38 protein-coding genes and 3 pseudogenes are annotated in these 49,156 nt (G+C 73.0%); 18 read left to right on the forward strand and 23 right to left on the reverse strand.

Features of this window, described 5'->3' with window-relative positions; genetic code table 11:
• Positions 1-117: 117 nt before the first annotated feature.
• Positions 118-2,358 carry an RICIN domain-containing protein gene (locus ACFXDE_RS30555; RefSeq protein WP_380497904.1) on the reverse strand — a complete coding sequence of 747 codons (2,241 nt, stop codon included), beginning with the start codon at positions 2,356-2,358 and terminating at the stop codon, positions 118-120.
• Between the two features lie 203 nt (positions 2,359-2,561).
• Positions 2,562-3,002: a hypothetical protein gene (locus ACFXDE_RS30560; RefSeq protein ID WP_380497905.1), complete on the reverse strand. Its 441-nt coding sequence runs from the start codon at positions 3,000-3,002 to the stop codon at positions 2,562-2,564.
• Between the two features lie 553 nt (positions 3,003-3,555).
• Between ACFXDE_RS30560 and ACFXDE_RS30565 the strand changes: the two genes are divergently transcribed.
• Complete coding sequence (locus tag ACFXDE_RS30565) at positions 3,556-6,075, forward strand: cytochrome P450 (RefSeq protein WP_380497906.1); 2,520 nt, start codon at positions 3,556-3,558, stop codon at positions 6,073-6,075.
• 17 nt (positions 6,076-6,092) lie between these two features.
• On the opposite strand, the gene ACFXDE_RS30570 is transcribed toward ACFXDE_RS30565, so the two are convergent.
• From ACFXDE_RS30570 to ACFXDE_RS30580, 3 genes are all read right to left on the reverse strand, one after another.
• Positions 6,093-6,236, reverse strand: coding sequence for a DUF6126 family protein (locus tag ACFXDE_RS30570; RefSeq protein ID WP_380440317.1), 144 nt, complete (start codon positions 6,234-6,236; stop codon positions 6,093-6,095).
• Positions 6,237-6,456: 220 nt separating this feature from the next.
• Positions 6,457-6,804 (reverse strand): metalloregulator ArsR/SmtB family transcription factor, encoded by a 348-nt coding sequence (locus ACFXDE_RS30575; RefSeq protein WP_359958530.1) that lies wholly within the window; start codon positions 6,802-6,804, stop codon positions 6,457-6,459.
• A 308-nt stretch (positions 6,805-7,112) separates the two neighbouring features.
• Positions 7,113-8,252: a Gfo/Idh/MocA family protein gene (locus ACFXDE_RS30580; protein ID WP_380497907.1), complete on the reverse strand. Its 1,140-nt coding sequence runs from the start codon at positions 8,250-8,252 to the stop codon at positions 7,113-7,115.
• A gap of 103 nt (positions 8,253-8,355) precedes the next feature.
• Here ACFXDE_RS30580 and ACFXDE_RS30585 point away from each other — a divergent pair, with 103 nt between their 5' ends.
• The gene (locus tag ACFXDE_RS30585) at positions 8,356-9,033 is read left to right on the forward strand and encodes a TetR/AcrR family transcriptional regulator (protein WP_380497908.1); all 678 of its coding nucleotides are present in this window, start codon (positions 8,356-8,358) and stop codon (positions 9,031-9,033) included.
• A 9-nt stretch (positions 9,034-9,042) separates the two neighbouring features.
• On the opposite strand, the gene ACFXDE_RS30590 is transcribed toward ACFXDE_RS30585, so the two are convergent.
• Positions 9,043-10,194, reverse strand: coding sequence for a glycoside hydrolase family 3 N-terminal domain-containing protein (locus ACFXDE_RS30590; protein ID WP_380497909.1), 1,152 nt, complete (start codon positions 10,192-10,194; stop codon positions 9,043-9,045).
• Between the two features lie 395 nt (positions 10,195-10,589).
• Between ACFXDE_RS30590 and ACFXDE_RS30595 the strand changes: the two genes are divergently transcribed.
• The 3 genes from ACFXDE_RS30595 to ACFXDE_RS30605 all read left to right on the forward strand — a co-directional run bounded on the left by ACFXDE_RS30595 (position 10,590) and on the right by ACFXDE_RS30605 (position 13,394).
• Entirely contained in the window at positions 10,590-11,390 is an 801-nt protein-coding gene (locus tag ACFXDE_RS30595) for an HNH endonuclease (RefSeq protein ID WP_380497910.1), read from the forward strand.
• A complete protein-coding gene (locus ACFXDE_RS30600; RefSeq protein ID WP_380497911.1) occupies positions 11,387-12,688 on the forward strand; it encodes a GNAT family N-acetyltransferase in 1,302 nt (433 codons plus the stop codon). The genes ACFXDE_RS30595 and ACFXDE_RS30600 overlap by 4 nt, the downstream gene beginning before the upstream one ends.
• 211 nt (positions 12,689-12,899) lie before the next feature.
• Positions 12,900-13,394, forward strand: a complete 495-nt coding sequence (locus tag ACFXDE_RS30605; protein ID WP_380497912.1) for a hypothetical protein — start codon at positions 12,900-12,902, stop codon at positions 13,392-13,394.
• On the opposite strand, the pseudogene ACFXDE_RS30610 reads toward ACFXDE_RS30605, so the two are convergent.
• Positions 13,360-14,136 (reverse strand): annotated as a pseudogene (locus ACFXDE_RS30610) (IS5 family transposase); the annotation flags it as partial. The gene ACFXDE_RS30605 and the pseudogene ACFXDE_RS30610 sit on opposite strands and share 35 nt — an antisense overlap.
• A gap of 483 nt (positions 14,137-14,619) precedes the next feature.
• On the opposite strand from ACFXDE_RS30610, the gene ACFXDE_RS30615 reads away from it, so the two are divergent.
• The gene (locus ACFXDE_RS30615; RefSeq protein WP_380497913.1) at positions 14,620-17,367 is read left to right on the forward strand and encodes an ATP-dependent RecD-like DNA helicase; all 2,748 of its coding nucleotides are present in this window, start codon (positions 14,620-14,622) and stop codon (positions 17,365-17,367) included.
• Between the two features lie 409 nt (positions 17,368-17,776).
• Here the strand turns inward: ACFXDE_RS30615 and ACFXDE_RS30620 are convergent, their stop codons facing one another.
• Positions 17,777-18,946, reverse strand: a complete 1,170-nt coding sequence (locus tag ACFXDE_RS30620; RefSeq protein WP_380497914.1) for a serine hydrolase domain-containing protein — start codon at positions 18,944-18,946, stop codon at positions 17,777-17,779.
• A gap of 526 nt (positions 18,947-19,472) precedes the next feature.
• Between ACFXDE_RS30620 and ACFXDE_RS30625 the strand changes: the two are divergent.
• A pseudogene (locus tag ACFXDE_RS30625) lies at positions 19,473-19,850 on the forward strand (histidine kinase dimerization/phosphoacceptor domain-containing protein); the annotation flags it as partial.
• A gap of 502 nt (positions 19,851-20,352) precedes the next feature.
• Positions 20,353-21,075, forward strand: coding sequence for a response regulator (locus ACFXDE_RS30630; RefSeq protein ID WP_380497915.1), 723 nt, complete (start codon positions 20,353-20,355; stop codon positions 21,073-21,075).
• A 128-nt stretch (positions 21,076-21,203) separates the two neighbouring features.
• Here ACFXDE_RS30630 and ACFXDE_RS30635 read toward each other — a convergent pair whose 3' ends face one another.
• The gene (locus ACFXDE_RS30635) at positions 21,204-21,731 is read right to left on the reverse strand and encodes a DUF6463 family protein (protein ID WP_380497916.1); all 528 of its coding nucleotides are present in this window, start codon (positions 21,729-21,731) and stop codon (positions 21,204-21,206) included.
• 507 nt (positions 21,732-22,238) lie between these two features.
• On the opposite strand from ACFXDE_RS30635, the pseudogene ACFXDE_RS30640 reads away from it, so the two are divergent.
• Positions 22,239-22,550 (forward strand): annotated as a pseudogene (locus tag ACFXDE_RS30640) (helix-turn-helix domain-containing protein); the annotation flags it as partial.
• A 76-nt stretch (positions 22,551-22,626) separates the two neighbouring features.
• On the opposite strand, the gene ACFXDE_RS30645 reads toward ACFXDE_RS30640, so the two are convergent.
• Positions 22,627-24,123: a PLP-dependent aminotransferase family protein gene (locus ACFXDE_RS30645; RefSeq protein WP_380497917.1), complete on the reverse strand. Its 1,497-nt coding sequence runs from the start codon at positions 24,121-24,123 to the stop codon at positions 22,627-22,629.
• Positions 24,124-24,152: 29 nt separating this feature from the next.
• Here ACFXDE_RS30645 and ACFXDE_RS30650 point away from each other — a divergent pair, with 29 nt between their 5' ends.
• Positions 24,153-24,983, forward strand: coding sequence for a methyltransferase domain-containing protein (locus ACFXDE_RS30650; RefSeq protein ID WP_380497918.1), 831 nt, complete (start codon positions 24,153-24,155; stop codon positions 24,981-24,983).
• 1 nt (position 24,984) lies between these two features.
• On the opposite strand, the gene ACFXDE_RS30655 is transcribed toward ACFXDE_RS30650, so the two are convergent.
• Together ACFXDE_RS30655 and ACFXDE_RS30660 are read right to left on the reverse strand one after the other, a co-directional pair.
• Positions 24,985-25,914: an NAD-dependent epimerase/dehydratase family protein gene (locus ACFXDE_RS30655; protein WP_380497919.1), complete on the reverse strand. Its 930-nt coding sequence runs from the start codon at positions 25,912-25,914 to the stop codon at positions 24,985-24,987.
• 19 nt (positions 25,915-25,933) lie between these two features.
• Positions 25,934-26,431, reverse strand: a complete 498-nt coding sequence (locus ACFXDE_RS30660) for a MarR family winged helix-turn-helix transcriptional regulator (protein ID WP_380497920.1) — start codon at positions 26,429-26,431, stop codon at positions 25,934-25,936.
• Between the two features lie 112 nt (positions 26,432-26,543).
• Here ACFXDE_RS30660 and ACFXDE_RS30665 point away from each other — a divergent pair, with 112 nt between their 5' ends.
• The 3 genes from ACFXDE_RS30665 (at position 26,544) to ACFXDE_RS30675 (ending at position 29,838) form a co-directional block, all read left to right on the forward strand.
• Positions 26,544-27,458 (forward strand): EamA family transporter, encoded by a 915-nt coding sequence (locus tag ACFXDE_RS30665; RefSeq protein WP_380497921.1) that lies wholly within the window; start codon positions 26,544-26,546, stop codon positions 27,456-27,458.
• Positions 27,459-27,488: 30 nt separating this feature from the next.
• Positions 27,489-28,127, forward strand: a complete 639-nt coding sequence (locus tag ACFXDE_RS30670) for an NAD(P)-dependent oxidoreductase (RefSeq protein ID WP_380497922.1) — start codon at positions 27,489-27,491, stop codon at positions 28,125-28,127.
• 136 nt (positions 28,128-28,263) lie between these two features.
• On the forward strand, positions 28,264-29,838 hold the full coding sequence (locus ACFXDE_RS30675) for an alpha/beta hydrolase (RefSeq protein ID WP_380497923.1): 1,575 nt from the start codon (positions 28,264-28,266) through the stop codon (positions 29,836-29,838).
• A gap of 34 nt (positions 29,839-29,872) precedes the next feature.
• Here the strand turns inward: ACFXDE_RS30675 and ACFXDE_RS30680 are convergent, their stop codons facing one another.
• Both ACFXDE_RS30680 and ACFXDE_RS30685 read right to left on the reverse strand, forming a co-directional pair.
• Positions 29,873-30,208 carry a hypothetical protein gene (locus ACFXDE_RS30680; protein WP_380497924.1) on the reverse strand — a complete coding sequence of 112 codons (336 nt, stop codon included), beginning with the start codon at positions 30,206-30,208 and terminating at the stop codon, positions 29,873-29,875.
• An 18-nt stretch (positions 30,209-30,226) separates the two neighbouring features.
• Positions 30,227-30,652, reverse strand: coding sequence for a hypothetical protein (locus tag ACFXDE_RS30685; protein ID WP_380440273.1), 426 nt, complete (start codon positions 30,650-30,652; stop codon positions 30,227-30,229).
• Positions 30,653-31,129: 477 nt separating this feature from the next.
• Between ACFXDE_RS30685 and ACFXDE_RS30690 the strand changes: the two genes are divergently transcribed.
• Positions 31,130-32,611, forward strand: coding sequence for a lytic transglycosylase domain-containing protein (locus ACFXDE_RS30690; protein ID WP_380497925.1), 1,482 nt, complete (start codon positions 31,130-31,132; stop codon positions 32,609-32,611).
• Positions 32,612-32,692: 81 nt separating this feature from the next.
• On the opposite strand, the gene ACFXDE_RS30695 is transcribed toward ACFXDE_RS30690, so the two are convergent.
• The 6 genes from ACFXDE_RS30695 to ACFXDE_RS30720 form a co-directional block, all read right to left on the reverse strand.
• Positions 32,693-33,922 (reverse strand): cytochrome P450, encoded by a 1,230-nt coding sequence (locus ACFXDE_RS30695; protein WP_380497926.1) that lies wholly within the window; start codon positions 33,920-33,922, stop codon positions 32,693-32,695.
• Positions 33,923-33,933: 11 nt separating this feature from the next.
• Complete coding sequence (locus tag ACFXDE_RS30700) at positions 33,934-35,280, reverse strand: MAB_1171c family putative transporter (protein WP_380497927.1); 1,347 nt, start codon at positions 35,278-35,280, stop codon at positions 33,934-33,936.
• A gap of 11 nt (positions 35,281-35,291) precedes the next feature.
• Positions 35,292-35,870: a hypothetical protein gene (locus ACFXDE_RS30705; protein ID WP_359958570.1), complete on the reverse strand. Its 579-nt coding sequence runs from the start codon at positions 35,868-35,870 to the stop codon at positions 35,292-35,294.
• A gap of 106 nt (positions 35,871-35,976) precedes the next feature.
• The gene (locus ACFXDE_RS30710) at positions 35,977-36,684 is read right to left on the reverse strand and encodes a hypothetical protein (RefSeq protein WP_380440265.1); all 708 of its coding nucleotides are present in this window, start codon (positions 36,682-36,684) and stop codon (positions 35,977-35,979) included.
• A gap of 384 nt (positions 36,685-37,068) precedes the next feature.
• Positions 37,069-38,106: a DUF5954 family protein gene (locus ACFXDE_RS30715; RefSeq protein WP_380497928.1), complete on the reverse strand. Its 1,038-nt coding sequence runs from the start codon at positions 38,104-38,106 to the stop codon at positions 37,069-37,071.
• A gap of 89 nt (positions 38,107-38,195) precedes the next feature.
• Complete coding sequence (locus tag ACFXDE_RS30720; protein WP_380497929.1) at positions 38,196-38,690, reverse strand: GbsR/MarR family transcriptional regulator; 495 nt, start codon at positions 38,688-38,690, stop codon at positions 38,196-38,198.
• 106 nt (positions 38,691-38,796) lie between these two features.
• Here ACFXDE_RS30720 and ACFXDE_RS30725 point away from each other — a divergent pair, with 106 nt between their 5' ends.
• The 3 genes from ACFXDE_RS30725 to ACFXDE_RS30735 all read left to right on the forward strand — a co-directional run bounded on the left by ACFXDE_RS30725 (position 38,797) and on the right by ACFXDE_RS30735 (position 43,868).
• Complete coding sequence (locus tag ACFXDE_RS30725; protein WP_380497930.1) at positions 38,797-39,732, forward strand: ABC transporter ATP-binding protein; 936 nt, start codon at positions 38,797-38,799, stop codon at positions 39,730-39,732.
• Positions 39,729-41,396 carry an ABC transporter permease gene (locus ACFXDE_RS30730; RefSeq protein ID WP_380497931.1) on the forward strand — a complete coding sequence of 556 codons (1,668 nt, stop codon included), beginning with the start codon at positions 39,729-39,731 and terminating at the stop codon, positions 41,394-41,396. The genes ACFXDE_RS30725 and ACFXDE_RS30730 overlap by 4 nt, the downstream gene beginning before the upstream one ends.
• 306 nt (positions 41,397-41,702) lie before the next feature.
• Positions 41,703-43,868, forward strand: a complete 2,166-nt coding sequence (locus ACFXDE_RS30735) for a hypothetical protein (RefSeq protein ID WP_380497932.1) — start codon at positions 41,703-41,705, stop codon at positions 43,866-43,868.
• Positions 43,869-43,880: 12 nt separating this feature from the next.
• Here ACFXDE_RS30735 and ACFXDE_RS30740 read toward each other — a convergent pair whose 3' ends face one another.
• The 3 genes from ACFXDE_RS30740 to ACFXDE_RS30750 form a co-directional block, all read right to left on the reverse strand.
• Positions 43,881-44,960 (reverse strand): TolB family protein, encoded by a 1,080-nt coding sequence (locus ACFXDE_RS30740; RefSeq protein ID WP_380497933.1) that lies wholly within the window; start codon positions 44,958-44,960, stop codon positions 43,881-43,883.
• A gap of 77 nt (positions 44,961-45,037) precedes the next feature.
• Entirely contained in the window at positions 45,038-45,709 is a 672-nt protein-coding gene (locus ACFXDE_RS30745) for a histidine phosphatase family protein (protein ID WP_380497934.1), read from the reverse strand.
• Entirely contained in the window at positions 45,706-46,356 is a 651-nt protein-coding gene (locus ACFXDE_RS30750; protein ID WP_380497935.1) for a class I SAM-dependent methyltransferase, read from the reverse strand. The genes ACFXDE_RS30745 and ACFXDE_RS30750 overlap by 4 nt, the downstream gene beginning before the upstream one ends.
• 295 nt (positions 46,357-46,651) lie before the next feature.
• Here ACFXDE_RS30750 and ACFXDE_RS30755 point away from each other — a divergent pair, with 295 nt between their 5' ends.
• Positions 46,652-49,000, forward strand: a complete 2,349-nt coding sequence (locus ACFXDE_RS30755; RefSeq protein ID WP_380497936.1) for a glycosyl hydrolase family 18 protein — start codon at positions 46,652-46,654, stop codon at positions 48,998-49,000.
• Positions 49,001-49,156: the final 156 nt, after the last annotated feature.

The raw sequence follows: 49,156 nt of genomic DNA on the forward strand, positions 1-49,156 counted from the left end.
GGGCGCCGTGGGGGGGGGTTCCGGGGGGGGGGGGTGGGGTGGGGGGGCAACGGGGTGGGGGGGCGCCCCCCACCCCGGGTGGGGGGGTCCCGCCCCCACCCGGGGTCCTCAGGGGACTCAGGCGGTCTTCTGCAGCGACCAGTTCTGGTACGGCTGGCCGTTCGGCTGCTGGAGCTCCAGCAGCCAACCACCGTAGTACCAGCGGTCGCTGACCCCGAGCACCAGCGAACTGCCGGCCGCGGTCAGGCTGAACCCGCCGCCGGCGGAGGTGATCTGCCACTTCTGGGTGGCGGCGTCGGAGCACGGCTGCTGCGCGACGTACTGGCCGGCGACCGGATCGCCGCCCAGCTGCAGGCACTTGTCGGAGCGGACCGACTTGATCCGCACCGCGCCGTCGCCGGCGTCCTCGAACGCCCACTTCTGGTTGGCGTAGCCGGTGCGCTGGTAGGCGATGGCGACGGTGCCGTCGTTCATCGAGCTGCCCCACAGGTCGGCGGCCTGGCCGGTGAGGCCGTTGACCATCGTGTAGTGGGCGCCGGGCTGCGGGCGCCCGGCGTCGGCGGCGGTGCGGAAGGTGACGGTGCGGCCCGGCTTGCCGACGGACCCGGCGGCGTCGCGGACGGCGACCGCGACGCTGTACGAGGTGCCGGGGGCGAGGCGGACGAGGCCGACGACGGTGGCGCGGACGGTGCCGATGGTCTGGCCGCCGAGCAGGACGTCGTAGCCGGCCGCGTTCGGGACGCCCGGCCAGCTCAGCATGACCGAGTTCTGGGTGACCTGACTGACCGTCACATCAGGCGAGCCGGTGCCGGCGGTGGGGGTGCCGGTCGGGGTCGGGGTCGGGGTCGCGGTCGGGGTCGCGGTCGGGCTGCCGGTGGCGGTCGGGGACGGCGAGCCGGTCGTGCCGCCGCCGGGCGTCGGGGACGGCGACGCGGTGCGGGTGGGCGACGCGGTCGGGGACGGCGTGGGGGTGGCGGTCGGCGACGGGTTGGGGTTGGGGCCGGTGCCACCGCCGTTGCCGGTGATCAGGAAGCGGTTGTTGGCGACGTTCCAGTGCGAGGAGAGGTAGCTGCCCGGCTTCGGGTCGGTGCTGTAGTAGTCGTCGTGCGTGCAGTCGAGCCGGTCGTAGTGCGCGCGGTCCGGGCAGACCACCTTCATCTGCGGGTAGTACGGGTAGTCCGAGTAGCACATCAGGTCGTAGTCGTAGACGCAGTGGCCGCCCTTGCTGGTGCTCGGCGCGCTGTTGTTCACCGCGCCCAGGTTGTGGCCCAGTTCGTGCGCCGCGGTGTGCCCGCCCCAGCAGCCCGAGTCCGTCCGGCCGTACGAGGGGCCGAAGTTGCTGAGGTTGTCCTGGCCGGGGCGCTCGTCGCCGGCGAAGGTGCCGATGCCGCAGTACACCTTGGCATCGGTGAACATCATGTACTTGCGGTCCTTGCGGTTGAACCCCTGCGCGGCGACGGCGTCGTTGCTCGCGTTGAAGTCCTGGAGCGCCGCGTCGGAGATCTGCACGTTCAGCACGGACGCGGAGCAGTCGGAGTCGGTGACGAAGCGGACGTGCCGCGCGCCGCCGGTCTCCTGGGCGCTCGCGTTGTAGATGACGTCGACGTCGGCGGCCCACTTCTTGAAGGAGGCCAGGTACTGGGCGTAGCGGTCGTTGCCGGGGGCGTGGAGGTACACCACCTGGATGCGGTTGCCGCTGCTGCCGTCACCCTCGCAGACCACGGACGAACCGCCGGACGCGGCGGGGGTGCTCTGCTGCGGGGCACCGGCAGGGTCGCCCAGCAGCGCCTTCCGGCCGGCGTCGAGAACCGGCGCGGCGCCCTTCAACAGGTCGGCGGCGGACGGGGGCTGGGCGTTGGCGGCCGGCGTGAGCACCGGCGCCTGGGCGGCCGCGGCGGCCACCGGCGCGACGTCCTTGTGGATGTCGACGTCCTTCGGCGGGGCGTCCGGCCCGTGGCTGCACAACTGACCGTTGGAGACCTGCAGCGAGCCGGCGCAGCGGTCGCCGTTGGGCAGACTCAGACCGGCGTAGACCAGGCCGCGGTCGGGCTGGTCCTTGGGTATCTCCTTGAGCGGGGCGGCCTTCTGGTCGCGCTTGGGCGCGGGGGCCTGGGTCGCGCCCTCGGCGGTCCCGGTCTCGCCGCTGCCGTCGTCGGACACCACACCCGCCTGGTTGCCCAGGACCGGACCGTCCGCCGAGACACTGGCGTTGGTGCGGCTGCCCGCCGGTTCGAGCGCCGTCGAGATGCCGAGCGCACCCGCGACCAGGCCGGCGGCGACCGCCGCGGCGATCAGCGTCGTCCTGCGGGTGAACCGCCTGCGCCTGCGTCGACGGAGCTCCGTGCTGCGGTGTCCCATCGCGTTCCTTTCCTCGTGCGACGGCCCGCGCCCCTGTGGTGACGGGCGCCGGGCCTTCCGACACGTGGGAGACCGGATGGGACGGGTGGGAATAACAGAAACTTCTTTCGAAAATCTTCGGGGCACGTGAACGGGCCCTGGGCGCAGGGGGCATCAGCCCACGTCAGGCGACTCCGGACGGCTCCGGACGGCTCCAGGCGGCTTCAGGCGGCGTGTGCGGGCCGCCGCACGGCCGGGCCCGGGTCCTGCCGGGCCGCGCTCCGGCCGCGGCGCAGCCGGGCGAGGGCGACGGCCAGCGCCGCCGGGTCCCCGCCGAGCCAGAGCCGCAGGGCCGCGGACAGCGCGGCGCTGGCCGGGCCCGCCGCCGGACCGCCCGTCCGGGAGATCCGCTCGCCCAGCAGCGGCAGCAGGTCGCCGACCGGCGCGGGCAGCCACAGCGTCACGGCGCAGGGCGCGGGCCGGGCGAGCACGCGCCGCAGCCGGCGGGCGGCGGCGTCGCCGTCCAGGGCGGGGATGACGTCCAGCAGGCCGTCCACCGCCACGTCGGAGACGTCCCCGCCGCGGTCGCGCGCCAGGGAGCGCAACAGGGCCCGCTCCGCGGCGCTGATCCGGACGGTCACCATGACCTCGTCGTCGCAGTCCATGTGATCCCAGTTCCCGTCTCGTGGCGTCGGACCGGTTCGGTGGCGGAGCGGCGTACGGGGGATTCCTGCCCCCCGGCCGCCCCGCCCTCACCTCCCGGCCCTCGGCTTCGTGTCCGCACGGTGCGGATCACACCGAGCCGTCCCGGCGACCGGCGTCGGGTAGGGCGTGAGCGCGGGCCGGTGGCGCAGACGGGTCATCAGGGAACCTCCTTGTCCGCCACCATGCTGGACCCGCCCGCGGCCGACCGGCGAGGGCCGAAAGACCCTGCCGGCGGGGCACGCACGGGCGCACCGGTGCACCGCCATCACCGCAGGTCGCGGCGGGCGTGCGGGCCGGCCCGGGGGCGCGCGGGCGGGTGTCGCCGATGGACCGTTGGGGTGATCCACCCGTACGCCGCGCAACGCCCGTCCGAACGGCGCGTTTCCTATGGCGTGCGCCCTCTGGGAAGGACGTACGCGGGGCTCCGCGGTGACCGGTTCCCCGCCTTCCGGCCGGCGCGGCGGCGCATCCCGCGGTACCGCCGCACCGGCCCATCTGGTGAGAGGTAGTGTCATGACCCTGACGACGGAGACACTCACGACGAGCGGCACACCGGCGGCGCGAAGGACGGCGGCGGCCCCCGGGACGCCGAGACCGGCCACTCCACCCAAGGCCACCCCGCCGACAGCCGTCCGGCCGACACCGACCCCGCCGACAGCCACTCCACCGAAGGCCACCCCACCGGAAACACCGAAAGCCGCGAGAGCCCTCTCCCCCGCGGCCGTCCCGCCGCTCGCCCCCGGCGCACTCCCCGGCCTCGGCCACGCCGCCGCCCTGCTGCGCGACCCGCTCGGCTTCCTCGGTTCGCTGGCCCGCCACGGCGGCGTGGTCCGCATCCGGCTCGGCCCGCGCACCGTCTGCGTGGTCACCGACGCGCCGCTCGTCCACGCGCTGCTCACCACCCACGCCCACGGCTGCCCGCGCGGCGCCGTCCAGGACACCCTCAGGACGGCCTTCGGCGACGGCCTGCTGATGTCGGAGGGCCAGGCCCACCGCGACCGCCGCCGGGTGATCCAGCCCGCGTTCGGCCCCGACCGGATGGCCGGGTACATCGCCGTCATGCACCGGGTCACCGAGGAGCGGGCCGCCCGCTGGCGGCCCGGTCAGGTCCTCGACGTGGCCAAGGAGATGAACCACCTCGCGCTGGAGATCGTCACCCGCTCCCTGTTCGACGCCCGGCTCAGCGAGGACGCCACGCTCGCCTTCCACCGCGCGCTGCCGGACCTGGTCAAGGGCCAGATCGTCCAGTCGCTCTACCCCCACCCGGCCATGGCCCGGCTGCCGCTGCCCGTCAACCGGCGCTTCGACGCGGCCGTCCGGGTGCTCAACCGGGTCGTCGACCAGGCCGTCAACGGCCGTGCGGCGAAGGGCGGTCCAACCGACGGCGGTCCGGCCGGCACGCTGCCCGCCGTGCTGCGCGCCGCGACCGACCCGGCCACCGGCCGTCCGCTCACCGAGGCCGACGTGCGCTCCGAGGCGATCACCATGTTCGGCGCCGGGACGGAGACCGTCTCCACCACCCTCACCTGGCTGATCGACGAGCTCCTGCGCCACCCCGAGGTGGAGGCCCGCGTCCTCGCCGAGCTGGACGAGCACCTGCCCGCGGGCACCGTCCCCACGCCCGAAGCCCTCGCCCGCCTCACGTACACGCGCGCCGTCACCCAGGAGGTGGTGCGGCTGCACGCGCCCAACGCGTTCCTGATGCGCACCGCGCAGCTGCCCGTCGAGCTCGGCCCGTACCGGATCCCGGCCGGCACCGAGCTGCTGTACAGCCTCACCGCGCTGCACCGCGACCCGGTCCGCCACCCGGACCCGCTCGCCTTCCGCCCCGAGCGGTGGCAGGACGGCGGCGCCGGGCGGCAGTCCTACCTGCCGTTCGGCGCGGGCAAGCACAAGTGCATCGGCGAGGCCTTCGCGTGGGCCGAACTGACCGTCGCGGCGGCCGCGATCCTGCGCCGCTGGCGGCCGGTGGCCGTCCCCGGGGCGCGGGCCCGCGAGGTGGTCTGGACGACCGTCCAGGCGCACGGGCTGCGGGTCCGGCTGGCCCCGCGCGAGAGCGGCGGGGGGCGGCAGGAGACGGCAGCGGGCCGGTGTCCGGCCGACCCGCCCACCCTCCGGCCCGCCACGCACCCGGTCCGCCGACCCGCCCGCCCGGCCGCCGAACTGGCCTCCGCCACCGCCCGGCACGCCGACTGGGCGGTCGACCGCGGCCTTCTCACCCGCGCCGAGCTCGCCCGCTACCAGGCCTACACCCTGCCGGAGTTGATCGGCCACGCGTACCCGCGCACCCTTGGCGCCGACCTCGACCTCCTGATCGACGTCCTCGGCTGGTTCACCATCCTCGACGACCGCTTCGACGGCTCCCCCGGCCGCCGGCCCGGTGAGGCACGGGCGATCGTCGACCCGCTGATCGCCGTGCTGGACGGCGCGGCACCGGCCGTCGGGGACGACCGGCTCACCGCCGCCTGGCGCGAACTGTGGCATCGGCAGACCGGGCCGGCCTCCCCGGCCTGGCGCGCCCGCGCCGCCCGCGAGTGGCAGGCCTGCCTCGCGACCTTCCCCGCCGAGGCCGAGCACCGCGCCCACGGCACCGTCCCCCGTCTCGGCCTGGCCGAGACGATGCGGCTGCGTCGGCACAGCAGCTGCCTCTACCCGTTCATGAACATACTGGAACGCGTCCACGGCGCCGACGCCCCCGCCGCGCTGCACGCCGAACCCGCCCTGCACCGGCTGCGCGCCCACACCGCCGACGCCGCCACCCTGATCAACGACCTCTACTCGCTGCAGCGGGAGGAGCGCCAGGGCGCCGCCGCCTTCAACACCGTGCTCGCGCTGCAGCGCCTGCGCGGCTGCACCCGGGCGCGGGCCGTCGGCGCGGTCCGCGCCCGGGTCGCGCAGCTGCGCAACGAGAGCGCGCTGCTGCGCCGCGAGCTGCTGCGGCGGCACCCGGAGAGCGACTGGTACCTCGACGGCACCCGGGAGCTCGTCGACGGCGTCCAGGCCTGGACGAGCACCAGCCGCCGCTACCACTAGCGGACGGCCCCGGTCCGCTACTTCCGGCCGCCGAGCGCGAAGAGCAGCAGCACGAAGCCGGCGAACAGGTGCGTGGCGAAGATGTAGATGCCCGCGCGGATGAGCATCGCCTTGCGGCGGCGCTTCTCGTCGCTCGTGCTGTCGGGCGTGCTCTCGCTCATGGCGGCGGGTTCTCCTCGGGTGGAACGATCTGCGGTCCGGACGCGCGGCGGACGGATGGTCCGGCGGCCGGACGAAATGGCGGCCGAACAGAACGGCGGCCGGACGAAATGGCGGCCGGACGGAACGGCGGCCGGACGGAACCGCGGCCGGACGGAACCGCGGCCGGACGGAACGGCGGCCGGACGGAACCGCGGCCGGACGGAATGGTGGCCGGACGCCTCAGCGGCCCGGCAGCGCCGCCCCGGGCGCGCGCAGTTCGGTGAGCAGCGCGCCCTGGTCGGTGATCAGCTCGGTCAGGATCCGCCGCGCGGCCCGCAGCAGGTCGGCGACGTCCGGGGTGCTGAGCGCGTACACCACGGTGTTGCCCTCGCGGGTGGCCGTGACCAGCTGGGTGCGGCGCAGCACCGCGAGCTGCTGGGAGAGGTTGGAGGGTTCGACCTCGATCTCGGCCAGCAGCTCGCGGACCGGCCGGGGGCCGTCCTGGAGGAGCTCCAGGACCCGGATCCGGACCGGGTGGCCGAGGGTGCGGAAGAACTCCGCCTTGGCCTGGTACAGCGGGACGGGCATCGTCCGCTCCCTCCCTCGTGTGCGGCTGGGTCGACGGCCGGGTGCGGGGCGCACGGCCGGCAAGCATCATCCTTGGAGATGAAGAATTCTTCAAGTCGTCACAGCATCGGCGCGGGGTCACGGCGGCATCGGAACGGCCCGAAGGGGCGCGGCCACCCCGAACACGGTTGCGGAGGCCGAGCCCGGACGCTGCCAACTCCCGGGCTCGGCTGTCGAGGTGACGCGCCGTCAGAACACTACAGGCAGATCCTCCGCCACCGGAGGGCAGAACCGGGAAAAGGGACGGACGGCGGCGTCGGCCACCGGCCCTACCGCCGGGCCGGGACCTGCCGCACCCCGCCCGCGTCCGCCGAACGCCCGATCGCGTCGAGCAGGCGGTGCACCCGCACGCCCTCGTCGAAGCCGGGCACGCCGCGTTCCCCCGTCCGGAGGTCACGGGCCAGCCGGGCGTACAGCCGGGCCACGTTGAAGCCCTCGGCGTCCCGGCCGATCCCGGGCATCCGGTACCGGTCCGGGAGCGACACCTCCCGGAACTCGCCGCCGGGGGCGTCCGCCCGCAGCAGGCGCAGCTCGCCGATCTGGATGCCGGCCGGACCGCCCGGCCCGGTCGAGACGACCGCCAGGGCGCCCTCGGTGCCCGTGATCTCCAGGCGCGTCCCGGCTTCCACGCCCTGGGCGTCCTGGACGGTGGCCGACAGGCGGGCGCCGCCGAGGAGGGTCCCGTCGAGGCGGAGCCGGTCGGGACTGGTCGCGACGACCGTGGCGCCGGTCTCGGCGACGGTGTACGCGGACCGCGAGACGGACGTGACCGCCGTCAGCTCCTCGATCCCGCCGAGCACGTGCTGCACGGCGTCGAGCGTGTGCCCGCCCACGACCTCCAGCGTCCCGGCGCCGTTGGCACGGTCGAGCGTGTAGGCCGCCCAGCCTGGGATCAGCCCGCCCGCGCCCTTGCCGCGGGCGGCGTGGACGGTCACCGAGGTGATGCGCCCGAGGCTGCCACCGGCCACCAGCTCGCGGGCGTGGGCGAGCGCCGGGGCGTACCGCGCCTGGAGCCCGATCACGTGGTGCACGCCGGCACCGCGGGCCGCCGCCGCGAGCGCCTCCGCCTCGGCGGTGGTCCGGGACAGCGGCCACTCGCAGTACACGTGCTTGCCGGCCGCCAGCGCGGCCCCGACCAGCTCGGTGTGCGCGGGCACCTTCACGGTGACGACGACCAGGTCCACGTCGGGGTGCCCGGCCAGCCGCGCGGCGTCCGTGAAGGCGTGCGCCGCACCGAAGGCGCGGGCCGCCGCCCGGGCGCTCTCCGGGCGGCTGGTGCCGACGGCGGTGATCTCGTACTGCGGCAGCGCCCGCAGCGCGGGCAGGTGCGCCCGGACGGCCCACCCCCGGTCGGGGTTCGCCCCGATGATGCCGACCCGGATCTTCCGCGGTTCCACGACGGATGTCACGACAAGCCCCCCAACCATAAACGGACAGACCTTGTCCGTTTGATCTGCCGGGGACTCTAGCCAAGCGGACAGGATTGGTCCAGTTAGCGGCTAGGATCGGCCCGTGAACATACCGCCGGACACCGCACCGAGCACAGCGCCGACCATCGCGCCGAACGCGCCGTCGCCGGCATCGCGCGGCAGCACCGTGGACCGCCTGCTCGCCGACGCGTCGGGCCGGCTCCCGCGCGCCGACGCCCGGCGCAACGTCGAGCGCCTCGTGGCGGCCGCCAGGACCGCCGTGGCCGAGGTCGGCGTCGGCGTCTCCGCCCACGAGATCGCCCGCCGGGCGGGCGTCGGCGTCGGCACCTTCTACCGGCGCATCCCCTCGCTGGAGGTGCTGCTCGAAGCGCTGCTCGACGAACTCCTCGGCGAGATCGCGGACCGCGCCGACGACGCCCTCGCCGACCCCGACCCCTGGCACGGGTTCTGCGGCTTCGCCGCGGCCTACGTGGGACTGCGCGCCGAGAGCTGCGGCATCGGCGAGGCACTCGGCGGGGCCTGCGGGGACTCGCTCGCCCGGCAGCTGGCGGACCTGCGGGCCCGGATCCGGCAGCTCGTCGAACGCGCCCAGGAGGCGGGCGCGATGCGCGCGGACGTCGCATGGGAGGACGTCCCGTTCCTGCTCGCCGCCGCCGCGACCGGCGAACGCACTCTGGGCCTACGGGCCGACGAGCAGCAGTGGGAGCGCAACCTCCGCATCATCCTCGACGGACTGCGCACCGCACCGCCCGCGCTCTGAGGCCCGCCGTCAGTCGAGTGCGGCGTGCAGGCCCGTGATGCGGGCGAGGGAGGCGTCGAAGGCCGCCCGGTCCAGGCGGCCCGAGTCCAGGGCGGCGGCGACGGCGGCGGCCGCGTCCTCACCCTGCTGCGGGTCGCGGGCCGAGCACAGCAGGAGGTCCATGCCGGCGTCGGCGGCCGCGACGGCACGGGCACCGGTGTCGCCGTACGGGGTGAGGGCACCGGCTTCGAGGGCGTCCGTCACCGTGACGCCGCCGAAACCCAGGCGCTCCCGGAGCTCGCCCCGCACGATCGCGGGCGACAGGCCCGCCGGGCGCTCGGCGTCGAGCGCCGGGTAGACCGCCCAGGAGGCCATGACCAGCCGGACGCCCGCCGCGATCGCCGCCCGGTACGGCTCCTCGCCGCGGGCCCGCAGCTCGGCGAGCGGCACGGGCAGGGTGACCGGGCGCTCGTCGGTGTTCGCGTCCCGCGCGGCCGAGCCGAGACCGGGGAAGTGCTTCGCGGTGGCGGCGACCCCGAGGCCCTGCTGCGCGGCGGCGAACGCGCTGCCCAGCCGGCCCACCGCGGCCGGGTCCCGGCCGTACGAACGCTCGTGGCGGTCGATGAAGTTGCCCGGGGTGTCGTAGACGTCGAGCACGGGGGCGAGGTTGACGTTCAGGCCGGACTCCGCGAGGTTCTCCCCCGCGCCGGCGCCCGAGCGGGCCGCCTCGGCGAGCGGGTCGGGCGACAACCCGGTGGCGCGGGCCGAGAGTTCGGGCGCACCGGGCAGGCGGCGGACCTTGCCGCCCTCCTGGTCGGTCATCAGCAGCAGTGGCTCCGGCACCGGCGACTCCGCCGCGGCCTGCCGCAACTGGCCGACCGCTTCGGCCAGTTGCTCGGGACTGGTGACGTTCTCGCCGAACAGGATGACCCCGGCCGCCCGGCCCTCGCGGATCGCCTGGAGCACCACGGGCGACGGGGTCGGCCCCGGGTACGAGTAGACGATCCGGCGGCCGGCGAGCAGCCGGGAGTCGAGCGTGGACGGCATGGCGGCGCTCCTCTCCACCGGGCCCGACGCGCGGGCCGGCACCGGCACCGAGCCGGCCGGGACGACCGGCCCGAGCGCGGCGGCCAGGGCCGAGAGCACCGCCACGAGCTGGGCGGAACGCCGGAGCGGGGACATCGGGGCCTCCCGGAACGGGACGGACGGAACGGGAACGGGACGGACTCCACACGCGGGAAGCGCGTACGGTCCGTCAGCGTACCGAACGAACCGGCCACATGACGGTGCGTGCCGCCGCCGTCGCCGTCATGCTTCGGCCACGACGGCCACACGCTTGGAAAGCGTGTTGGGGGCAACCCCTCACGCGTTCGAATCGCGTATTCTCCGCCTTCGCCCGCCAGGGCAGACGAAGGCCCCGACCGGGTTCCCGGTCGGGGCCTTCGTCGTGCCGTGGTTGCAGTTGCCGAGATCCAGTGGGAACAGCTGGCTGCACGACCGCATCCGGCCTGCAGGCCCCCGGCCGAACCGTCACATTCGCACCCGCTGGGCGCCACTCCTCTGGCAAGGTGCTGTCCATGGCCGTGTCCGAGAAGACCCGGAAGATCATCTGGGGCGAAGCAGGCGGCAGGTGCGCGATCTGCCGGGTGCAGGTGGTGACAGCCGGGACTGACTACGACGACCCCTCGGTCTTCGGTGAGGAGGCCCACATAGTCGCCCGCTCGAAGGGCGGGCCAAGAGCCGGCTTGCTGGACGACGCATCCATCGACAGCCATACGAACCTGGTCCTGCTTTGCAGCAGGCATCACAAGCAAATCGATGACCAACCAGGCCACTTCACGGTGGATCGACTGCGCGAGATCAAGGCCCAGCACGCCGCATGGACGCGCTCGCTCAGCGAGGCAACGCCAGGCCGGCCGAAGTTGGTGCCCAACCCGGGGTTCCCACAGCCTCGGGTCCTGACGCTGATCACCCGCGGCAACCCGCTGTGGAACATGATCAAGTCCAGCGTCACCTTCGAGTACGCGCTGCCAGACGGTCTTCCCGCGGAGAATGAAGACCTCATTATGGAGTTCCTGAACGTGGTCCAGGACTACTGCGACATCGCAGCCGAGCTGCATAGTGTGCGCGAGAACCGCGACGCCGAGAAGGGGTTGCAGAGCTACCTGAGCAGGCTCGCCGAGCGCAACTTCCTGGTGGGCGCCTTCGTACGCCAGATGCTCTTGACCGATGGCTCCGGCCAGGAGGGCACTCCCTGGCCCATGCTCCGAGTCAAGGTCCAGCCAGCTTCGCACGCCACGATCACGGACGAGGGCGGTAGGCCCTTTCCCAACGAGCAGCCGAGCACGGGAGCGTCTGACAAGGAGCAGAGCGCATGACTGAGCGAACGATCTACCTCGACCCCGATCGACGCGACCCCAGTTCTCGAAAGATCAGTGTCCGGGCCCACCGTTGGTACGCCACGGTCGAGCTCGACCGAGATGGGTACGCCGATGCCTTGACCTGGCGGGGAGACTCCCCAGATCTGCCTGCCGCCTACACGGAGGCCATCGCCAGGACGCAGAACACGTCTGTCGATCGGCTCCGGTACGACGGGTACCTGGGCATGCTCTCGTGGGGCGATGGACCACGCTGGGTCAGTCTGACTGTTCCCTTCGCCCAGGTCGAAGCGGCAGTCGAAGCGCTGTGCAGTGCTGAGCTCAACCACGACTACAGCGGACTTCACGCCCTCGCCGACCGGCTAGCGCTCCCCATCGAAGACTGGCTCGCCCCCGGCGAGCGGGAGCTGGTGCGCGGCGTCGACTTTTCCGCACCACCTGGCGTGTTTCTGCGGTTCCTGCGCGGCAAAGCCAAGCGGCACGGAGTGCGCCTCAACGGCCGCGCCACCCTGGGCAGTGTGTGGGTTCGCCCGACGCTGCCGTTCGCCGAGAAGCAAAAGCGGGAGCTGCTTCCCGAGCAGCACCTCGGCTGGGTGGACCGATGGACCGGATACATTGAGCCTGAGGACGCGCCTGAGAGGCCATGGGTTGGTGGCAGAGGACAGAACCTCAGCCACCCGGCGACCCCTGTCCAGTTCCGGCATGTACAGGCACCGAGTGGCAGCAAATGCCCCTGCGGAATGACCCCACGAGCTCCCGAGGACGGCGGGGATGAACACGCCACCCACCATGCGATGTGGGCGATCGGCGTTCGGGCACCCAAGAACTTGGACTGGTGGGGCGACCTGGCCGTGGTGACGACCGAGTCGCCGATCGCTTGGCGGAAGCTGACCTACCAGGTGGGGCGGATGCCTCAGCGAGAGAACGGCTATGACGTCAACTCGTGGTCGCACCTTCGTGAGCCTGAGCAGACCCCAGAGAACGTGCGCGCATACCTGCTGCAGGCCAACGGATACGTCATCGGCTACCTGGCAACCCACGACGTCAGCGAGCACCGCCGCTGGGACCTGCTCGACGAGTCGGAGTACGGCGATCAGGACGACAGCCTACGTCCGTGCATCGACCTGATCTGGGTCGCAGACTCCTACCGGCGAAAGGGCGTTGGCGCAACGCTCGTACAGGCCCTCGCGGACGACTCCGGGTGCGAGGGCGCCGATGTGTCCTGGTCGACCCCAGTCAGCGACGCTGGCCGGCGCCTCGCACGTCGGATCTCGCCCGAGGGCATCTGGGTCAGCTGACCTGGCAAGCGACATCCCGGTGACAGGTCTCGGCGGGAGCGGCAACTCCGCGCCAGCGACCGCGCCGCACGATCTGCGATAGCGCCAGACGGACCTTAGAAGCCGTTGTCTTTCCGAGAATGACGAACGCGTTTTGGCTGGTCAGGCATAGGGCGAGTGTTCCGGCGGCAGAGACGAGGTGTTGTGTCGTCTCTTGGGTGGAGGTGTCGGGATGCCGTCGGTGATGGGGCTGCTGGAGGAGCGTGAACGCGCTGCTCGGCAGCGGGTGGAGGCTCTTCAAGTCGAGCTGCGGGAAGCGGAAGCCGTGTGGGAGCGATTCGTGATCGCCCGTGAGACGGTGGCTGAGGTGCTGGCCCCTGCTCGCGGCGGCGAAGAAGGGCCGCAGGTCGTGGCGGCCGATGAGCGGCCGGAGCGGGCCGCCGCCGCGGGGCCCGGTTCCGTGGTGCCGCAGTGGTGCGATGGACTCGCCCCGGCGGTGCTGGCGCCGGACTACCAGCGGCTCATCGACGCCTTGGCCGGTCGGGGCGCTTCGCGCGGGAAGGCGATGGACTGTCGGCAACTCGCGACGGCACTCGGGCTGGAGCCGGTCCCGGCGAAGGTGGAAGGAGTGCGGTCGAAGGCCAAGCGGCTGGCCGCGCGGGGCTGGCTCGTCGAGGAACGGCCGGGGATGTTCAGCGTGGTCGCCGGGCGAGCCGGCGGCTCATGACCATGCTCATCGACCACCGGATCATCTCCTCGGAGGTGTCGGTGCGGCCCTCGTAGTCGCGGGCGAGGCGGCGTGAGCGCATCAGCCACGCGAACGTCCGCTCCACCAGCCACCTTTTGGGCAGTACGACGAATCCCGTGGTGTCGTCGGCGCGTCTGACGACCGTCAGCGCGATCCGCAGCACCTCACGGACGATGTCGACCAGGCGTCAGGCATAGCCGCCGTCGGCCCACACCAGCGTGATGCGCCAGTACCGCTCCCGCAGCAGGGCCAGCAGCGTGCGACCAGCCTCGCGGTCGGTGACGCAGGCGGCAGTGACCATCACGGCCGGCAGCAGCCCGAGGGTGTCCACCACGATATGCCTCTTGCGGCCGTTCACCTTCTTTCCTCCGTCGAATCCCCGGCTCGCGCTCGGAACCGAGGAGGCGGCCTTCACCGACTGCGCGTCGATGATTCCCGCGGTCGGCTCCGGATCCCGGCCCGCCGCCTCGCGAACCCGGTCCCGCAGCCGGTCGTGGAACTCGGCGACCAGGCCGCAGTCCCGCCAGCGCCGGAAGAAGGCATAGACGCGGTCCCACGCGGGGAAGTCCTCCGGCATCGCCCGCCAGGTGATGCCGCCCGCGACCAAGTAGCGCACTGCGTCGAGCATCTGACGGTGGCAGTGGCCCTCCGGCTGCCCGCCCCGGCCTTCCATCCAGGCCGGGACGGGCATCGCGTCACGCACGACCGCCCACTCCGCGTCGCTCGTGTCTGACGGTTACCTCGGACGCCTGTACGGCCGGTCGCCGGCGTTCCCGAACTGGTGAGCGAGACAGTCACACGTACGGGCCGCGGAGTTGGAGCCGGCCGGCGTGAGGGCATACAACAGCGACAACAGGGCCTCCTGGCGTGCTCAAGGTCTCGACAACCCCGAGCTGCACCAGAGGCCCTGTCTTCATGCCCCGCGGGCGGCAAGATCGCCCGACCGAGTTCCTTCGGTCGAACCCGTGCCTACCAAGATCGGTACAACAACGGCTTCTTAAAAAAGGCCCGCTTGTGGGCTCTTGAGTGGTTCCATTGTTGCCTGATGATGTGGACCGGGGCCGGGTCCGCTGTTCAGCGGCAGCCAGACCGCCTTCGTGCATGCTGCCCGGTCCGCCTCGGCAACGCTCGGGGCGGGAGCAGCCAGGACGTCTCACCCCGATCACAGGTGAGGCGCGAGCCTTCGGGGAGTGGAGCGGGAACGATGGCGTCAGTAGAACAGCAAGTGAAGAGCGCCGACAGCGTGATCTGCCAAAACCTAGCCAACCTAGCAGGCGACCGGGGCTTCCTCTCGCAGAACGTGCTGGGGCAGCTCCGGAATCTCGTCGAGGGGCTTGCTGTCTGGGCGCACCTCGGCGATCGCTCGACTGAGTTTCACTACAACCAGGTCGGGCCGGCCTTGGATGCTGTCAGAGCGCTCGCCAAGTTCAGGCTCCTGAGCAGATTCCATGGATTGCTCCAGGCCAGCGTCTCGCACTACACGCTGGATCGCGATCCGTCTGAGCGGTTGATGCTGAAGTACTACGAGTACCTGCTCCGCACACGCGACCTGGCACAGGATCTCCTCGGAATAAAAATCCTGCACAACATCGAACAGTTTCCAATCGATCTCGACCCCTCATTGCATGAGTACTACGAGAGGATTGCCGCCCGCATCCAGCAGCAAAAGACGGTAACGTCCTCAAGCGCACGTCGCGAGCGGTACTACATTCACAGTTCTCGCCCCTTCTTCATCTCCGGCCGCATCTACTACGAAGTGACGTTTTATCTCGCCCACAATCGGACGAGTAAGTTCGATCGCATCATTGGGTTCACCGACATCGACGTCACCAACAAATATGCGGCTAGTCTGGAGCTGGCCAGCGACACGATCGAGGTCCTCGGACAGACGATGCCGATCACGCTGATCCGCTCGTGGGAGGTGTCAATCCGGCCGTGCGAGTTCGACAATTTCGCTCGCCTCTTCGACGCCTCTCACGGCAAGGTCAGAGCGTCGAATTCCGAGTACCGAAACCTGATGCGGTACCTCACGACAACACGATCAAGTCTGCTTGATCTCATGGATATGACCGACGCAGCATACGGCTCGTTCCGCTCCTGGGTGCTAACCGGAGCCCAACGAGATGCGGCTATCTTCCCCATTCTTGACCGTGCACGATCAATCGTTCGCAACGACCAGCCAGGTTCTCGTCTGTTGCGGTACCTAATGCTGCGGATGAAAAATCGTGTCATCAAGGCACAGTTCGATGCTGACCAGTGTTCTGCACTCTCCGGGCTGCGCGTTTCCTGGAGTTGCAGGCCCTTCGACACGATGCCGTTCTGCACATCACCGCGCGGACACAACCCGCGCTTTGGGGACCTTGCCGAGAGTCTGGACGCGAGGACCCGACCTCACGAGCTGCTGGCCAGACGAGTCCGGAGCAATGTCGAGCAGCGCGGCGTGATCTATACGCCGGCAGCCGAGCTGGAGGACCTCGGCGACGTCGACGATCTGATCGCGCGCCACAATCGGATGCTGCCACCCACTGAACGGCACAAGCCGCGGAAGCTGGCTCATGAAAATGGGCACGTTTTTATCGTCGGATACGAGGACGACACGGTCTCGATCATCAACGAACTCCGAAAAATCTCTGCCAGTGGCGTCTCTCAACACAGCAGCGATGTACAGGCATGGATTGATGCGAACCCAGGTGCCATCGATGATCCCTTGAAGGCCAAGGCATTGACGGAATTGTTTGAGCACTCGAAGATCGCCCTCGTCTACGGCGCAGCCGGCACTGGAAAGTCCACGATGGTGAATCACATTGCAAACTACTTCAGTGGCGCCCGGAAGCTATTCTTGGCACACACTAATCCGGCCGTCGACAATCTGAAGAGGCGAGTACAAGCGCCGAACGTCGAGTTCAGAACGATCAGCAAGCACGTGCGCAAAGGTACGTCGCTCGGCGCAAAGTACGACGTATTGGTGATCGATGAATGCAGCACAGTAAGCAACGCAAGCCTGCTCGATGTACTTGAGAAGACATCCTTCGATCTGCTCGTACTCGTTGGCGATGTCTACCAGATCGAGTCGATCGAGTTTGGCAACTGGTTCAGCATCATCCGGTCGTACATCCCGAGCGAGTCCGTCTTCGAACTTACAGAGCCCTTCAGGACGACCGATCAGAGCCTTCTCACACTATGGGACAGGGTGCGGAACCTGGACGACCGCATCGAAGAGTCACTCTCCAAGAATGGCTACTCGACGGCTCTGGGAGACTCGCTGTTTCAGCATCGAAGCGACGATGAGATCGTACTCTGCCTGAACTATGACGGCCTTTACGGCATCAACAACGTCAACCGGTTCCTACAGGCGAGCAACCCGAATCCAGCCGTGGCGTGGAGCGAGTCTACGTACAAGGTCGGCGATCCCGTACTCTTCAACGAGTCCGATCGGTTCAGCCCGGTCATCTTCAATAACTTGAAGGGCAGGATCGTCAAGATCATTCGCACGCCCGGCCGTATCACTTTCGATGTGAATCTCGAACGGGATTTCACTGAAGCCGATGCAATTTTCTCAGGTTTGCGCTGGGCAGGAGACTCGACGGTCCAGTTCGATGTCTTCGAACGTGGCGACAGTGACGATGACGATGACTCGGTCACTACCATGGTGCCATTTCAGATCGCTTACGCCGTATCGATCCACAAAGCACAGGGCGTTGAGTACAAGTCAGTCAAGGTTGTTATCACGAACGCCAACGAGGAAAGCATCTCCCATAGCATCTTCTATACCGCGATCACCCGCGCTCGGGAACGCCTTGAAGTGTTCTGGACTCCAGAGACACAGCATCGAATCCTGAGTCGTCTCGCAGTACGCGAGAACACGAAAGACGAGCATCTGATGAAGATCCGCCGAGGTTTGACCCCTGTTGAGAAACGACCGAAGCGAGGTAAGACGCGCCAGCTACCATAGCCACGGGGTTGGAAGCAGAGGCCAACAGTCGATTGCTGGCCTCACCTTCGATGCGCTCGGTCGGATCGCAGCGATCAAGGTCACGATAGGCGGGCACTGAACCGCACTGAGCGAAGCCGTCGCCCACGACCAGCGGCGATCGACGCCGGCTTGGTTGCAGTTCTGGTTGCATTCACCCTCGTCCATCGCCGTTCGGAAGTCAGCCGACAGGCTGCTCCGCCCCAAGTCAGGACCTCTCCGACCGTCCTCGGACAGCCGGACGAACAGTTGGAAAGCGTGTTGGGGGCAACCCCTCACGAGTTCGAATCTCGTATCCTCCGCCTCTGCCCGCCAGGGCAGACGATGGACCCGACCGCACTGCGGCCGGGCCCATCGGTCGTTCTGCTTCACGGCACGCGCTCGGCGAGGTTCAGCGGCACAGGGCGGTGTCCACGGCGCGTTCGAGATTCCTCCGGCCCGCCTCGTCGGTGAGCTGCATGGTGACCGCGACGTTGGCGGCGCGGCCGTCATCGGTGGCGCCGCCCCGGGTCTCGTACCCCGGGAAGCTGCCGCCGTGGCCCCAGGAGAGGCCGCCGCACGGCAGCGGCCGGCTGACGAGTCCAAGTCCGTAGCGGGCGCCGGGGCCGAAGGTCGCTTCGGCGGGGACGGTGGAGCGCATCTGGGCGAGCTGGGCCGCTGGGAGGAGGTGGCCGGCCAGGAGTGCGCTGAAGAAGCGGTCGAGGTCGGAGCCGGTGGAGACCATCTGGCCTGCCGCCCAGCCCCAGGAGGGGTCGATCTCCGTGATGTCGCGCAGCGGCGCGTCCGCCGGTTCCCGGTAGTAGCCGTGGGGGTGGGGCTCCCGGATGCTCGCGTCACCGGGAGCGGGGAAGTAGGTGTGGCGCAGCCCGGCGGGTCGGACGACGCGCCGGTCGATCTCCTCGGCCAGGGGGCGGCCGGTGACCTTCTGGACGATCAGGCCGGCCAGGACGTAGTTGGTGTTGCTGTACTTCCAACTCGTCCCGGGGGCGAAGTCGGCCGGGTGCTGGAGGGCTGTGGCGAGCAGTTCGTGGGGGGCGTAGTACCGGACGTCGTCCCCGAGGTAGTCGCTGTAGTCGGGGAGTCCGCTGGTGTGCTGGAGGAGCCGGCGGACGGTGATGCGGCGCCCGTCGATCCCCTCCCCGCGGACGAGGCCGGGCAGGTAGGTGTCGACGGAGGCGTCGAGGCCGATCTTCCCTTCGCCGACCAGTTGCAGGACCACGACCGCCGTGAACGCCTTGGTGTTGCTGCCGATCCGTACCTGGCCGTCCCTGGGTACCTTCGAGCCGGTGGTCAGGTCGCCGACTCCTGCGGTGTAGGTGCGGGTGCGGCCGTTCCGGTCCTGGACGCTCGCCAGCGCGGCGGGCATCCCGTCGTCGCGCACCAGCGTGTTCAGGGCCTGCTGGACGGCGTCCGGCCTGGCGGCCGAGGCCTGGGGCGCCGACAGGGCGCCCAGCGTCATGGCGCCGATGGCCACCGCGGCGGCGGCCGACACCGCTCGTCGCCGCCTGCCGCCCTGCTGCCGGGGCGAGGAACGAAGGCCCTGCCGGATCCGAGCACGCATCAGTCAACTCCTGGGGATCGTTTGGTCTGGGCACGATCCTGGTTTCCAGGGGCCTCTGACCGCATCACAAGAAGGCGGGAGAAATCGCTCCCCCTTTCGGGGGAGGCTGCCGGTGAGCTGCCCGGCAATACTGGCGACCATGATCAGGGGAATCCGGCCGCTGCTGCGCGGCTCCACGTATTCGGGTGTGCTGTTCGCCTATTGCGGCGCGCTGGCGAGCCTTCCGCTGCTGCCTCTCGCCCTGTTGCCGGCACTGTCGTGGCGATCCGCTCCGGAAGGCGTGCAGATCGTCCTGGTCCTGCTGGTCTGGGCGGTGCTGGTCGGCGTGGTCGGACTGGCGCGCCCCGTACGGCGGGCGCTGGTCGTGTCCGCCCGCCGGCTGCTGCGGGTGCCGCTGCCGAATCCGGTGGCCGGTCGCCGGACCTCTGGTTCACTCGGCCTCGACCGCTGGCGGACCCCGATCTGGCTGGTACTGCACGTGGCCGTCGGGTGGACGGGGGCGCTGGCGAGCGGGGTGCTGTTCATCATGGGCATCTCCCTGCCGGGGAACTGGCTCGGCGGCGAGGCGCGGGCGAGCCTGTTCGGCACGTCGGTCCGGGTGTCGGGCGGGTGGAGCTGGGTGGTGGCGGCCGTGTGCATCCTGCTGGCGGTGGCCGTCTGCGCACTGGTGACGAAGGCCCTGCGGTGGTCGGCGCCACGGCTGTTGGGCCCGTCGGCGGCCGAGCGGCTCGCGCTGGCTGCCGAGCGGGAGCTGCTGCTGGCCGAACGCAATCGGATCGCTCACGAGTTGCACGACTCGATCGGACACACGCTGACCGCGGCCACCATCCAGGCGGCGGTGGCGGGCGAGGTGCTCTCCGCCGACCCGGCGGCGGCGCGGGCCGCCCTGCGCAGCATCGAGGAGTCGACCCGGGCCGCGCTGGAGGACCTGGACTACGTGCTCGGAGTGCTGCGCGAGGAACAGTCGGGAACAGCGCCGACCCGGACCCTGGCCGACCTCCCCGAGCTGCTGGACCGTCTGCGGCACGCGGGGGCGGTGGTGGAACCGGCCCTGTCGGGTGAGCTGACGCAGGTGCAGGGGACGCTCTCCCGGGCGGCGTACCGGATCCTCCAGGAGGGGCTGACGAACGCGCTGCGCCACGGGGCGGGCGGCGCTATCGAAGTCCGGGTGGCGGCCGGGCCGGACGGACTGGATCTCGCGGTGGTCAACCGGACCGGGGCACGGCCGGGCCCGGGACCGGGGCACGGCCGGGCCCGGGACCGGGACCGGGCGCCTTCCCGACCTCCGGCCACGGCCTGCCCGGACTGGCCGAGCGCGTACGGCTACTGCACGGCGAGTTCCAGGCCGGCCCGGACGGGACGCAGCACTGGCGGCTGGCCGTCCGGCTGCCGGTACGGGTCTCGGCGTGAGTGGATCCGACGCGGGCGAGGGCATCGCCCTCCCCGCCGTCGACAGCCCCGCCGTCACCAGCCCCGCCATCACCCTCGTGATCGCGGACGACGACGAGGTGACCCGCAGCGGCCTGCGCATGCTGCTCGCCGCACAGCCGGGGATCACGGTGGTCGGCGAGGCCGCCGACGGCGTCGAGGCGGTCGAACGGGCGCAGAGCCTGCGGCCGGACGTGGTCCTGATGGACGTCCGGATGCCGCGTCGCAACGGGATCGAGGCCACCCGCCAACTGCTGGCCGAAGCGGCCGACCCGCCGAAGGTCGTGGTGATCACCACCTTCGAGAACGACGGCTACGTCACCGCCGCCCTCGGCGCGGGCGCCAGCGGCTTCGTCCTCAAGCGCCTCCCGGTCCGCCGGATCGCCGAGGCGGTCCGGGTGGTGGCGGCGGGCGAAGCGGTCCTCTTCCCGGCCGCACTGGGCCGCATGGTCGCCGCCCGCCCGCTGGGCTGCGCCGAGGCCCTGCCGCAGGCCGCCCTGACCGGCCGCGAGGAGGAGGTGCTGCGCCTGATGGCCACCGGGCTCTCCAATCCGGAGATCGCGGAGTCCCTCACGGTGAGCCTGGAGACGGTCAAGACCCACGTCGGAAACGTGCTGACCAAGCTCGGCGCGCAGAACCGGACCCATGCCGTGGTGATCGCGTACGAGTCCGGCCTGGTGGTCCCGGGCTTCACCGGCTGACCATTCCGAACGGCACCCGACCGAGACGGCTACAACGCGATCCCGGCTGCGTCCCGGTTGCAGTTCTGATGGCTCGCGGGCGACGTTCCGAAGTAGACCCCTCGGCCGCCATGGGCTGCGCCGGCCGGTCACATGGTCTCGGTTTTGGTCTCGTTCACCCCCGTCCTGCCGGGTTCACCCACCGTCCATCGGTTCGCTGCGTCGCAGGTCAGGACGGGTGTGAACCCCGGCGGACGGCGTTCGGGAGAATTGGCGCGGCGGGCGGCGACCAGCAGCAGGATCTCCGCGGCCAGGTCGAGCGGGGGTGCGAATCCGGCGAGTGCCGCGCCGGCCACCGTCCAGGTCAACAGGGCCCAGGCGATGAACGGCGGCGGGGCGATGCCGCGGCGGTTCAGCCACAGGATGGTCAGGCCGATGATGACGAAGGGCGGGGCGAAGCTGTCGACCGTCAGCCAGTACGCGCTTCCGGCCGGGCTCATCTCGGACCGGGAGGCACCCCACAGCTCCCCGCCGAGCCACTCCCCGATGTGGCTCGCGGCGTGTTCCTTGGTCAGCGCGAGCACCGTGTGCGCGGTTCCGAACACCACCAGGAGCCATCCGGCCCAGGTGATGATTCCGGTCGTGGGGGCCGGCCTCGCCCCGGTCGTGGTCGTCATGACCGCACCTCCTCGTTCGGGTAGGGAGATGGTCCTCCGGCCGCCGGGCCGCGGGCTTGAACGGAACGGCAATGCGCGCCCGCAGGGCCACCCGGGAGCGGGACCGGGAGCGTGTGCGACGATGCCGACGTGGTCGAACAGTCGCGGTCCTGGCGCCTGGAGGGCGACGGCCGGCTGGCTTTCGCCGCCGTCGCCGCCGAGTTCACCTGTTTCGCGGCGTCCACCTCCGGCACGGTGCGACCACACGCCGCACCGGCCTGGCAGTTGACCCTGTCCTGGGACGGTCCGGTCATCGCCACCGACGACCGCGGCCGGGTGGCCGCCGGCCCCGGGTTGCTGATCCCGCCCGGCCTGCCCACGACCTTCACCCGCCCGGACGGGGGCACCCGGCTCTGGATCGACCCCCACGGCCTGGCGCTCCCCGCCGGGCGCCGCGTCCACGAACTCGACCGTGCACAGGTCGGCACACTGCTGGCCGCGGTCGACGGCGGCTTCGAGCTCCACGCCGTGCGCCGCGCCGTCCACGGCCTCTTCGGGCCGCCGGCGGCCGTCGACCCCCGCTTCCGGCGGGCCGTCGACCTGCTGTGCACCGGAACGGACCTGGCCGCCGTCGCGGAACGGGTCGGCGTCTCCCCGCGCCGCCTGCGGCAGCTGTCGGCCGAAGCCGTCGGCTGCCCGCTGGCCGGCCTGCGCCGCTGGCACCGCACCCGCGAGGCGATGGTGCACAGCGGCGCCGCGGGCCTGGCGACCGCCGCGGCCGAGGCCGGGTTCGCCGACCAGGCCCACCTGACCCGCACCGTCACCGCACTCATCGGCCGCACCCCCGGCGCGGCCCTCGCCGAGACCCTGAAACGCTCCACCGAGAACCGGACACGAACGCCCCCGGCACCCTCGGCTACCCCGACCGGCGCACCAGCCGCCCCAGCACCGCCACCCCCTCCGCGATCTCGCCCGGCGCACCGGCCGCGTACCCGAGGACCAGCCCCTGCGCGTACGGCAGTCGCGCGTGCCACGACAGCGGCTGCACCTTGACCCCGTGCGCGAGCGCCGCCGTCGCCAGCTCGGTGTCGGTGCAGCCGAGGTCCGCCGGGAGCGTGAGCATCAGGTGCAGCCCGGCCGCGGCGCCGTGCACGGTGGCGCCGGGGAGGTGCTCGCGGACGGCGGCGATCATCGCGTCCCGCCGGCGGCGGTGGCGGCGGCGCAGCAGCCGCAGGTGGCGTTCGAGCGCGCCGGACTCCATCACCCGGGCGAGGACGAGCTGCGGCAGGACGGGGTTGCCGAGGTCGGCGTAGCGCTTGGCGGCGAGGACGTCCTCGCGGAAGCGGGGCGGCACGAGGAGCCAGCCGGTGCGCAGGGCGGGCGCGAGCAGCTTGGAGACGCTGCCCGCGTACAGGACGCGGTCCGGGAGGGCGGCACGCAGGGCGGGCACCGGTGGGCGGTCGTGTCGGTGCTCGGCGTCGTAGTCGTCCTCGATGACGAGCCCGCCCTCGCCCGCCCAGCGCAGGAGTTCGCGCCGCCGCTCGCCGCTGAGGACCACGCCGGTCGGGTACTGGTGGGCGGGGGTGAGCAGGACGGCGGGGGCGCCGGTGGCGCGCAGCGCGTCGACCCGGACGCCGTCGGCGTCGACCGGGACGGGCGGTGTCGCGGCGAGCCAGTGGGCGAGGTGCTGGCGGGCGCCGAGCGAGCCCGGGTCCTCGGCGGCGACCTCGGTGATGCCCGCCCGGCCGAGCGCCTGGCCGGTCAGGGCGAGGGCCTGGGCGGTGCCGGCGGTGATCAGGACCTCGTCGGGGTCGGCGCGGACGCCGCGGTTGCGGGCGAGCCAGTGCGCGACGACCCGGCGCAGTTCCGGCGTGCCGCGCGGGTCGCCGTAGCCGAGGTCATGGGCGGACAGGCCGTCGAGGACGGCGCGTTCGGCGCGCAGCCAGGCGGCGCGGGGGAAGGCGGCGAGGTCCGGGCGGCCGGGCGAGAGGTCGATCCGGGCAGGGGCGGCGCGCAGGGCGTCGAACACCTCGGGCCCGGGATCGGGGCGGAACAGCGGGGGCTCCGGGCGGGCGGCCGGCGGTGCCGGCGCGGGCGGCGCGGGGGCCGCGACGACGACGGTGCCTCCCCTCCCCCGTCCGGCGACCTGTCCCTCCTCGGCGAGGCGCCGGTAGGCGTCGGTCACCACCCCTCGGGAGACGCCGAGTTCGGCCGCGAGCACGCGGGTCGCGGGCAGCCGGTCACCGACCGGGAGGCGGCCGTCGGCGACCGCCTCGCGCAGGCGGTGGGCGAGCCAGTCGGTGAGTCCGCCGGGTGGGGCCTCGGCGGTGTCGAGCTGGAGGAAGTCGGCGCCGGGGTCGGCGGCGCCGGACTCTTTGGACCGATCGGGAGCGTCGCCTATGGACCTGTTCACCGGGCCATTGTGGGCCGAAGGTCGAGGCCATGACCACCGAGACCGCCCCGCACGACGGCCCCTACGTCCACGGCTACTCCGACACCGAGGCCCGCCGCCTCGACGACCAGGCGAACACCCTCGCCGACCTGCTCCACGCGGGCACCGCGTACCCGCCCGGGAGCCGGGTCCTGGAAGCGGGCTGCGGGGTGGGCGCGCAGACCGTGCACCTGCTGGCCGCCAGCCCCGGCGTACGGCTGACGGCGGCCGACATCTCGGCCGAGTCCCTGGCCCGCGCGCAGGCCCGGGTGGCGGCGCACGCGCCCGCCGCCGAGGTCGCCTGGCACCGCGGCGACCTGCACGAACTGCCCTTCCCGGACTGCACGTTCGACCACGTCTTCCTGTGCTTCGTCCTGGAGCACCTGGCCGACCCGGCGGCCGGCCTGGCGGCCCTGCGGCGCGTGCTGCGCCCGGGCGGCACGATCACGGTGATCGAGGGCGACCACGGCTCGGCCTTCTTCCACCCGGACAGTCCGGCCGCCCGCGCCGCCGTCGGCCACCTCGTCCGCCTCCAGTCCGACGCGGGCGGCGACGCCCTGGTCGGCCGCCGCCTGCACCCGCTCCTGACCGCGGCCGGCTTCTCCGACGTCACCGTCCGCCCGCGCACGGTGTACGCCGACGCGTCCCGCCCGTCCCTCGTCGAGGGCTTCACGCGCCGCACCTTCGTCACCATGGTCGAGTCCGTCCGCGACGACGCCCTGTCCGCCGGCCTCGCCACGCCCGCCGCGTTCGACGAGGGCATCGCCGCCCTGCGCCGCGCGGCGGACCCGGGCGGGACGTTCCACTACACGTTCTTCAAGGCGGTGGCGGTGAAGCCCTGACTCAGCGCCGCCCGCGCCACCATTCGACGGTCGCGCGGAACTGCTCCTCCAGCGGGGTGGCGCGCAGGGTGAACGTGGACTCGTAGGCGGAGGAGTCCATCACGAACGGACGGTCGAACTGGTAGAGCGTCTCCCGCAGTTCGCGCAGCAGCGGGGAGACGAGGGAGCCGAGGGCGAGGACGGCCGGGGGTGTGCGGCGGACGGCGACCGGGCCGGTGCCCGCCGCCTCCGCGAGGCCGGCCACCATCGCGCGGGCCGACGCCGGCGGGACCGTCGGGACGTGCCAGGCCCGGCCCCACGCGCGTTCGTCGTCGGCGGCCTCGGCCAGGGCGGCGGCCACGTCGGGCAGGTAGGTCCAGCTGTGCGGCGCGGCCGGGTCGCCGAGGACCGCGACGGGGCGGCCGGCCAGGACGCGGGGCACGACGCGGGCGGCGAGGTGGCCGCGGTCCGTCACGCCGGGGCCGAAGAAGTCGGCGGCACGGACCTCGACGGCCCGGATCCGGCCGGCCTCGTGCAGCGCCCGCGCCCGCTCCCAGACCTGTGCCCGCACCCGGCCCTTGCGGCCGGTCGCGGCGAGCGGCAGGTCTTCGGTGAGGGGACCGTCCACCGGGCCGTAGCCGTACAGGTTGCCGAGCAGGACGAGCACCGCGCCGCTCGCCTCGGCCGCGGCGCACAGCGCGTCGGCCAGCGGCGGCAGTTCGGCGGCCCAGCGGTGCAGGGGCGGCGCGGCGCAGCCGTGGACGGCGACGGCGCCGCGCGCGGCCTCGGTCAGCCGGGCGGGGTCGGAGGCGTCCAGCGCGAGGTGCTCGATGCCGGGTTCGGCGGGCCGCCCCGACCGGGTGACGACGCGTACCTCGTGCCCACGCCCGGCCAGCAGCCGCGCCGTGGCCGCCCCCGCGGGCCCGTATCCCACCACCAGATGAAAGCTCACGGCGACACCTTAGGGCCCGTCACTCCGCGCTGTCGCCGAGGAAGGCGAGGAGCGTGCGCATCGCGTCGACGAAGGCGGCGGTCTGCGTGTCGTCGAGACCGGCGAGCATCCGGTACTCGGTGGCGAGGTGGGCCGGCAGCGCGCGGTCGATGAGGTCGTGGCCCTCGGAGGTGAGGGCTACCTCGCGGCTGCGGCCGTCCTGGTCGCTGCGGGTGCGGGTGACCAGGCCGCGGCCCTCCAGGCGGTCGAGGCGCTGGGTGATGGCGCCGGAGGTGACCATGGCGGACTGCATGAGGCCGGTGGGGGTGAGCCGGTAGGGCGGGCCGCTGCGGCGCAGGGTGGCGAGGACGTCGAAGGAGGCCGCGTCCAGGCCGTGTTCGCCGAAGGTGCGGTTGAGTTCCGCGTCCACCAGCCGGAAGAGGCGCTTGAGCCGGCCGAACACCTCCATCGGGGAAACGTCCAGGTCGGGGCGCTCGGCGCCCCACTGCGCGACGACGCGGTCCACATGATCTGCCACGGGTCCAGGGTAGGGGATCGATCCCATGGTTCCTTAGCGGTGAGGTAACTGTGAGCCACCTCACGACACCGGGGCGCCAAGAAATGCCTTAGCGCTGAGATACATTGGCTTAGTGCTAAGACATCGACTCGGCATCGTGCTGCCGACCGCACTGGCCCCGGCCGTCTGGGGCTCGACCTACCTCGTCACCACCGAACTCCTGCCGCCCGACCGGCCGCTGCTCGCCGGCGTCCTGCGCTGCCTGCCCGCCGGTCTCCTGCTCGTCGCCCTCACCCGCAGGCTGCCCCGGGGCGACTGGTGGTGGCGGGCGCTCGTCCTCGGCGCGCTCAACATCGCACTGTTCCAGGCCCTGCTGTTCGTCGCCGCCTACCGCCTGCCCGGCGGCATCGCCGCGACCGTCGGTGCCGTCCAGCCGCTCGTCACCGCCGCGCTGTCGGCGGCGCTGCTGGGCGAGCGGATCACGCTGCGCACCGTGCTGTCCGGCATCGCCGGGGTCGCGGGCGTCAGCCTGCTCGTGCTGCGGGCCGGCGCCCGGCTCGACGCGGTCGGCCTGGCCGCCGCGGTCGGCAGCGCGGTGGTCATGGCCGCCGGCCTCGTCCTCGCCAAGCGCTGGGTCTCCCCCGCGCCGGTGCTCGCGACGACCGGGTGGCAGCTCACCGCCGGCGGGCTGCTGCTCGTCCCGGCCACCCTGGTCGTCGAGGGCGCCCCGCCGTCCCACCTGACGGGCACCAACGTGCTCGGCTACCTCTACCTCAGCCTGGTCGGCGCGGCCCTGACGTACGTGCTGTGGTTCCGCGGGCTGCGGGCGCTGCCGCCGAACTCGGTGTCCTTCCTGGCCCTGCTCAGCCCGGTGGTCGCCACCGCGCTCGGCTGGCTCGTCCTCGGACAGGACCTCACGCCGTTGCAGGTCCTCGGCGCGCTCGTCGTCCTGGGCTCGCTGGTCGCGGCCCAGCGGCAGCGCCCGCGCACCACCGCCGCGACGCAGGCCGGGCCGGCACCGAAGCCGTCCGTCCACGAGAACGTCTGATCCCGCCACCCCTTCGAAGGAGAAATCCCCATGCGCATCACCGTGTTCGGCTCGACCGGCAACGTCGGCAGCCGGGTCGTCGCCGAGGCGCTCGCCCGCGGCCACGAGGTCACCGCCGTCGTCCGCGACCCGGGCAAGCCGCACGGGCTGCCCGCCACCGCGGCGACAGCCGTCGGCGACGCCCGCGACGCCGAGGACGTGGCGCGGCTCGCGGCCGGCCAGGACGTCGTGATCACCACCACCCGCCCCGCGCCGGGCAGCGAGGGCGAACTCGCCGTCGCCACCAAGGGCCTGCTGGCCGGCCTCGCCGGGACGGACGTGCGCCTGCTCGCCGTCGGCGGCGCGGGCAGCCTCACCGTCCCCGGGACCGGCGGCACCCTCCTCGTCGACACCCCGGGCTTCCCCGCCGCGATCCTCCCCATCGCCCTCGCCTGCGGCGAGCAGCTCGCGCTCTACCGCGCCGACGAGCAGGTCGACTGGACCTACCTGAGCCCGGCCGCCCTGCTCGAACCCGGCACCCGCACCGGCCGGTTCCGCCTCGGGCGCGACGAACTGCTCGTGGACGCCGACGGCGACTCCGCGATCTCGATGGAGGACCTCGCCGTCGCCCTCCTCGACGAGGCCGAGACCCCCGCCCACCGCCGCACCCGCTTCACCGCGGCGTACTGATCCGACGCCCGCTCCCCGGTCCGCCCCGCACGACGGACCGGGGGCCGGCCCCCGCACGGGGGTGTAGCTGGCACCACCCCCGAAACGGATGCCCACGTGATCGCCCGTCAGCCGCCGGTCCGACAGGATTTTCCACGTGAAGACAGCCACCGACACCGTCGCCGCCCCGAAGCCCGCCGCCTCCCGCACCCGCCGCGCCGCCATCGTCGTGGCCGCCGCCGTGGTGGCCGGGCTCGCACTGCCCGCCACCGCCGGTGCCGCCCCGAACGACGCCCGGGACCCGGGCGACGCCGTGAGCGTCCCGGCCCGCTACGCCCAGCAGCAGCTCGACTGGAAGCCGTGCGACGGGCAGCCCGCCCTGGAGTGCGCCACGATGACCGTCCCGCGCGACTGGCACCACCCGGACGCCGGGGCCGACCTCTCCATCGCCGTCTCCCGCCACCACGCCGGCGACCCCGCCCACCGCCAGGGCACCCTCCTCATGGCCGCCGGCGGCCCCGGCGCCTCGGGCCTGCTGCGCCCGGCCGGCCTCGCCACCAAGGCCCCTAAGGTCGGTGCCGCCTACGACATCGTGAGCTTCGACCAGCGCGGGGTCGGGCGCAGCACCCGGGCGCAGTGCCAGAGCCCGGAGCAGTTCCAGGAGTTCATGGCGGGCGACTACCGCGACCAGTCCCCTGAGGCGGTCGACCGCGTCGTCTCCAACGCCCAGGCCCTCGTGGCCGCGTGCGAGGAGCACAGCGGGGACCTGCTCCCCTACCTGACCACCGAGCAGACCGTCCACGACCTCGACCTGTTCCGCTCGCTGCTCGGCGAGCGGAGGATCAGCTACTACGGGCCGTCCTACGCCTCGATGATCGGCGCCTACTACGGGACGCTGTTCCCGCACCGGGTCGAGCGGATGGTGCTGGACAGCAACATCGGTTTCGAGGGCACCTGGGAGGAGTTCGAGCTCGGCCAGCCGATGAGCTTCCAGCGGCGGTTCGACGAGGACTTCGTGCCGTGGCTCGCGGCCCGCGACAGCACCTACCACCTCGGCTCGACGCCCCAGGAGGTCAAGGACCGCTGGGAGAAGCGGCGCGCGGCGCTGCACGACAGCCCGATCGTCGCGGGGTCGGTGACGATCGGCCCGAACCAGCTCGACAACGGCGCGATCGGCGCGATCTACGAGGAGGAGAACTTCCCCTACCTCGCGCAGGGGCTGGCGGCCGTCGACAACTGGGACGGCGCGGACGCCGCGGCCAAGGACATGGCCGGCCAGGTGTTCGGCCACTACCTCAGCCCGGAGTTCCTCGCCGAGTACTTCTCCGTGACGTGCTCCGACACCCCGTGGACCAGGGACCTGGACACCTGGGTCGAGCGCGGCGCCGAGAACACCGCCCGCTACCCGCTCGCGGGCGCCCGGACGCTGGCCTTCAGCGCCGTCTGCGCGTCCTGGCCCAAGACCCACGCCCCGCACGTGAAGGTGACGGGCGCGAACCTGCCGCCGACCGTCATGCTCAACTCGGTGCACGACCCGGCGACGTACTACGAGGCCGCCCTCGGCGCCCACCGCGCGCTGCGCGGCTCACGGCTGGTCACCGTCACCGGCAACGGCGACCACGGCCAGTACCCCACCGCCAACACCTGCGTGACCGGAGTCGTCGAGCGCTACCTGCTGGACGGCCGGGCGCCCGAGCACGACCTGACCTGCCCCTCCCCGCAGGCGGGTTGATCCCCGCCGCCGCCGGCTCGGCGCCGGCCGGACGTCACGTCCGGTCGGCGCCCCAGCGCGTGCGCAGCCAGGCGGCCGCGGCGGCGAGCCCGGCCACCCCGCCGACGGCGAGCTTGATCCCGAGCTTGGCGACGAGCACGCCGACCACCGGGATGCTCCAGCCCAGCCAGTGGAAGAACGCCAGCAGCACGGCCGCACCGGCGACGATGCTGAGGACGGTGGCGCAGACGGCGGCCGCGGTGGAGAGTTCACGCGGCTCGGCAGCGGACTCGGGAGCGGGCTCCGTGGCGGACTCGGGAACGGACTCGGTGGGCGACGGAGAAGTAGCGGATGAAGAGTTCGTCGGATCGTTCGCGTCCACAGGGCTCATGGCCGTCATCGTACGGGTTCACCGCCGGGCGTGGTGAGTGTCTCCGCAGTGCTCCCCCGTCTCCTCGTCGGGGAAGCTGACGGCCAGCGTGACGCGGTACTCGTAGACGTCGTCGCGGTGCCCCGGCACCCGGGCCCAGGCCAGCGAGTGCACCTCCGCCCCGGGCGCCTGACGGCACCACGCGGCGGCCTCCTCCAGCGCCCGCGCCGCCGAACGGCCGGTGCACACCACGGCGGTGTACGCGGCCACGGCGACGTCGCCCCCGCTGCGGCCGGTCCGCGACACCGCCCGGACGGCGGCCGCCGCCTGGCTCAGGTCCCGGGCCAGGTCGTCCACCACTCTCGGGGGAGCCGGCAGGACCGGCCCCTCGGCGACGGCCTCCGGCAGGTTCGCGCTCACGATCGGGGCCTCCGTCCATATCTGCGCCTCTGTCCGCACGGTCACGGGGCACAGCATGCCGGTCCGGCTCTCCTGGCATGCCCACTTTCATCACAACATCACCCGTCCAGGGACCAGTTGGGGCCGCGGACTGGCGCCGGGACGCCCGTCCTGGTAGAGAACGGCCCCCGGCCCGCCGCGATCCCGGCTGGTCAGAGGGGTGGCCCGCGGGCGGCGCCGGGGCGCTCGGAAGGCCGCGCACGCACCACCCCGTGCCCCGGACCGCCGGTCCGCCCCACGGGTGCGCCGGCTCGGCACCGGTGCGCGCACGACCGGGCCGCTGCCAACTGCCGCGCCGTGCCCGGGACGTGCGACGTTAACGCGGCGGAGCGTCCTCGGACGCCCGTCGGACACTCGGGTGCGGTCGGATCGTCGTGATACTAATCATCCCGGGGACGGGATTGGCATGGACCGGCAGGCACGATGATGACCACCCGTCCGTTGAGCGGGACGATCGGACAGGCACACGGGGAGGGGCACGGCATGACGGCGAGGTTCGTCAGCGCGGACAACGGGCGAAAGGTGCGGCTGAGCAAGCGGGTCACCGGGACGGCGGCGGCGTTCACCGCGCTCGCGGCCCTGACCGGCTCCCAGATGACCAGCCTCGGGCTGGCCCCGGTCGCCGCCGCCGACTCCGTGACCGCGCAGTCCGGCGACAGCGCCGCGTCCACCGCCCCCGGCACCCCGGGCGGCCCGACGATCCCCGGCCTCGGCACCGGTTCGCCCGCCGACGGCGGCGGCACCGTCCCGCTGCCCCAGCCGCCCGGCGCGATCCCCGGCGTGCCCGGGGCCGGCCCGTTCGCCGCCACCGGCGCCTCACTGCCGGCGACCGTCTTCGCCGCCTACAAGCAGGCCGAGGCCTCGCTCGCCACCCGCTCCCCCGGCTGCCACCTGCCCTGGCAACTGCTCGCCGGCATCGGCCAGGTCGAGTCCGGCCAGGCCGACGGCGGCCAGGTGGACGCCGTCGGCACGACGCTGCGCCCGATCCTCGGCCCGGTGCTCGACGGCACCGGCGGCAACGCCGCGATCGCCGACACCGACGGCGGCCGCTTCGACGGCGACACCCGCTGGGACCGCGCGGTCGGGCCGATGCAGTTCATCCCGTCCACCTGGGCGACCTGGGGCGTCGACACCCAGGGCAAGGGCAAGGCCGACCCGAACAACATCTTCGACGCCGCCGAGGCCGCCGGCCGCTACCTGTGCGCCAACGGCCGCGACCTCGCCGACCCGGCGCAGCTCGACCGGGCGATCCTGAGCTACAACTACTCGGGCGAGTACCTGCGGACCGTCAAGAACTGGATGGCCCACTTCGGCAGCGGCACCGTCACGACCTCCCCGGACCGGCCGGCCCCGCTGCTGCCGCTCCTCCCGCCGCTGCCGTCCCTCCCGCTGTTCCCGCTGCCGGGCACGGGCACCACGACGGGCACCACCACCGGCACCGGGACGACGCCCGGCACGACGCCGGTCCAGCCGCAGCCCCAGCCCTCGCCGAGCGCGCAGCCGCCCACGCCCGTCCCGCCGACCCCGAACCCGACGGGCCAGCCGAACCCCACCGGCCAGCCCAACCCGACCGGGCAGCCGAACCCGACCGGCCAGCCGACGCCCACGGCGGACCCGCGGCCCACGCCCAGCGGCTCGCCCTCGCCGTCCGCCACCCCGAGCGGCAGCCCGTCCCCGACGGCCACGGGGACGCCCACGGCGACCCCGACCGGCACGCCCACGCCCACGCCCACGGGCACCCCCACCGCCTGCCCGTCCCCGACGGCCACCGCGACGGCCACCGCGACGCCCACCGGCACCCCGTCCCCGACGGCCACGCCGAGCGGCACGCCCACCCCGGGCGCGACCCCGACGGCCCCCGGCTGCGCCACCGCGACGCCGACCGCCACCACCACCCCGAGCGCCGCGCCGACGACGACGCCGAGCGCGGGTGTCTCCCCCTCGGCGGCCCCGTCCGGCCACTGAGGCGGGAACAGCCGTCAACAGCGCTTCGCCCCGCCGGGTTCCCACTCGGCGGGGCGAAGCGCTGTCGTGCACCGCTAACGGTCACCAGGTGACGGGCAGTGCGAGCGGCCCCCGGTTGCGGAAGGACTCGCACCACGTGACGGCCGCGTCCGGGTCCGCCGTGCGCAGGGACGGGAAGCGCCGGACGAGCGCCTCGACGGCGATCCCGGCCTCCAGGCGGGCGAGCGCCGAGCCGAGGCAGTAGTGGATGCCGTGGCCGAAGCCGAGGTGCCCGCCCTCGGGCCGGCCGGCGTCGTGCCGGGCGGGATCGAAACGGCCCGGGTCGAACCGGCCGGGGTCGTCGAACTGCTGCGGATCCCGGTTGGCCGAGGTGAGGGACATCCAGATCCGCTCCCCGGTGGCGATCCGGACACCGCCGATGTCGAGGTCCTCCCGGGCGAAGCGCCGGGAGGCCAGCATGGACGGGCTGTTCCACCTCATGACCTCGTCGACCACCCGGCCGACGGCGAGACCGCCCGACCGCAGGGCGGTCAGCGCCTCCTCGTGGGTCAGGAGCGCCAGGACGGCGTTGCCGACAAGGTTCGCGCTGTTGTCGTACCCGGCGAACAGGAGGAGGAAGGCGAGGGCCACGAGCTCGGGCTCGGAGAGCCGGTCGCCGTCCTCGTGGGCCGACACCATCTGCGTGAGCAGGTCGTCGCCGGGCCGCTCCCGCTTGCCGGCGATCAGGCCGACCAGGTAGCGGTGCATGTCCTTCAGGGCCCGGCGGGAGGCGAGCGCCGCGTCCGGGGCGGGCGAGCGCAGGGCGTCCGTCCACGTCCGGAAGTCCCGGCGGTCCTCCTCCGCGATGCCGAGCACGTCGCAGATCACCGTGAGCGCCAAGGGCGTCGCGAAGTCCCCCATGACATCGGCCGAACCGCCCTGGAAGCGGTCGAGGAGCTCCGCCGTGCGGCGCTCGATCGCCGGTCGCAGCCGGGCGACGCTGCGGGCGGTGAAGGCGGGCGCGACCAGGCGGCGGACCCGGGTGTGGTCGGGCGGGTCCATGTTGAGCAGGTGCGCATCGAGCGCCGACGGCATCGAGGCGCCGTGCGTGCCGCTGCTGGTGGACGTCGACTTGCTCAGCGACAGCCGCGGGTCGGCGAGCCCCGCGCGCACGTCCTCGTAGCGGGTGACGAGCCACACCGGCGCACCGTCCGGCGTCGTCGTGCGGACGACCGGGCAGGCCGTGCGCAGGTGCGCGTAGCCCACGTGCGGGTCGGTCAGCAGCGTTCCGTCGAACAGCGTCCCGTCGGAGGGCAGGTCTGCGTCCGTCATGGCGGCGTCCGTCATGAGGCGGTGACCCCGGCGTCGAACGACCCTGCGGTACCGAAGCGTTCGGTGACGGCGGCGACTATCGGAGAGGTCCGGTAGGCGACCGCGACCTTGACCAGGAAGGCGACCTCCTCGGCCGGGTCGACGGCCGCGGGCTCGTGGCGACCGGGGGCCGGGGGCGGCACGGGAGCCCCGGCGGCGTGCGTCCGCAGGGCCACGCTCACCTGGGCGGCCTCCACGGCGGCCTCGACCTCGTCGGGTGCGAGGTCCCGCTCCCGGGCGAGGTCCCGCGCCGCGTTCGCGGCCGTGTCCGTGTAGTAGGGGCGCAGCCGGAGCTGGGCGTCGCGGATCTCCACCCGCTGGCGGGCCACGAGCAGGTCGAGGTCCTGGAGGCCGTCGGCCTGCTGGTCGTCCCCCTGCCGGCCGCCGCGGGGCGAGAGCGTCATCCGGCCCTGGCGGATCCCGATGGCCGGCCGGGCGAGCAGCGCCTTGGCGGACCACGGCTGCCGACGGTCGTTCGACGGGAGGAGGACGAGCTCCGGGAAGGCGGTCGCGAGGTCGTGCCAGAGCGGGTAGAGGCGCTTGTACGCGCGGTAGGAGACCGCGATCTCGCGCAGGCGGTCCAGTCCCTCGCCCCACGCGGGCATGGTGAAGCCGACGGAGAAGAGCAGGGCCGAGACGCTGGCGGACAGCGGGGCACCGATGCTGCTGACGGTGTGCAGGGGCGAGGTGGCGACCTGGTCCCAGAGCATGTTGAGGATCTTGGGCACGCCGTAGCCGAGGCCGAAGAACGCGCCGAGGGCGACGGTGCGCAGGCCCCGGCGCAGCCACGGGCGGTCGACCGCCGCGGCGTAGCGGCGGCACAGCACGATGAGCATCACCATGCTGGTGGTGAAGAGGAGTTGGTAGCCGAGCAGGAAGACCGAGATGTAGGGCACATCGGCGAAGGTGACGTCGAAGTCCACCGGGTGTTCGACGCCGTCGACGTTGCCGAGGAAGAAGAGGACGGCCATGGCGGCGATGGTCGTCAGCGAGTAGCCCACACCCAGCCAGTGACGGACCCTCATCCCGCTCTGGGCCGAGGACCAGGACACCAGCAGGGCGATGAACCCGGAGACGCACACCGCCACGCAGACGTAGATGATCAGGGTCGCGATGTTCGGCACGCCGAGGAGGCGGTCGATCCCCATGTAGACGTGGGGCGAGGCCAGGACGAACGGCGCGGCGAACGTGGCGATCGACAGGCACAGGATCTGGAGTTCCCTGTTGCGCCAGTCGCGCACGAGGTCGCGGACCTTGTAGAAGAAAGCGGTCCAGGTGATGACCGCGAGTACGGCGTAGACGACGGTGAGCAGCAGCACGGGGCTCGACCTTAGCGCGAATTGCGCTCCAGGGCCGCGCCGATGTGCCGGACGAGGTTGGCCATCCCGGGGCTGACGGCCTCCTGCCTGGTGCGGGAGGGCGCGCGGCCGGCCCGCAGCGGGAGGAGGGAGGCGACGTACTCGGCGGCCCGTTCCTCCTGCGAGGTGTAGACGGAGCGGGCGAGGACGGACTGCACGAAGCGCGGGTCGAGGGTGGGCATCAGGAGCCGGGCGGCCTCGTCCTGGTCGGCCTCGCTGAAGCCGTGGCCGAGCAGCATGTGGCCGAGCTCGTGCATGACGATGTGTTCCTGGTGGGCCCGGCTGGTGTCCGCGAGGTAGAGGACGTAGTCGACGTCGTCGGTGGCCACCCACAGGCCGCAGGGGCTGCCCTGGCGGACCGGCAGGGGGATCGGGACGAGCGAGATCCCGCGGCCGCGCTGCCGCTCGACGCTGTCGACGAGCGAGTTGATGCTGAAGGGGCTCGGGAGGTCGATCCGGGCCACCACGTCCGCGCAGTGTTTTCGCAGGTCCTTGTCGTTCAACTCCGGCCCCCAGAGGCGTTCGTTCTGCTTCCATCGGACAAACGGCACGCCATCCCCCGGACGCTGATCGGGCTCCCCCTGGCCGCTCGGTCGAGGACCGCGTGGAGGGGAGCCTAACGAATCGGCCCGCCCGCTCCCGCCGGGCGGGTCCCGTTCACATGCGCCGGCGCGGATCGGCCTTGCTCAGGAGGTCCAGCATGGGCGACAGGGCCTGGAAGGCGTCCTCGGGCAGCCCCGCGACCTGGCGCAGGGCGATGCCTCTGGCCCCCTGGGCCTTCAGCGCGCCCAGCAGCAGCAGGTCGTTGGGGTCCGCGGCGGGGATGCGGTGGTCGACGAAGTACCCGGCCGGGAGGCTGATCCTGGCGGCGAGTTCGTCCAGCGGCAGGCGCAGCCGCTCGTCCCACCGGCCGGCCCGCAGGCCGTCGAGGGCGTCGCGGCCGATCGGGCAGTTCCTGGCGGTCAGGACGGCGACGCGGGCGTCGTCGTCGAGGGCCGCGGCGGTGTCGGGCTGCAGCACCTTGAGGATGCCGTCGAGGCGCTGGAGCACCATGTCCGGGTCCGGTGCGGGCGTGCCGCCGGCGGCCTCCCCCTCGGAGAGGAAGTACGAGATCGGCACGCGGTAGACGTTCGCCAGCGCGGTCAGGCTGTTGATGCCCGGGTTCGCGACCCGCTCGTTGCGCAGGTTGTGCACCGTCTGACGGCTGATCGTGGGGCTGCCGGGGTACCGCTCCGCGTACTCCTGGCTGGCCTGCTCCACCGCGTGGTAGTCCCGCGGGCCGGTGCCGTCGGGGTGTCCGGTGCTCATGAGGTGCGTGAGTCGCTCCGCGATGGTCCGGCGGTGAGCCGCGGTGTCCTCGGCCATCTTCCTGTGCACTCCTTCGCGGTGTCGGGTCCAGCGTCGTCAATCATACGTGACGAGAAGTCGGCTGAACGGCGTTCTCATCAAGCATCCTTGACAGACCGGGGTCCGTGTATGCACGATCGGTCGCGACGCCGCACCGGACGGTGAGGACCTGCAAGGCGTGGACGGGCAGTACACGGGGGCCGTCCCGCCGCGACACGGGGGCAGGTCCCGGCTCCGTCCGGTCGGCGGGCGAAGGTGCCGCATGCGCGCATTGCATGCGCCGCCGGCCACCCGCAGCCACCCCACGGGCTCCGGGTGGCCGGCACCGCACCTGACCACGGTCTCCGGCGGTGGAGGGGAGACGGGGGTTCCCCTCCACCCCGGCAAACGTGCGCGCCCGGTTCAGTCCTGCTCGTCCTCGGGCAGCAGCCCCGCCGCGCGGTCGCGGGCCTCCTGGACCATGATCGGCGGGTCCGGGTCGGGGTCCGACGGGCGCGGCTGCTCCGGGCCGTCCGGGCCGAGCCGCACCACCGGTTCGACGCGCACCAGTTGGAAGCGGCGCCCGGCGGCCTCGACGGTGTTGGCCCGCAGTGCGTCCAGCCGGTCGGCCGCGGCGGCGTAGGCGGCGAGTTCGTCCTCGCCCAGACCGGGGTCGGTCATCGGCGCGAACTCGCGCAGGTAGGCGGCCAGGGTGTCGCGGGCGGCCTGCGGGGTCTCGCAGGCACCGGTCATCGGGCCCCAGCGCCCGTCACGCCGTTCGGCGACGGCGCAGTGCACGGGCAGCACGAACACGTTCGGGTGAAGCGCGGAGGCCTGCCTGGCGTCCTCGCGGACCTCCTCGGTGATCGAACGGCCGCTCGGCACCAGGGTCATCAGGTCGAGCCGGACGATGCCGTCGACCAGCGAGACGGCCGCGGCCGGGTCGATCACGTAGCCGTCGACCCGGGACGGCGCCCGGTGCCCCCGGCCGACCGGCGCCGGGTCCGGGTCCGTGGGGCGCGGCGGTTCGACGCCCTCGGGGCCCCCGCGCAGCACCTGTTCGGCGCGGAAGACCCGGTACTGCCGCCCGGCGACGGCCAGTTCGTCGAGCTTCTCCCACTCCAGCCGCTCGTACGCGGCGGTGTAGGCGGCGCGCTCGGCGTCGGTGATGTCCCATGGGGCGGCCCACCGGCCGCCGGGTTCGCCGTGCGCCCAGCAGCGGAAGACGTGCCCGAGGTCGTCGCGGGCGCCCTGCGGCGTGCCCGCGTGGAAGCAGAGGATCCGCCAGGCCCCCTCGGGGGTGCGCTCGATCGAGCCGAAGACCGGCGGCATCATGAGCAGGTCCGGATAGCGTTCGCGCGACTCCCACGCCTCCAGGCCGGCCACGGCGGAGACCGGGTCGTCGGTGTGGGTGACCCGGATGGTGAGGTGGTCTGGAATGGGCACCACGTCGTCGTCCATGCGGCCAGTGGTAGCGCAGCGGACCGCCGTTCGGGGTTTCCTTGGGTGAACTGCCTTCAACCGGTGGGTAGTTGTGGGATCCTTCGGCGCTAGTGCGCGCCCTCGCCGGCCGCCGCGTCCCGCCGGGCCCGCTCGACGCGCCAGCGGCCGAGCATCCCGTGCAGCTCGTCGATCATGAACTCGAAGAACTCGGCGCTCTCGGCGAGCCGCCGCCCCGCCGCGGTGCCGGCGCCGACGATCGACTCGCCGTCCTTGAGCACCCGGATCCAGCGCACGATGATCTCGTCGCGCCGGGTCAGCGACTCGAACCAGACGTCGTTCAGCACCCGGTAGCGGTCGCGCCGGGATCCGGGCTCGCGCTCCTTGGAGACCAGCCCGACCTGGGTCAGGTAGCGCATCGCGCCCGACACGGCCGCCGGGCTGATCCGCAGCCGCTCGGAGAGCTCGGCGGAGGTGAGCACGCCGCTCTCCTCGGCCATCAGGCAGGAGAAGATCCGCGCGGGCATCCGGGCCATGCCCGCCACCACCAGGTCGGCCGCGAACCGCTCGACGAAGTCCGCCTTCTCCTGGTCCCGCTCCGCCACCGCACACCGTCCCGAATCCGCTGTCGATCTTCCGACGATCTTCCGAGGGAACTTTAACGCCTTCCCAATATTCACGTTTTTCTGAAACTACGGTATTTTCGACAACATGACGAAGGCAATCGCCCTCTCCGGCCTCCGCAAGGACTTCGGCCGGACCACCGCGCTGGACGGTCTCGACCTCGACGTCGAGACCGGCGAGGTGCACGGCTTCCTCGGCCCCAACGGCGCCGGGAAGTCCACCACCATCCGGATCCTGCTCGGCCTGCTGCGCGCGGACGGCGGCACCGTCCGGCTGCTCGGCAAGGACCCCTGGCACGACGCCGTCGAACTGCACCGCCGGCTCGCCTACGTGCCGGGCGACGTCGAACTGTGGCCGGGCCTCACCGGCGGCGAGGCCATCGACCTCCTCTCCCGGCTGCGCGGCCGCCCCGACCGCCGCCGGCGCGACGAGCTCGTCGAGCGCTTCGACCTCGACCCCACCAAGAAGGGCCGCAGCTACTCCAAGGGCAACCGGCAGAAGGTCGCCATCGTCGCCGCCCTCGCCTCCGACGCCGAGCTCCTGCTCCTCGACGAACCCACCTCCGGGCTCGACCCGCTCATGGAGGTCGTCTTCCAGGACGTCGTCCGCGAGGCCAAGGACCAGGGCCGGACGGTCCTGCTCTCCAGCCACGTCCTCGACGAGGTCGAGAAGCTGGGCGACCGCGTCAGCATCATCCGGCGCGGCCGGGTGGTCCAGAGCGGCACCCTCGGCGAACTGCGCCACCTCACCCGCACCACCGTCGAGGCCGAGACCGTCCGGCCCGTCACCGGCCTCGACGCACTGCCCGGCGTGCACGGCGTGCGCACCGACGGCGCCCGGGTGCGCTTCGCCGTGGACGGCGCCGAACTCGACGCCGCCGTCCGCCGACTGAGCGAGGCCGGACTGCGCAGCCTGGTCAGCCACCCGCCCACGCTGGAGGAGCTCATGCTGCGCCACTACGGCGACGAACTCGCCGGCGAGCACCCCGGCGCGCCCGGCGCGGACGCCGGAGCCGCACGATGACCACCACCGCCGCGACCCCCGGCACCCGCCGCACCACCGCCGCCGGGCACCGCCCCGCCGCCCGCGGCCCGTTCGCCGGCACCGGCGCCCTGCTCCGCTTCGACCTGCGCCGCGACCGCGTCCGGCTGCCCGCCTGGGTGCTCGGCCTCGGCCTGCTCACCCTCGGCACCGCCAACAGCCTGCACGCCGTCTACCCGACCGCCGCCGACCGCGCCTCGATCGGCCACGCCTCCGCGAACCCCGCCGTCCTCGCCATGACCGGCCCCCGGCACTACCTCGCCGACTACACGTGGGGCGCCATGCTCGGCCACCGGATGCTCGGACTGACCGTCGTCCTCGTCGCGCTCATGAGCATCCTGACCGTCACCCGGCACACCCGGGCCGAGGAGGAGACCGGCCGCGCCGAACTCGTCCGCTCCGCCGCCGTCGGCCGGCACGCCCACCTGGCCGCCGCGCTCGCCACCGCCTCCGTCGCCGACCTCGCCCTCGGCCTCCTGCTCGCCGCCGGGCTGCCCGGACTCGGCGTCCCCGGCCTCACCACCGGCGGCGCCCTGCTGTACGGCGCGGCGCTCGCCACCGCCGGACTGCTCTTCGCCGCGGCCACCGCCGTCACCGCCCAGGCCACCGCACACACCCGGACGGCCTCCGGCCTCGCCCTCGCCGTGCTCGGCGCCGCCTACGCGGTGCGCGCGGCCGGCGACGCCGCCGACAGCGCCCTCGCCTGGGCCTCCCCCATCGGCTGGCTCCAGCGCACCTACCCGTTCGTCGACGACCGCTGGTGGCCGCTGCTGCCCGCGCTCGCCCTCACCGCCGCCGTCGCCGCGGCCGGGTTCGGGCTGAGCACCCGCCGGGACGTCGGCGCGGGCCTGCGCGCCACCCGCCCCGGACCGCCCACCGGCAGCGCCGCCCTCGGCACCCCCCTCGGCCTCGCGCTGCGCCTGCACCGCGGCCTGATCGGCGGCTTCGCGACGGCCCTCCTGCTCCTCGGGGCCATGTACGGCTCGCTGCTCGGGAACGCCGACTCGATGCTCAAGGACGTCGACCGGATCCGCGAGGCCCTCGCCCGGCTCGGCGGCCACAGCCTCGCCGACTCCTTCGCCGCGCTGACGATGCTCGTGGTGGCCGTCGTCGGCGCCGTGTACGCCGTCCTCGCGATGCTGCGCCCGCGGGCCGAGGAGACGGCCGGGCGGGTCGAACCGGTGCTCGCGACCGCCGTCTCCCGGGCCGGCTGGCTGGGCGGGCACATCGCGGCGGCGCTGATCGGCTCGACGGCCGTGCTGCTCGCGGCGGGCGCCGGGTTCGGGATCGCGGGGGCCGCCTCCACCGGCGACGGCGGCGAGTTCCTCCGGCTGGCCGGCGCGGCCCTGGCGTTCGCGCCCGCCCAGTGGGTGACGGTGGGCTTCGCCGCGGTCGTGTACGGGTGGCTGCCCAGGGCCACCGCGCTGGCCTGGCTGCTGCCCGCGTACGGCTTCGTGATCGGCTACCTCGGGCCGCTGCTGCGGTTCCCCGAGGGCCTCGACCGGCTCTCCCCGTTCGGCCACGTGCCGCGGCTGCCCGCGGCGGCCATGGACTGGACGCCGCTCGCCGTGCTCACCCTCGTCGCGGCGGCACTGATCGCACTCGGGCTGGCCGGGTTCCGGCGGCGCGACCTGGACACCGGCTGACGACACCGGACTGCACCAACACCTGCTTCAGGCAAATGAGTTGACGAGCGACAGCCAGCGGCGACGCCGGGTGTCAAGCCTCCCGGAGAGGAGAGAACGTGCCGATTGCGTGCGATCGGGGTCGCCCGCCCCGGGCGGCGCGCGCTCGGACGTCTGGCGTAGCCGGTGGGCCGGGGCGGGACGGGCCGGACACGGGCCCCTAGGGTCGCCTACGGAGGGTGCGGAGGGCCGTGAGCGAACGGGGGCAGGCGGCGCCTCCCGGCCCGCCTTCTTCCGTGCCATGCCGACCCTTGCTGGGGGACCACCATGTCCGAGCACGAAGGAACACCCACCGCCGCCCCGCGCATCGGCCGCCGACGCCTGCTGCGCGCGGGCCTCGGCGCCGGCGGCGCCCTGGCCACCGTCCGGCTGCTGCCCGGCCGGGCTCGGGCCGCCGCGCCCGGGCCCACCGCCGTACCGGTGCCGACCGGTGCGGCCGCCGCGGCGCAGCCCTGGCCCGAGTGGGCGCGCCACGCCCGCCTGGCCGACGGCACGTTCAACGAGGCCGCCGACATGCAGCCGGCCGTCGACGCGCTGAAGGCCCAGAACGTCAGCGTGATCGAGCTCGACACCATCCTGTCCGACTGGCACACCGACGCCGAGTTCGCGGCGCACATGGCCGACGTGACGACCTTCACCCGCCTCGCGCACGCCGCCGGCCTGAGAGTGGTCATGTACTACCCCTCGCTGGAGGTCATCTCCCCCGGCGGCCTCAAGGGCCGGTCCTTCTACAAGAACGCCGAGGGCGGAGCGTGGGTCCAGCGCGACCTCGACGGCAAGCCGAACGTCTTCTACGGCAACGTGGTGGTGTGGGTCGACAAGGACGACGAGAGCGTCTGGCTCAGCCCCGATTCCCCTTGGCGGGACTACTACCTCAAGCGGATCAAGCTCCTCGCCGCGACCGGCATCGACGCGATCTGGCCGGACGTGCCGATCTACTTCGACGGCGTGCTGTCCTGGTGCGACGCCTCCACGTGGGGCGCCGCGGCGTTCAAGGCCGACACCGGACTCGCCCTGCCGAGGGCCGCCGACTACAACGACCCGGTCTTCCGCGCGTACGTCGAGTGGCGCCACGGCAACCTCGCCCGGTTCCAGCTGGACATCGCCGCCGCCGCGCGCTCCGTCAACCCCGACCTGGTCGTCTTCTCCGAGACCGTCTCGATGGACTACCGCTACGCGACCACGATCGGCCTGGACGGCGCCTACCTCCGCCAGGCCGACGCCGGCATCAGCCAGGTGTGGGAGGTGGACGTCCTCGGCAACTACGACGGCATGCGCCACGCCACCGCCACCGACTGGACCTGCCTGATCTCGATGTACAAGTACGCCCGCGCCGCCAGCGGCAACCGGCCCGCGTGGGCCTTCTCCTCCGGCTGGCAGCCGGACGACGCCTCGCTCGTGCTCGCCCAGGTGATCGCCACCGGCTGCAACCCCTACGAGGTCAGGACGCCCTACAAGAACGAGGGCGTGGACGCGGCGATGCGCACCCGCGTCTACGCCTTCGTCCGGGCCAACGAGGCGCGCATCTTCGACGCCGCCTCCCTCGCCCAGGTGGGCGTCTACCACTCCAGCGCCTCGCGGGACTACGTCGGCCCCACCGCGGGCAACGGGATGTACGTCACCGTCGATCCCCCGGCCGGGGTCACCGACTGGTGGGGCGGCGGCGACCCGACGATGAGCTGCGCGACGATGCCGTGGCTGGGCGAGTTCCGCGGCACCGTCAAGGCCCTGGTGTACGCGCACGTCCCGTTCGACACCGTGACGAGCCCGGGGCTGACGGCCGCCGACCTCGCCCGGTTCAAGGTCGTGCTGCTGCCCAACCTCCAGGCCGTCTCGGACGCGGAGGCGGCGGTCCTGCGGGACTACGTCCGAGCCGGCGGCACCGTCCTGATCACCGGCCCCGAGCCCACCGGCCTCGACGGGCTCGGCGCCCGGCGCGCCGAGTTCGCGCTCGCCGACGTCCTCGGGCTGAGCCGGGCGGGCGAACTGCCGGACACCAACCGGAACGCGTACGGCGCCGGCACCGCGTGGTACGTCAAGGCCCTGCCGGGGCTGAGCTACCTCACGGGGAACGACCAGGCCTCGGCCGACCGGCTGCTGGCGCCGGTACGGCAGTCCGCGCCGCCGGCCGTCACCCTGGCCGGGGACCGCCGCATCTTCCTGGAGGCCCGCCGGCTCGGCGGCGACGTCGTCGTCCACCTCGTGAACTTCACCAACTTCGGCGACACCCAGGCCGACTTCCGCACCACGCCCGCCGATTGCACGCTCTCCTGCGCCCTGCCCGCGGGCGCCGCCGTCGCCTCGGTGACCGTCGCCTCCCCGGACGGCACCGACCCGGCGCCCGGGCCGGTGCCGTACACCGTCGCCGGCTCGACGGTCAGCGTGCCGCTGACGGTCGTGCAGTACTCGCTGGTCACGATCTCGACGCGGTAGCGCCGGCCGGGTTCACAGGCTCGGCGCCGGGATCCGCCACAGCGCCGCCGGGTTGGACTCGCCGCCCGGCGACGACTCGAAGGCGATCCACTTCCCGTCCGGGGACCAGCTCGGCGCTCCGTCGTAGGAGCCGTCGTTCCTGGTCACCCGGACGGGCTCGCCGCCGTCCGCCGCCACCACGAAGACCTGCGCGTTCGCCAGGGTGCCGGCGTTGGACGAGAAGACCAGGTGCCGGCCGTCCGGCGACCACGTCGCATCGGTGTGCTCCCCGGGCGAGTCGGTGACCCGGCGCAGCCCGGTGCCGTCCGCCCCGACCGTCCACAGGGCCCAGCTCTCGCTGCCGGCGTCGCGGCGCTGGAAGACGATCCGATCACCCTTGGGGGACCAGTTCGGCTGCCGGTTGTCGGTCTTCGTGCCCTTGCCGTCGACGAGGCGCACGGGCGCGCCGCCGCTCCGGCGGACCTTCCAGATCGAGTCCTGCTCGGCGCCGTCGCCGTGGACTGACGCGTGCTCGGGCTCCCAGCTCTGCTGGAAGACGATCCACTCGCCGTCCGGGGAGAAGCTCGGCTCGTTGAAGCCGCTGTCGTCGTCGTGCCGGGTGACCCGCTCGGGGGTGCCGCCCGGCTTCATCGTCCAGACCTCGTCGTGGCCGCCGTCCCGGTCGGTGGCGAAGGCGAAGGCGTCGGCGGCGGCGTTCCAGCTGGTGCCCGGGAGGTTGACGGCGGCCTTGTCCGGGTCCTCCAGCACCTTGCGCAGCGTGCGGTCGCCCTCCACGGGGAGCACGCCGAGGGCGGCTGCGCCCTTGTTGTAGCCCTCGGCGAACTCGGTGACCAGCACGGAGGCGCCGTCCGGGGCGAACGCGGGGTTCTGCGCGCTCTTCGTCCCGCCCGCCCGGTAGAGCAGTTCGGCGCCGTCGGCCCGGCGCTCGCCCGGCCCTCCGGGTGGCCCTCCGGTGGGCGACCCCGCGGTGGGCGGCGCGGCGGCGGCCGTGGACCGGCCGGGCTCCGGTTCGTCCTCCGAACCGGAGCCGCCGCATCCGGCGACCAGCACCACGGCGGTCGCCGAGGCGGCGATCAGCACACGAATCCTCATGCGCGACACGCTAGTTGACGGATCCTCAGGCGCGTGTACGCGAGATGAAGAGACGGTGCCCCGGCCTCTGCGGGGCCTCAGGAGTCGCCGTCCAGCAGGTGCTGGTGCACCTCCTGGAACGTCCACGGGCCGCCGGCCGTCCGGGAGAACACCCACACGAGGTCGAAGCGGTCCGGCCAGACCGCCGGCGCGCCGCTGCCCGTCGCGCCGAGGGCCTCCACGATCCGCGGGATGCGCCCGTGCTCCCAGCTGATGAGCACCGGCTGGGCGCCCGTCAGCACCGCCCCGGCGAGCTCGGTCTCCTGCGACTCGGCGTAGGTGATGTCGACCTTCAGGCCGAGCGCGGCGCCCAGCGGGGTGACGGTCTGCCGCATCCGGTGCGCGCCGGCGAGCGGGCCCTGGTCGGAGGCGGCGTAGATCCGGGCGGGCTTGCGGAGCCCGGTGGCCGGCGGGTCGAACAGCTTGGGCAGCGCCTTCGCCCGGGACCAGCCGCGCTCGGTCAGCGACTTGCTGTCGTGCTTGCCGTTCTCGTCCAGGCCCGGCGTGCTGCCGTCCGGCTTCTCGCCGTGCCGGATGATCATCACGAAGGCGTCGCCGCCGGGATCGCTCGCGCGGGCGGCGGTCGCGTTCGCGGCCTTGGCCGCCTTCTTGGAGTCGGACTTGGAGTTCGACGAGCAGCCGGTGAGCAGCACGGGCACGACCGCGGTCAGGCCGGTGAGCAGGGTGCGGCGGGAGAGCGGAGAGGTCACGCGGCACCCCGCTCCAGGCGGACCAGCAGGTCGACGGCGGTGCCGCCGCCGTTCTGGCCGTCGTCCTGACCCTTGTGCCCGGGATCGCCGCCGACCGGACGCAGGACGCTCTCCGCCCGGACGACGGTCAGGCCGTGGTCGGCGACGTCCGCGAGGACGTCCTCCGGGCCGTACAGGACGCGCGGGTCCTGCGGGCCGCCGACGCCCTCGGCGAGGTTGCGCAGGTCGTGCCCGATCACCAGCAGGGTGCCGCCGGGGGCGAGCGCGCCGGCCGCGCGGCGCAGGGCGGCGCGCCGGTCGCGGGCGGGCACCTGGAGGTAGGCGACCAGGACGAGGTCGTAGCCGGCGGCCGACGGGTCGAAGGTGCGGGCGTCGTCGTGGCGCCAGGTGAGCCGGTCGGCGACCTCGTCGGGCAGTTCGGCGGTGAGCCGTTCGGCGCGCTCGATGGCGACGGCGGAGAAGTCCAGGCCGGTGACGTCCCAGCCCTGGCCGGCCAGCCAGATCGCGTTGCGGCCCTCGCCGGCGGCGACGTCCAGGGCGTGGCCGGGCGCGCGGCCGGTCAGTTCGCGGACGACCCACAGGTTGGGATCGGCGCCCCACACCAGTTCCTCCGCGGCGTAGCGGTCGTCCCAGTCCTGGCTGTCCATGGCGAGTCCTCCGTTCGGCGGGCCTGCGAGGTACCGGTCAACTTACCGGTCCGCGCAAGCCTCACCCGGGAAGGGTCCGGCCGCTGGACACGACGGATCGGGCTCCGGCCGGGACCGGCGAGGGCGCGGCCGGGACCGGCGAACCCTTGACGCGGATTATTGGTCCAGTCCAATCTGTGGTACCGAGTTCACGCGCCACCCGCCCGCGCGCCCCCACAGCGCCCGGCACGGCTCCCCACGGCCCACCCGGGCCACCGCACCGCCGGAACCCCCACACATCCGGAGGACACACCGCATGCACGACCGCGTCATGCCCGCGCGCGCCGACGCGCACCGGGCCGCACCGCGCAGGCGGGCCACCGCCCTGGCCCTCGCGGCCACCCTCACCACCGGCACGGCCGCCCTCGCGCTCACCCTCGGCCCCGCGTCCGCCGCGACCGTCGACCTGCTGACCAACGGCGACTTCGAGACCGGCACCCTGGCCGGCTGGACCTGCTCGAACGGCTCGGTCGTCACCACCCCGGCGCACGGCGGGACCCACGCGCTCAGCGGGGCGGCGTCGGCCTCGGACACCGCGGAGTGCCGGCAGACCGTCGCCGTCCAGCCGAACACCGCCTACACGCTGTCCGGCTGGGTGCAGGGCAGCTACGTCTACCTCGGCGCCACCGGAGACGGCGTCAACTCCTCGACCTGGACGCCCGGGGCGACCGGGTGGAGCCGGCTGAGCACGAGCTTCACCACCGGGGCGACGACCAGCTCGGTCACCGTGTTCACCCACGGCTGGTACGGCACCGGCACCTACTACGCCGACGACCTCACCCTGACCGGCCCGTCCGGGCCGACCTCGTCGACGAGCCCCACGGCGACCGGCAGCCCCACCGCCTCGACCAGCCCGACCGCGTCCACGAGCCCGACGGCGTCCACGAGCCCCACCGCCTCGACCAGCCCGACCGCGACCGGCAGCCCGACTGCCACCGCCACCGGCACCGGCAGCCCCACCCCGACCGCCACCGCGACGGCGAGCGGCCCCGCCGGGGACGGCAAGGTCACGACCCCCACCGGCGTCTCCGTCACCAAGGTCACCGCCAACGCCGTCGTGCTGACCTGGCAGCCCTCCACACTGCCCTCCGGCGACGGCCCGGTCGCCTACAAGGTGTGGTCCAACGGACAGCTGGTCGCCACCTCGATGGGCACCTCGGTCGCGGTCAGCTCGCTGCTCCCCCGCACCGGCTACACCTTCAGCGTGCAGGCGTACTCCGGCGGCCACGCCTCCGCCCAGTCCGCGCCGGTGTCCACCACGACCGCCGACGCGCCCGCCCAACAGCCCGTCCGCTCGGCCTACTTCGACCAGTGGGGCATCTACGAGAACGCGTACTACCCGAAGAACGTCGACACCAGCGGCGCAGCCGGCAAGCTCGACGTCGTCCACTACGCGTTCGCCAACATCGACCCGACGAAGTTCACCTGCTTCCAGGCGGTGAAGGCCTCCGACTCCGCCAACGAGAGCAACCCGAACGCCGGTGACGGCGCCGGCGACGCCTACGCCGACTACCAGGACGGCTACACCGCCGCGAACAGCGTCGACGGCACCGACGACGGCTGGGACCAGCCCCTCAAGGGCAACTTCAACCAGCTGCGCCAGCTCAAGGCCAAGTATCCGAACCTGCGCTTCACCATCTCCATCGGCGGCTGGACGTACTCCAAGTACTTCTCCGACGCCGCCGCGACCGACGCCTCCCGCAAGGCGTTCGTCTCCTCGTGCGTCGACATGTTCCTCAAGGGCGACCTGCCGACCGGCGTCGCCGGCGACGCCTCCGGCGGCCCCGCCTCGGCGGCCGGCATCTTCGACGGCGTCGACCTCGACTGGGAGTACCCGGCCTCGGCCGGCGGCCACACCGGCAACCACTACTCCCCCGCCGACAAGCAGGACTTCACCCTGCTGCTCAAGGAGTTCCGCACCCAGCTGGACGCCCTCGGCGCCGCCCAGGGCAAGCGCTTCCTGCTGACCGCCGCCCTGCCCAGCGGCCAGGACAAGATCGCCCAGCTGGAGACCGACAAGATCGGCGCCTACCTGGACTACGCCGACGTCATGTCCTACGACATGCACGGCGCCTGGGACGCCAAGGGCCCGACCAACCACCAGGACCCGCTGCACGACAGCCCGGCCGACCCGACCACGCCGATCACCCCCGGCACCCGCAAGTACAACGTGGACACCATGCTCGCCGCGTACACCACGGGCCTTCCGGAATACGGCATCCCCGGCGGCTTCCCGGCGAACAAGCTCGTCCTCGGCATCCCGTTCTACTGGCGCGGCTGGACGGGCGTCCCGGCCGGCTCGAACCACGGCCTGTACCAGAGCGCGACCGGCCCGACCGCGGCCAAGCCGCTCAGCCAGGAGGCCGGCCTGGCCGCCTGGAAGGAGCTCGACCCGACGGCCGCGAACACCCACTGGGACCCGGTCACCGAGAGCAGCTGGGTCTACGACGGCACCGACTTCTGGACCGGCGACACCCCGCAGGCCATCCAGGCCCGCGGCGCCTACGCCAAGGGCAAGGGGCTGGGCGGCATGTTCGCCTTCTCCTTGGAGAACGACGACGCCTCCGGCACGCTGCTGAACACCATGGACAGCAGCCTTCATTGACGGATCGTCAGAAATGAAACAGGGCCGTGGGGGTAGCCGCAAGATCCCCACGGCCCCCCCGCCCCGGGGTGGGGAGTGGCCGCCGCCCCCCGTGTGGTGGGGGGAAAGAAAGGGGTAAGGCGGGGGGGGGTGGCGGGCGGGACCCGCCAACCGGGA

The sequence above is a fragment of the Kitasatospora sp. NPDC059408 genome (genome assembly GCF_042751525.1).
GTDB lineage: Bacteria > Actinomycetota > Actinomycetes > Streptomycetales > Streptomycetaceae > Kitasatospora.

Bases quoted from the DNA above. Each gene is read 5' to 3' on its own strand.
- ACFXDE_RS30635 (WP_380497916.1), bottom strand. From the start codon at position 21,731: ATGACGACCACGACCGGGGCGAGGCCGGCCCCCACGACCGGAATCATC.
- ACFXDE_RS30650 (WP_380497918.1), top strand. From the start codon at position 24,153: ATGACCACCGAGACCGCCCCGCACGACGGCCCCTACGTCCACGGCTAC.
- ACFXDE_RS30595 (WP_380497910.1), top strand. From the start codon at position 10,590: ATGGCCGTGTCCGAGAAGACCCGGAAGATCATCTGGGGCGAAGCAGGC.
- ACFXDE_RS30750 (WP_380497935.1), bottom strand. From the start codon at position 46,356: ATGGACAGCCAGGACTGGGACGACCGCTACGCCGCGGAGGAACTGGTG.
- ACFXDE_RS30670 (WP_380497922.1), top strand. From the start codon at position 27,489: ATGCGCATCACCGTGTTCGGCTCGACCGGCAACGTCGGCAGCCGGGTC.
- ACFXDE_RS30615 (WP_380497913.1), top strand. From the start codon at position 14,620: ATGGCGTCAGTAGAACAGCAAGTGAAGAGCGCCGACAGCGTGATCTGC.
- ACFXDE_RS30590 (WP_380497909.1), bottom strand. From the start codon at position 10,194: ATGTCCCCGCTCCGGCGTTCCGCCCAGCTCGTGGCGGTGCTCTCGGCC.
- ACFXDE_RS30710 (WP_380440265.1), bottom strand. From the start codon at position 36,684: ATGGCCGAGGACACCGCGGCTCACCGCCGGACCATCGCGGAGCGACTC.
- ACFXDE_RS30560 (WP_380497905.1), bottom strand. From the start codon at position 3,002: ATGGACTGCGACGACGAGGTCATGGTGACCGTCCGGATCAGCGCCGCG.
- ACFXDE_RS30725 (WP_380497930.1), top strand. From the start codon at position 38,797: ATGACGAAGGCAATCGCCCTCTCCGGCCTCCGCAAGGACTTCGGCCGG.
- ACFXDE_RS30690 (WP_380497925.1), top strand. From the start codon at position 31,130: ATGACGGCGAGGTTCGTCAGCGCGGACAACGGGCGAAAGGTGCGGCTG.
- ACFXDE_RS30620 (WP_380497914.1), bottom strand. From the start codon at position 18,946: ATGCGTGCTCGGATCCGGCAGGGCCTTCGTTCCTCGCCCCGGCAGCAG.
- ACFXDE_RS30570 (WP_380440317.1), bottom strand. From the start codon at position 6,236: ATGAGCGAGAGCACGCCCGACAGCACGAGCGACGAGAAGCGCCGCCGC.
- ACFXDE_RS30735 (WP_380497932.1), top strand. From the start codon at position 41,703: ATGTCCGAGCACGAAGGAACACCCACCGCCGCCCCGCGCATCGGCCGC.
- ACFXDE_RS30605 (WP_380497912.1), top strand. From the start codon at position 12,900: ATGCCGTCGGTGATGGGGCTGCTGGAGGAGCGTGAACGCGCTGCTCGG.
- ACFXDE_RS30695 (WP_380497926.1), bottom strand. From the start codon at position 33,922: ATGACGGACGCAGACCTGCCCTCCGACGGGACGCTGTTCGACGGAACG.
- ACFXDE_RS30730 (WP_380497931.1), top strand. From the start codon at position 39,729: ATGACCACCACCGCCGCGACCCCCGGCACCCGCCGCACCACCGCCGCC.
- ACFXDE_RS30555 (WP_380497904.1), bottom strand. From the start codon at position 2,358: ATGGGACACCGCAGCACGGAGCTCCGTCGACGCAGGCGCAGGCGGTTC.
- ACFXDE_RS30740 (WP_380497933.1), bottom strand. From the start codon at position 44,960: ATGAGGATTCGTGTGCTGATCGCCGCCTCGGCGACCGCCGTGGTGCTG.
- ACFXDE_RS30575 (WP_359958530.1), bottom strand. From the start codon at position 6,804: ATGCCCGTCCCGCTGTACCAGGCCAAGGCGGAGTTCTTCCGCACCCTC.
- ACFXDE_RS30565 (WP_380497906.1), top strand. From the start codon at position 3,556: ATGACCCTGACGACGGAGACACTCACGACGAGCGGCACACCGGCGGCG.
- ACFXDE_RS30715 (WP_380497928.1), bottom strand. From the start codon at position 38,106: ATGGACGACGACGTGGTGCCCATTCCAGACCACCTCACCATCCGGGTC.
- ACFXDE_RS30680 (WP_380497924.1), bottom strand. From the start codon at position 30,208: ATGAGCCCTGTGGACGCGAACGATCCGACGAACTCTTCATCCGCTACT.
- ACFXDE_RS30755 (WP_380497936.1), top strand. From the start codon at position 46,652: ATGCACGACCGCGTCATGCCCGCGCGCGCCGACGCGCACCGGGCCGCA.
- ACFXDE_RS30600 (WP_380497911.1), top strand. From the start codon at position 11,387: ATGACTGAGCGAACGATCTACCTCGACCCCGATCGACGCGACCCCAGT.